At 59.9% G+C, this 56,191-nt stretch carries 56 protein-coding genes and 1 riboswitch (2 of these 57 cut by a window edge); of the genes, 23 read left to right on the forward strand and 33 right to left on the reverse strand.

What is annotated here, in order from left to right; all coding sequences use genetic code 11:
• The 3 genes from ttcA to rpsD all read right to left on the reverse strand — a co-directional run.
• A protein-coding gene (ttcA, locus tag FY152_07570; GenBank protein ID UXS31951.1) for a tRNA 2-thiocytidine(32) synthetase TtcA crosses the window boundary here: on the reverse strand, positions 1-464 show its start. Its footprint begins 478 nt before the window's first position; only the first 464 of its 942 coding nucleotides appear in the window; its start codon is at positions 462-464; its stop codon lies beyond the left edge, outside the window.
• A 61-nt stretch (positions 465-525) separates the two neighbouring features.
• Positions 526-1,455, reverse strand: a complete 930-nt coding sequence (locus FY152_07575) for a glutaminase (protein ID UXS31952.1) — start codon at positions 1,453-1,455, stop codon at positions 526-528.
• 68 nt (positions 1,456-1,523) lie between these two features.
• Complete coding sequence (gene rpsD, locus FY152_07580) at positions 1,524-2,141, reverse strand: 30S ribosomal protein S4 (GenBank protein UXS31953.1); 618 nt, start codon at positions 2,139-2,141, stop codon at positions 1,524-1,526.
• 452 nt (positions 2,142-2,593) lie between these two features.
• Here rpsD and FY152_07585 point away from each other — a divergent pair, with 452 nt between their 5' ends.
• Complete coding sequence (locus FY152_07585) at positions 2,594-3,577, forward strand: TerC family protein (protein UXS31954.1); 984 nt, start codon at positions 2,594-2,596, stop codon at positions 3,575-3,577.
• A gap of 185 nt (positions 3,578-3,762) precedes the next feature.
• Here FY152_07585 and FY152_07590 read toward each other — a convergent pair whose 3' ends face one another.
• From FY152_07590 to FY152_07620, 7 genes are all read right to left on the reverse strand, one after another.
• Positions 3,763-5,280 carry an ATP-binding protein gene (locus FY152_07590; GenBank protein ID UXS33239.1) on the reverse strand — a complete coding sequence of 506 codons (1,518 nt, stop codon included), beginning with the start codon at positions 5,278-5,280 and terminating at the stop codon, positions 3,763-3,765.
• Positions 5,281-5,406: 126 nt separating this feature from the next.
• The gene (locus FY152_07595; protein UXS31955.1) at positions 5,407-6,294 is read right to left on the reverse strand and encodes an EamA family transporter; all 888 of its coding nucleotides are present in this window, start codon (positions 6,292-6,294) and stop codon (positions 5,407-5,409) included.
• A 35-nt stretch (positions 6,295-6,329) separates the two neighbouring features.
• Positions 6,330-6,968, reverse strand: coding sequence for a LysE family translocator (locus tag FY152_07600; GenBank protein UXS31956.1), 639 nt, complete (start codon positions 6,966-6,968; stop codon positions 6,330-6,332).
• Positions 6,969-7,154: 186 nt separating this feature from the next.
• A complete protein-coding gene (locus tag FY152_07605) occupies positions 7,155-7,394 on the reverse strand; it encodes a hypothetical protein (protein UXS31957.1) in 240 nt (79 codons plus the stop codon).
• A gap of 378 nt (positions 7,395-7,772) precedes the next feature.
• Entirely contained in the window at positions 7,773-8,594 is an 822-nt protein-coding gene (locus FY152_07610; GenBank protein UXS31958.1) for a glutamate racemase, read from the reverse strand.
• Positions 8,578-9,420: an RNA methyltransferase gene (locus FY152_07615; GenBank protein UXS31959.1), complete on the reverse strand. Its 843-nt coding sequence runs from the start codon at positions 9,418-9,420 to the stop codon at positions 8,578-8,580. Before FY152_07615 ends, FY152_07610 begins: the two co-directional genes overlap by 17 nt.
• A gap of 114 nt (positions 9,421-9,534) precedes the next feature.
• A complete protein-coding gene (locus tag FY152_07620; protein UXS31960.1) occupies positions 9,535-10,065 on the reverse strand; it encodes a hypothetical protein in 531 nt (176 codons plus the stop codon).
• A gap of 215 nt (positions 10,066-10,280) precedes the next feature.
• Here FY152_07620 and FY152_07625 point away from each other — a divergent pair, with 215 nt between their 5' ends.
• Positions 10,281-11,495, forward strand: a complete 1,215-nt coding sequence (locus FY152_07625; GenBank protein UXS31961.1) for an NADP-dependent isocitrate dehydrogenase — start codon at positions 10,281-10,283, stop codon at positions 11,493-11,495.
• A gap of 32 nt (positions 11,496-11,527) precedes the next feature.
• Here the strand turns inward: FY152_07625 and FY152_07630 are convergent, their stop codons facing one another.
• Positions 11,528-12,139, reverse strand: coding sequence for a helix-turn-helix transcriptional regulator (locus tag FY152_07630; protein UXS31962.1), 612 nt, complete (start codon positions 12,137-12,139; stop codon positions 11,528-11,530).
• Positions 12,140-12,218: 79 nt separating this feature from the next.
• On the opposite strand from FY152_07630, the gene FY152_07635 reads away from it, so the two are divergent.
• A complete protein-coding gene (locus tag FY152_07635) occupies positions 12,219-12,755 on the forward strand; it encodes a DUF1772 domain-containing protein (GenBank protein ID UXS31963.1) in 537 nt (178 codons plus the stop codon).
• 373 nt (positions 12,756-13,128) lie between these two features.
• Positions 13,129-13,755, forward strand: coding sequence for a glutathione S-transferase family protein (locus FY152_07640; GenBank protein ID UXS31964.1), 627 nt, complete (start codon positions 13,129-13,131; stop codon positions 13,753-13,755).
• Between the two features lie 75 nt (positions 13,756-13,830).
• On the opposite strand, the gene FY152_07645 is transcribed toward FY152_07640, so the two are convergent.
• The 3 genes from FY152_07645 to recA all read right to left on the reverse strand — a co-directional run bounded on the left by FY152_07645 (position 13,831) and on the right by recA (position 18,316).
• Positions 13,831-14,214: a glyoxalase/bleomycin resistance/extradiol dioxygenase family protein gene (locus FY152_07645; GenBank protein UXS31965.1), complete on the reverse strand. Its 384-nt coding sequence runs from the start codon at positions 14,212-14,214 to the stop codon at positions 13,831-13,833.
• 114 nt (positions 14,215-14,328) lie between these two features.
• On the reverse strand, positions 14,329-16,992 hold the full coding sequence (gene alaS, locus FY152_07650; GenBank protein UXS31966.1) for an alanine--tRNA ligase: 2,664 nt from the start codon (positions 16,990-16,992) through the stop codon (positions 14,329-14,331).
• A gap of 232 nt (positions 16,993-17,224) precedes the next feature.
• Positions 17,225-18,316, reverse strand: a complete 1,092-nt coding sequence (recA, locus tag FY152_07655; protein UXS31967.1) for a recombinase RecA — start codon at positions 18,314-18,316, stop codon at positions 17,225-17,227.
• Positions 18,317-18,562: 246 nt separating this feature from the next.
• On the opposite strand from recA, the gene FY152_07660 reads away from it, so the two are divergent.
• On the forward strand, positions 18,563-19,504 hold the full coding sequence (locus tag FY152_07660) for a carbohydrate kinase (protein ID UXS31968.1): 942 nt from the start codon (positions 18,563-18,565) through the stop codon (positions 19,502-19,504).
• 29 nt (positions 19,505-19,533) lie between these two features.
• Entirely contained in the window at positions 19,534-20,457 is a 924-nt protein-coding gene (locus FY152_07665; GenBank protein UXS31969.1) for a pseudouridine-5'-phosphate glycosidase, read from the forward strand.
• A 257-nt stretch (positions 20,458-20,714) separates the two neighbouring features.
• On the opposite strand, the gene FY152_07670 is transcribed toward FY152_07665, so the two are convergent.
• The gene (locus tag FY152_07670) at positions 20,715-22,979 is read right to left on the reverse strand and encodes an OmpA family protein (protein ID UXS31970.1); all 2,265 of its coding nucleotides are present in this window, start codon (positions 22,977-22,979) and stop codon (positions 20,715-20,717) included.
• A 346-nt stretch (positions 22,980-23,325) separates the two neighbouring features.
• Between FY152_07670 and FY152_07675 the strand changes: the two genes are divergently transcribed.
• The 5 genes from FY152_07675 to FY152_07695 all read left to right on the forward strand — a co-directional run bounded on the left by FY152_07675 (position 23,326) and on the right by FY152_07695 (position 27,186).
• Positions 23,326-24,099, forward strand: coding sequence for an ABC transporter substrate-binding protein (locus FY152_07675; protein UXS31971.1), 774 nt, complete (start codon positions 23,326-23,328; stop codon positions 24,097-24,099).
• A gap of 113 nt (positions 24,100-24,212) precedes the next feature.
• Positions 24,213-25,016, forward strand: coding sequence for an ABC transporter permease (locus tag FY152_07680; GenBank protein ID UXS31972.1), 804 nt, complete (start codon positions 24,213-24,215; stop codon positions 25,014-25,016).
• A complete protein-coding gene (locus FY152_07685; GenBank protein UXS31973.1) occupies positions 25,013-25,843 on the forward strand; it encodes an ABC transporter permease in 831 nt (276 codons plus the stop codon). Before FY152_07680 ends, FY152_07685 begins: the two co-directional genes overlap by 4 nt.
• 168 nt (positions 25,844-26,011) lie before the next feature.
• Positions 26,012-26,278: an aspartate-semialdehyde dehydrogenase gene (locus FY152_07690; protein ID UXS31974.1), complete on the forward strand. Its 267-nt coding sequence runs from the start codon at positions 26,012-26,014 to the stop codon at positions 26,276-26,278.
• A gap of 83 nt (positions 26,279-26,361) precedes the next feature.
• Positions 26,362-27,186 (forward strand): class I SAM-dependent methyltransferase, encoded by an 825-nt coding sequence (locus FY152_07695; GenBank protein UXS31975.1) that lies wholly within the window; start codon positions 26,362-26,364, stop codon positions 27,184-27,186.
• Positions 27,187-27,429: 243 nt separating this feature from the next.
• On the opposite strand, the gene FY152_07700 is transcribed toward FY152_07695, so the two are convergent.
• From FY152_07700 to FY152_07715, 4 genes are all read right to left on the reverse strand, one after another.
• Positions 27,430-28,395, reverse strand: coding sequence for an aliphatic sulfonate ABC transporter substrate-binding protein (locus tag FY152_07700; GenBank protein ID UXS31976.1), 966 nt, complete (start codon positions 28,393-28,395; stop codon positions 27,430-27,432).
• 289 nt (positions 28,396-28,684) lie between these two features.
• Positions 28,685-29,173 carry an Lrp/AsnC family transcriptional regulator gene (locus tag FY152_07705; protein UXS31977.1) on the reverse strand — a complete coding sequence of 163 codons (489 nt, stop codon included), beginning with the start codon at positions 29,171-29,173 and terminating at the stop codon, positions 28,685-28,687.
• Positions 29,174-29,243: 70 nt separating this feature from the next.
• Positions 29,244-29,870 (reverse strand): uracil-DNA glycosylase family protein, encoded by a 627-nt coding sequence (locus tag FY152_07710; GenBank protein ID UXS33240.1) that lies wholly within the window; start codon positions 29,868-29,870, stop codon positions 29,244-29,246.
• Between the two features lie 19 nt (positions 29,871-29,889).
• A complete protein-coding gene (locus tag FY152_07715) occupies positions 29,890-30,483 on the reverse strand; it encodes a thermonuclease family protein (GenBank protein UXS31978.1) in 594 nt (197 codons plus the stop codon).
• Positions 30,484-30,591: 108 nt separating this feature from the next.
• Here FY152_07715 and FY152_07720 point away from each other — a divergent pair, with 108 nt between their 5' ends.
• Entirely contained in the window at positions 30,592-32,127 is a 1,536-nt protein-coding gene (locus FY152_07720) for a HAMP domain-containing histidine kinase (GenBank protein ID UXS31979.1), read from the forward strand.
• A 6-nt stretch (positions 32,128-32,133) separates the two neighbouring features.
• Here the strand turns inward: FY152_07720 and FY152_07725 are convergent, their stop codons facing one another.
• Together FY152_07725 and cobT are read right to left on the reverse strand one after the other, a co-directional pair.
• A complete protein-coding gene (locus FY152_07725; protein UXS31980.1) occupies positions 32,134-32,538 on the reverse strand; it encodes a diacylglycerol kinase in 405 nt (134 codons plus the stop codon).
• A gap of 8 nt (positions 32,539-32,546) precedes the next feature.
• A complete protein-coding gene (gene cobT / locus FY152_07730; GenBank protein ID UXS31981.1) occupies positions 32,547-33,569 on the reverse strand; it encodes a nicotinate-nucleotide--dimethylbenzimidazole phosphoribosyltransferase in 1,023 nt (340 codons plus the stop codon).
• A 60-nt stretch (positions 33,570-33,629) separates the two neighbouring features.
• On the opposite strand from cobT, the gene FY152_07735 reads away from it, so the two are divergent.
• From FY152_07735 to ribB, 4 genes are all read left to right on the forward strand, one after another.
• Entirely contained in the window at positions 33,630-34,508 is an 879-nt protein-coding gene (locus tag FY152_07735; GenBank protein ID UXS31982.1) for an adenosylcobinamide-GDP ribazoletransferase, read from the forward strand.
• 19 nt (positions 34,509-34,527) lie between these two features.
• Entirely contained in the window at positions 34,528-34,722 is a 195-nt protein-coding gene (locus FY152_07740) for a DUF1289 domain-containing protein (GenBank protein UXS31983.1), read from the forward strand.
• On the forward strand, positions 34,719-35,426 hold the full coding sequence (locus tag FY152_07745; protein ID UXS31984.1) for a TIGR02281 family clan AA aspartic protease: 708 nt from the start codon (positions 34,719-34,721) through the stop codon (positions 35,424-35,426). Before FY152_07740 ends, FY152_07745 begins: the two co-directional genes overlap by 4 nt.
• A gap of 160 nt (positions 35,427-35,586) precedes the next feature.
• Positions 35,587-35,736, forward strand: a riboswitch (FMN riboswitch).
• 119 nt (positions 35,737-35,855) lie between these two features.
• Positions 35,856-36,497, forward strand: coding sequence for a 3,4-dihydroxy-2-butanone-4-phosphate synthase (gene ribB, locus FY152_07750; protein UXS31985.1), 642 nt, complete (start codon positions 35,856-35,858; stop codon positions 36,495-36,497).
• 74 nt (positions 36,498-36,571) lie between these two features.
• On the opposite strand, the gene FY152_07755 is transcribed toward ribB, so the two are convergent.
• The 5 genes from FY152_07755 to FY152_07775 all read right to left on the reverse strand — a co-directional run bounded on the left by FY152_07755 (position 36,572) and on the right by FY152_07775 (position 43,178).
• Complete coding sequence (locus tag FY152_07755; GenBank protein ID UXS31986.1) at positions 36,572-37,333, reverse strand: ABC transporter permease; 762 nt, start codon at positions 37,331-37,333, stop codon at positions 36,572-36,574.
• On the reverse strand, positions 37,330-38,256 hold the full coding sequence (locus FY152_07760) for an ABC transporter ATP-binding protein (protein UXS31987.1): 927 nt from the start codon (positions 38,254-38,256) through the stop codon (positions 37,330-37,332). The genes FY152_07755 and FY152_07760 overlap by 4 nt, the downstream gene beginning before the upstream one ends.
• A 104-nt stretch (positions 38,257-38,360) precedes the next feature.
• Positions 38,361-39,182, reverse strand: a complete 822-nt coding sequence (locus tag FY152_07765) for a sulfite exporter TauE/SafE family protein (GenBank protein ID UXS31988.1) — start codon at positions 39,180-39,182, stop codon at positions 38,361-38,363.
• Between the two features lie 494 nt (positions 39,183-39,676).
• Positions 39,677-40,987, reverse strand: a complete 1,311-nt coding sequence (locus FY152_07770; protein ID UXS31989.1) for an extensin family protein — start codon at positions 40,985-40,987, stop codon at positions 39,677-39,679.
• A 397-nt stretch (positions 40,988-41,384) separates the two neighbouring features.
• Entirely contained in the window at positions 41,385-43,178 is a 1,794-nt protein-coding gene (locus FY152_07775) for a methyl-accepting chemotaxis protein (protein UXS33241.1), read from the reverse strand.
• 275 nt (positions 43,179-43,453) lie between these two features.
• On the opposite strand from FY152_07775, the gene FY152_07780 reads away from it, so the two are divergent.
• On the forward strand, positions 43,454-43,768 hold the full coding sequence (locus FY152_07780; protein ID UXS31990.1) for a DUF1883 domain-containing protein: 315 nt from the start codon (positions 43,454-43,456) through the stop codon (positions 43,766-43,768).
• 136 nt (positions 43,769-43,904) lie between these two features.
• Here FY152_07780 and FY152_07785 read toward each other — a convergent pair whose 3' ends face one another.
• Together FY152_07785 and FY152_07790 are read right to left on the reverse strand one after the other, a co-directional pair.
• Entirely contained in the window at positions 43,905-45,221 is a 1,317-nt protein-coding gene (locus FY152_07785; protein UXS31991.1) for a replication-associated recombination protein A, read from the reverse strand.
• Complete coding sequence (locus tag FY152_07790; protein UXS31992.1) at positions 45,218-46,621, reverse strand: DegQ family serine endoprotease; 1,404 nt, start codon at positions 46,619-46,621, stop codon at positions 45,218-45,220. Before FY152_07790 ends, FY152_07785 begins: the two co-directional genes overlap by 4 nt.
• Positions 46,622-46,796: 175 nt before the next feature.
• On the opposite strand from FY152_07790, the gene FY152_07795 reads away from it, so the two are divergent.
• On the forward strand, positions 46,797-47,147 hold the full coding sequence (locus tag FY152_07795; GenBank protein ID UXS31993.1) for a hypothetical protein: 351 nt from the start codon (positions 46,797-46,799) through the stop codon (positions 47,145-47,147).
• 21 nt (positions 47,148-47,168) lie between these two features.
• Here FY152_07795 and FY152_07800 read toward each other — a convergent pair whose 3' ends face one another.
• Positions 47,169-48,170, reverse strand: coding sequence for a serine hydrolase (locus FY152_07800; protein UXS31994.1), 1,002 nt, complete (start codon positions 48,168-48,170; stop codon positions 47,169-47,171).
• Between the two features lie 274 nt (positions 48,171-48,444).
• Between FY152_07800 and FY152_07805 the strand changes: the two genes are divergently transcribed.
• Positions 48,445-48,882 carry a GNAT family N-acetyltransferase gene (locus FY152_07805; GenBank protein UXS31995.1) on the forward strand — a complete coding sequence of 146 codons (438 nt, stop codon included), beginning with the start codon at positions 48,445-48,447 and terminating at the stop codon, positions 48,880-48,882.
• Between the two features lie 59 nt (positions 48,883-48,941).
• On the opposite strand, the gene ilvD is transcribed toward FY152_07805, so the two are convergent.
• Positions 48,942-50,777, reverse strand: a complete 1,836-nt coding sequence (gene ilvD, locus FY152_07810) for a dihydroxy-acid dehydratase (protein UXS31996.1) — start codon at positions 50,775-50,777, stop codon at positions 48,942-48,944.
• Positions 50,778-51,088: 311 nt separating this feature from the next.
• Between ilvD and msrP the strand changes: the two genes are divergently transcribed.
• The gene (msrP, locus tag FY152_07815; GenBank protein UXS31997.1) at positions 51,089-52,030 is read left to right on the forward strand and encodes a protein-methionine-sulfoxide reductase catalytic subunit MsrP; all 942 of its coding nucleotides are present in this window, start codon (positions 51,089-51,091) and stop codon (positions 52,028-52,030) included.
• A gap of 2 nt (positions 52,031-52,032) precedes the next feature.
• Complete coding sequence (gene msrQ / locus FY152_07820; protein UXS31998.1) at positions 52,033-52,680, forward strand: protein-methionine-sulfoxide reductase heme-binding subunit MsrQ; 648 nt, start codon at positions 52,033-52,035, stop codon at positions 52,678-52,680.
• Here the strand turns inward: msrQ and FY152_07825 are convergent.
• Positions 52,634-53,062, reverse strand: coding sequence for a DUF2809 domain-containing protein (locus tag FY152_07825; GenBank protein UXS31999.1), 429 nt, complete (start codon positions 53,060-53,062; stop codon positions 52,634-52,636). The genes msrQ and FY152_07825 overlap by 47 nt on opposite strands.
• 55 nt (positions 53,063-53,117) lie before the next feature.
• Here FY152_07825 and FY152_07830 point away from each other — a divergent pair, with 55 nt between their 5' ends.
• A complete protein-coding gene (locus tag FY152_07830) occupies positions 53,118-53,990 on the forward strand; it encodes a DUF817 domain-containing protein (GenBank protein UXS32000.1) in 873 nt (290 codons plus the stop codon).
• Positions 53,991-53,995: 5 nt separating this feature from the next.
• Positions 53,996-54,514: a hypothetical protein gene (locus tag FY152_07835; protein UXS32001.1), complete on the forward strand. Its 519-nt coding sequence runs from the start codon at positions 53,996-53,998 to the stop codon at positions 54,512-54,514.
• Between the two features lie 156 nt (positions 54,515-54,670).
• Here FY152_07835 and rplQ read toward each other — a convergent pair whose 3' ends face one another.
• Together rplQ and FY152_07845 are read right to left on the reverse strand one after the other, a co-directional pair.
• Positions 54,671-55,096: a 50S ribosomal protein L17 gene (rplQ, locus tag FY152_07840; GenBank protein ID UXS32002.1), complete on the reverse strand. Its 426-nt coding sequence runs from the start codon at positions 55,094-55,096 to the stop codon at positions 54,671-54,673.
• A 120-nt stretch (positions 55,097-55,216) separates the two neighbouring features.
• Positions 55,217-56,191, reverse strand: partial view of a DNA-directed RNA polymerase subunit alpha gene (locus FY152_07845; protein UXS32003.1) — the 3' portion only. It continues 36 nt past the right edge of the window; the window shows 975 of its 1,011 coding nt (coding positions 37-1,011); its start codon lies beyond the right edge, outside the window; it ends in the stop codon at positions 55,217-55,219.

Consider the following 56,191-nt stretch of genomic DNA (forward strand, 5'->3'; position numbering starts at 1 on the left):
AGCGAACAGTAAGTGCCGCCGGACGGCACCTTTTCCTTCACCACGGAATAGGTGTCGCGATATTCGATGCGATGGGGCACGCCGATCTTCGCCAGATACTCCGGCAACACGTGCTTGGGAAAATTCGGCTGGCCCTGATCCAGATTGCAGGCAACAAGTTCGACCGGCAAAAGGCCACGCCATTTCAGATCGAGCAGCAGCGCCAGCAGCCCATAGCTGTCCTTGCCGCCGGAAAGGCCGACCAGCCAGCGCTTCTGGCCATTCAGCATGCCGAAATCGGTAAAGGCCTGGCGAACGTTGCGCAGCAGCCGTTTGCGCAGCTTGTTGAACGACACCGAACGCGGTGCATTGTCGAACAGGGGGTGCGAGCTGCCGTTTTCTTCGGATGCGTCCTGATCCGCCCCAATCTGGTCGGCCCCGGCCTGATCTACAAAATCATCGATCTTGGTGAGAATATTCATCATCCGCTCGCTCCGGCACGACTGCCGTTCTTAATGCAGGCAATGCCCCCATCCGCCGGCAATATCAAGCCCCGAATACCGACCAGCCGGTTTTCGTCGCCAGCATTTCCAGCGCATGTGACCCAAGCGCCGAATTGCCGACCTTGTTGAGGCCCGGTGACCAGACGGCGATGGACGCATTACCCGGCGCCACCGCCATGATGCCGCCGCCGACGCCGCTCTTGCCCGGCAGACCGACATGATAGGCGAAATCGCCCGATCCGTCATAATGGCCGCAGGTCAGCATCAGCGCATTGATGCGTCGCGCCCGACGGTCCGACACGACCGTATGCCCCGTCAGCGGGTTACGGCCGCGATTGGCGAGGAAGAGGCCGGCGCGGGAAAGCTGAGCGCAGGTCATGGAAAGCGCGCACTGATGGAAATAAACGCCGAGCGTATATTCCACGGGATGGTGCAGATTGCCGAAGGAGCGCATGAAATTGGCAAGCGCGAAATTGCGGAACCCCGTCGCCTGCTCGGATTTCGCAACCGTGTCATCAATGCTGATCGTGTCATCGTCCGCTAGATAACGAACGAAGCGCAAAAGCTCGCCAATCGCCTCGCGCGGCTGGTGGCCGGAAAGAACGATATCGGTGACCACGATGGCGCCTGCATTGACGAAGGGATTGCGCGGAATACCGTGCTCATGCTCCAGCTGGACGATGGAGTTGAAGGAAGAGCCTGATGGCTCGCGTCCCACCCGGTTCCACACCGTTTCCCCCGCCTTGCCGAGCGCCAGCGTCAGCATGAAGACCTTGGAGATGCTCTGGATCGAAAACGGCGTGAGCGCATTGCCGGCCGTATAGGTGGTTCCATCGACGGTGGTGATGGCAATGCCGAACTGGTTGGGATCGACCTTGGCAAGTTCGGGAATGTAATCCGCAACCTTCCCCTCGCCGAGCCTCGGCGCCATGCTGTCGTAAATGGAATCGACGATCGCCTGAATGTCCTGCATGCAAAGCCTTCCCCGCAAACAAAAAAGCCGCCCCGAAGGGCGGCTTCCTGAATACTGAAACGCGTCGATTAACGCGAGTAGAATTCGACGACCAGATGCGGTTCCATGACGACCGGGTACGGAACGTCGGAGAGAGCCGGAACGCGGGCGTAGGTCGCAACCATCTTGTTGTGGTCAACTTCGATGTAGTCCGGAACGTCACGCTCAGCGAGCTGAACGGCTTCCAGAACGGTTACGAGCTGCTTGGACTTCTGGCGAACTTCGATAACGTCGCCCGGCTTGCAGCGGTAAGAACCGATGTTGACGCGAACGCCGTTAACCGTGACGTGGCCATGGTTGATGAACTGGCGCGAAGCGAAAACGGTCGGAACGAACTTGGCGCGGTAGACGATGGCGTCCAGACGCGACTCGAGCAGGCCGATCAGGTTTTCGGAAGTATCACCCTTGCGACGGTTTGCTTCGTCGAAAGTGGCGCGGAACTGCTTTTCGCGCAGTTCGCCGTAGTAGCCCTTGAGCTTCTGCTTGGCGCGCAGCTGCGTGCCGAAGTCGCTCATCTTGCCCTTGCGGCGCTGGCCGTGCTGGCCCGGGCCGTATTCGCGACGGTTAACCGGGGACTTCGGACGACCCCAGATATTTTCGCCCATGCGGCGGTCAATTTTATACTTAGCCGATTCGCGCTTGCTCATCGTATTTCCTTCTCAAAAGGTTATGCCGGTCTGTTGCCAAACCGGTTCAAGGAAACACGCCCTCCTCTGAAGCCCGTTTCAGGGCCTCTGACAGGCTTCTCACATGCAAATGGAGAAACCACGGGACATGTCGGTGATATTGACCGCCGAACGTCAGCTATTACACTGCAAGGCAGTCAACAAAACACACCGGACATCACTGCCCGGCGTTGGGGCGGCTTCTAAACACGTTTTACAAAATTGTCAAACAACGCCTGCCGTTTTTTTTCTAGAGCCGGCCCTTGAAAAGCCTGAAGGCTCCCCTATCTGTTCACCGTGATCAGAACTCGGGCCCCTCTGACGTGTTACCGGACAACACGTGATGTCGAGTTTCTTTAGGTTGGGGCCCACGTATATTCTTGACACACGTTCCCCATCCGCAAAGCCAACCTCGTCCGGCTAAAGGTTGACTGATGGAGTTCCTCCTCAACGATTTTCTCGGTACCCCCACATGGATGTGGGCGGTCTTCATTTCTCTCGTCCTTGGCCTGCTCGCGCTCGATCTCGGCGTGCTGCACAAGAATTCCAAGGAAATCGGCATTCGTGAAAGCCTGCTGATGTCGGGCTTTTATATCGCCATCGGCTTGGCCTTTGGCGGCTGGATCTGGTACCAGTCCGGCCAGCAGTCGGCGATGGAATATGTCACCGGCTTCGTGGTCGAAAAAAGCCTGGCGATGGACAATATCTTCATCATCGCCATGATCTTCTCTTATTTCGCCATTCCCCGTCAGTACCAGCATCGTGTGCTGCTCTGGGGTATCCTCGGCGTCATCATCCTGCGCGGCATCATGATCGCCGGCGGCGCGGCCATCGTCGAAAACTTCCACTGGGTGCTTTATCTCTTCGCGGCCTTCCTCGTCTTCACGGGCCTCAAGATGCTGTTCTCGTCCGACCATGACGAATCGGACATCGGCAACAACCGCATCCTGAAATTCCTGCGCAGCCGCCTGCCGGTGACGGAGAAGCTGCATGGCGAAAAATTCTTCGTCAAGGAAACGGATGCAGCCACCGGCAAGCTGAAGACCTTCGTGACGCCGCTCTTCCTGGCGCTCATCATGGTTGAAATCGCCGACCTGATCTTCGCAGTCGATTCGATCCCGGCGATCTTCGCGATCACCACCGATCCGTTTATCGTCTACACGTCAAACATCTTCGCGATCCTCGGCCTGCGCGCCCTCTATTTTGCGCTCGCCGCCCTCATCCACCGCTTCGCCTACCTGAAATACGCGCTGGCTGCGGTTCTGGTCTTCGTCGGTTCGAAGATTTTCGTCGCCGATATGCTGGGCATCGCCAAGATCCCGCCCGCCGTCTCGCTCGGCGTCACCGTCGCCATCCTCGCAACCGGCATCATCGGTTCGCTGATCGCGACGCGCAAGGAAGCAAAGGCCATCGAGTAAGGATGAGCAAGATGAGGAGGCGGTAACGCCTCCTCACACGCCGTCACCCCGGACCTGATCCGGGGTCCAGCGCGATCAAGTCCTTGATCGCAACAGACTCGTCTCACGGCGCAGACGCACCGTGGCTGGATGCCGGATCAAGTCCGGCATGACGGAAGGTATGTCAAACAAGCAGCCTGCCTACCTCACTCCGCCGCCAATCTCGCATCATCCTCAGCCGCATCCGCATCGCCGGGTGCGGTTTTTGCATCGAGATCGGGGAAAGCCACGATGCGCTTGCCGGAGAAGTCGGCATGCACCACCACAAGCTCCTTCTCTTCGAAGTAACCGAGCAGCCGCCGCGCGCGGCGGGCGGAATGGGTGCCATAGGCCCGGGCAATGCGGGCATCCGACGGGCAAGGCTCTTCACCCAGCGCCGCCTTGACGAGCAGCAGGAAAACCCCCTGCAGGTCATCGGAAACCGACATGGACAGTTCCAGCGCCTTTTCCCAGCCTTCGCTCGCCGCCATCGCCGCATCCACACCGGAGCGGGCAATCGCCACCTGTCGGCGGAATTCCGCCAGTGTCATCGGCGTGCCGGGAATGCGGCGCATACGGGCGCGCACCAGAAAATCCTGATAAAGCACGGCATCCGTGCGATAGGCCGATTGCGGATCGTCGAGAATTTCAACGAGAACCGCACCGATCTTTTCCTCACGCTCCTCCGGCGTCAGTTCCGGCTGGCCTGCACGCGGCGATTGCTCCGGTGAAGGACCGACGGCGGCGGGCGTGGAACGGGAGAGTTCGGCGAGAATATCGGTGGTCGGGCGCGGCGCGGGCGGCGTGCGGCGCACGGCGGCGCGCGTGAATTCTTCCGGATCTGGCGTGAAGATCAGGTCTTCTACATCCTGGGGCGCATCCGGCAGCGGCATCAGCTTCGGTGACGAGGAGCGCGCCGAGGTTTCCACCGCCCCGATGACAATCGGCAACGGGCGGCGCGACAGCGCCGGGCCGAGCGCCACGAAATTGCCGCGCTGCAGATCGCGGAACATTTCCGCCTGTCGCCGGTCCATGCCAAGAAGGTCAGCCGCGCGCGCCATGTCGATATCGAGGAAGGTGCGGCCCATCAGGAAGTTCGAGGCTTCCGCCGCGACGTTCTTGGCGAGCTTCGCCAGACGCTGCGTCGCGATGACGCCGGCAAGCCCGCGTTTACGCCCACGGCACATCAGATTGGTCATGGCGCCGAGCGACGCCTTGCGGGCATCCTCGGTCACCTCGCCGCCGACGGAGGGCGCAAACATCTGCGCCTCATCCACCACGACAAGTACCGGATACCAGAATTCACGATCCGCATCGAACATGCCGTTGAGGAAGGCGGCGGCGGCCCGCATCTGCTGCTCGATATCGAGGCCTTCCAGCGTCAGCACGCAGGAAACGCGGTGCTGGCGAATGCGGTTGGCAATACCGGCAAGCTCCGCCTCGGTACGCTCACCATCCACCACCACATGGCCGAACTTGTCGGAAAGCGTGACGAAATCACCCTCGGGATCGATGATGACCTGCTGCACCCATTGCGCCGATTGCTCCAGCAGCCGGCGCAAAAGATGCGACTTGCCGGAACCGGAATTGCCCTGCACCAGCAAACGTGTCGCAAGCAATTCCTCGATATCGAGCTTGGCCTGCTGCCCGCCCGATAGAGTTCCCATGTCGATGCCGACCTGCAATGTTCCGTTCCTCGTGCTGCATGCCATCCGGCCGATTCCCGTGTCGGCGGCCGAACATGCTCTTTACCAAAAAATCGCCGGTTGCGTCTGCCCCATGCCGGTAATGCACAGGCAATTGCACCGCATCTATGCGGCTCCGGATGAGACCCGCAAAAATGAAAGCCGCCTGCCGAACACATTCAGCATCAGCCCGACGATGACCAATGCAGCACCGACCACTTCGAAGACGGTAATATGCTCCGCAAAAGCGAGATAGGCGCTGACAAAACCGACAATCGGCACCAGCAATGAAAACGGTGCCACCGTTCCGGCCGGATAACGCAGAAGCAGGTAACTCCAGATGCCCGCGCCAACGATGGTCGCGCCATAGGCCATGTAGATCACCACCAAAGCCATCGTCGGCGTCGCGTTGAACAGCCCTTCCGCAATCGCATCAGGTCCCTCCACCACCAGCGAAAGCAGGATCAACGGCAGAACCGGCACAAGGCTCGTCCATGCAACAAAGGAAACCGCATTCACCTGGCCGATGCGGCGGTTGACGATGTTGCCGCAGGCCCAGGCAATGGCCGAGCCGACCCCCATCAGCAGCGGTATCAGCGCTGCCGCCGTCATCCGCTCCACGCCAATGACCGCCAGCCCGCCGAAAGCAATGATTGCGCCGACGATCTGCGAGGGCAACGGCCGCTCGCCAAGAAACACCACGGCGAGCGCCAGCGTGAAAAAGGCCTGCGACTGCATGACGAGCGAAGCGAGCCCCGCCGGCAGGCCGAGTTTGATGGCCGGGTAAAGCAGGCCGAACTGCACGAAACCCATCGCCATGCCGTAAACGATCATATGCCGCCACGGCACGTTGGGTTTCGGCAGGAAGAACACCAGGGGCACGGCCGCAAAGAGATAACGCACCCCCGTCAGAAACAATGGCGGCATATCGGCGACGCCAACCTTGATGACGACGAAGTTGAAGCCCCACAAAAACACGGTGATCAGGGCGAGAAGTATATGCGGCAATGCCATTTTGTTATGTCCGAATTTCAGGTGATCGAAGCGCTTTACGCCGAAACCGCCCTCTTCCAGCCAAAGGCTATGAGACCGGCGCCGATCAGGAGACCGCCGCCCGTGCGGTTGACGATGCGCTGAACCTTCGGCTTGCGGATCGTATTGCGGGCAGCACTTGCCAGAAGTCCATAAAGCGCCGCATTGACAGTGGCAAGCACCAGGAACGTCACCTCGAAAATCAGCACCTGCGGCCAGAAGGGCAATGTCGGCACCAGAAACTGCGGCAGGAAGGCCACAAAGAACACGATGCTCTTCGGGTTCAGCGCGGTGACGATATAGGCATGCAGGAAAATCTTGAGCGGCCTTTCGCGACCGGTCACGCCCGTCCCTTCCGCGCCCTCGCCGCTGACCGGTGAACGCCACAGCTTGATGCCGAGATAGATGAGGTAAGCCGCACCGATCCATTTCAGCCCGGTGAAAAGCGCCGCCGATGTGGCAAGCAGCGCGCCTAACCCCAGCATCGAGGCCGTCATGGCGGTAAAATCACCAAGCGCCACGCCCGTCACCGTCGCCGTGCTCGCCTTGCGGCCATGGCCGAGCGCGTAGGAAATCACCAGCAGGATCGTCGGTCCCGGAATGGCAAGCATGATGGCGGATGCGGCCACGAAGGCCAGCCAGTTTTCCAATGGCATGATGGGTCTCCTCTATCCCGAGTCTTGAGCAAGCCACGGAAAATGTTTCGCTTCAAGCCGGATTTTACAAACCGTGCAGCGCGCTTGTAACAACCCGAAAAACGTCCCTGTAGTATCTTCGCCGCCGCCGGCGGGCAAAGTTGGATACGGCCCCTCCCGCATGTCTGCGCGGGAGAGGCCGTCACATCAAAACCGGGGTGCCCAGTGTGGAACCTCCCAATCCCGCCGTCGCTTTACGCGCGAGGGGTCAAGGCCGATATCGACCAGAAGGCGCTCCGGCAGATCGGCAGGATCAGTCGGCGGCGCACGCGGCACCAGTGCGGCAACGAGAACCGCCTTCAGGGTTTTCCAGACGCCGAATGTGACGAACAAGCGATCGACCGCATCCGGCAGCGCATATGCTACCAATGGTTGATTTTTCTGCATGGGGAATCCATCCCGGCGCGGCAAAGCGGCCAGGTCCTTTATCGATGGAAAACGACATGCCGGAAGCGCGGACGCAGCAGCAGGGGCCACGCGGACGCACGATCACATGTCGAACAAAGTGAAAATGCCAAACGGCAAGGAAATCAGGCTTTAAGCCTTATCGGAGGGAGATGCCTCGGGTGACGTAACCGCAGGACATCATGCCGGAAAGGCCTGACATGCCGTTAAGGCGTATATTCATATGATCAGTCATTCCACGCCTCCATTTATAGCGGTTACAGACGAGGAGCATCTTACACAAGAACTACGGCGCGACAAGTGGTCGCAATCTCGAATTGCAAAAGACGGATAAATTAGATGCAAAAATACAACAGGCTTTCAGACCGACGAAACACTGAGGCCAAAACCCTGCATCAATCGCCGCGTGGCGAAGTCGGGCTTGCCTGAGGTGAAGACGGCAAAGTCAAAACCATCGGGATGTTCCGCATCCTGTGGCAGCGGCACCAGATGGCGCGCGCGCCGGGCAATCGCCTCGGCGGGGTCGAGCCAGTCCACCGGCCAGGGGGCCAGCCTGCGAAACACATTCGCCATGAAGGGATAATGGGTGCAAGCAAGAACGACGATGTCGGTGCGCTTGCCATCGCTGTCGATGAAGCAGGGTTCGATTTCGGCAAGCACGGCTTCGTCGGATACAGGCTCACCCCTGATCCAGCTTTCGGCCATGCGCGCCAGATTTTCCGAGCCGACGAGACGGACATGGCACTGGGTGGCGAAGGACTGGATAAGATCACGCGTATAAGCACGCTTGACGGTGCCCGGCGTCGCCAGCACGGAAACAAGGCCGGAACGGGTGCGCTCGGCGGCGGGCTTGATGGCGGGCACAGTGCCAACGAAGGTCATCTGCGGAAAGCGGGCGCGAAGGTCGGCCCCGGCCAGCGTGAAGGCGGTGTTGCAGGCGATGACGCAGACTTCGGGACTATAGTCTTCAAGCAGCTTTTCGAAGAGCGAAAGGATGCGCGCCTTCAACGCCTCCTCTTCCCAGCCGCCATAGGGAAAACCCGCATCATCGGCCACATAGATGAAACCGCGCTCGGGCATCAGCACCCGCGCCTCGCGCAGCACGGTCAGCCCGCCAATGCCGGAATCAAACACCAGCACCGGTTTCAGCACATCGGCTGCGGCCTCACTCGTCTTCAGCATTCTCCCCGGTTCCTTTCGGCAATGTTCCCTCTGCCGTTCCCGCCCGGCCTGCCTGCTTTGGCCATTGCCGGGGAAAACGGTCGAGCGAATTGATCACGCCACGGACAACACTGATTTCCTGCTCGGAAAAACCGCGTCTCGACAGCACCGCGCGCAGGTTGTCGACCATTTTCGGCTTTTTTTCGGGCGGATGGAAATAACCGCGCGCATCGAGCGCCTCCTCGATATGCTCGAACAGGCCAAAGACCTGTTCCTTGGTCGAAGGCCGCTGCTCGACAGACTGGAAAAGCGTTTCGCCCAGATCGTCCATGCCGGATTTCATCCATTCATAGGACATCAAAAGCACGGCCTGCGCGATGTTAAGCGAGGCGAAAGCGGGATTGACCGGAAATGTCACGATCTCGTCGGCCAGCGCCACTTCCTCATTGGTAAGACCCCAGCGCTCGCGCCCGAACAGGATGCCGGTTCTCTCCCCCGTCTTGAACTTTGCACGCAGCGTCTCGGCGGCGGTGACCGGAGCACGGACCGGCTTGAACCCGTAACGCTCACGCGCGGTCGTCGCATAGACGAAGTTCAGGTCCTTGATCGCCTCTTCCAGCGTCTCAAACACCTTCGTGCCATCAATGACATGATCCGCCTTGGAAGCGGCGGCGCGGGCCTTCTCGCTCGGCCAGCCATCGCGCGGGTTGACCAGGCGCAATTCGGCGAGCCCGAAATTGGCCATCGCCCGCGCCACCATGCCGATATTTTCGCCGAGCTGCGGTTCGACCAGAATGATCGCCGGGCCTTCCGCCACAAGTTCAAGCTCGCTGTTTGTGCCTGCCATCGTCGTTTGTCCGTGTGTTGAAGCGTCGCATCGGTTTTCGAGCCGATGCGCTAAAGCGCGCTTCACTGGCACAGATCGGCGCTAAAATCAAAGGCGGAGGGATGCAAGCACCCCTCACTCCCCCTTGATAATCGTTGCCATCTCTTCGCGCAGCGAATCCCTGCCCTCATCGCCAACGCGATGAATATCGCTGATGACCGACCGGCCATCTTCCTCGACGACATCGAAATGCACTTCGTCAACCGTCGCCTTCATCTCGGCCTCGTCCATGCAGGCCCAGAGTTTGAACTTTGCGGTCACGTCGGTCACACCGTCCTTGACCGCGCCCGGCGTCACCGACACATCCTCGAGCGGGCAACCATCCTGCGAGTTCGTCACAACATCGTAACCGAAGGGATCGCCCTTCTCGCCACTCTCGGCCTCATAGGCGGGCTTCTTGGAGGCTTCGCGATATTGCGCGACGAAATCCTTGCTGAACAGGCTGGTCAACATGTCCTCATCGAAGATGTATTTCCAGTTCTCGGCATCGCCGGACCAGTTCTTCACGGTGATATCCATCACCTTCTGGACGGGATCGGCAGGGCCTGCCGCAAGGGCGCTGTGGGAAAAGAGGACGGCGGCAGTCAGAAGCAGAAAATTCCGCATGATGTGATCCCGGGATTAGCCAAAAAGGCGGGCGAAGCGATTCGCCTGACTGTATTCCGGCATTATGGTTTGGCAATGCGCAAAGCGTTATTGCGCTGCGCCAAAAAAGCGCCCCCCATGGCTTTGCCTCAGGCGCGTGCGATGCTATAGCCGCACCGGATATTTTTCCGACTATTGGCGTCAACAGGCGCCACAGCTTCGAAGGTGAGGAATTCATGGCAAAGATCAAGGTAGCCAATCCGGTCGTCGATCTCGACGGCGACGAAATGACCCGTATCATCTGGCAGCTCATCAAGGACAAGCTGATCCTGCCTTACCTCGATCTCGATATCGAATATTACGACCTCTCGGTTGAAAACCGCGACGCCACCAACGACCAGGTTACCGTTGATGCTGCGCACGCCATCAAGAAGCATGGCGTCGGCATCAAATGCGCCACCATCACCCCGGATGAAGCCCGCGTCGAGGAATTCGGCCTGAAGCAGATGTGGAAGAGCCCGAACGGCACGATCCGCAACATTCTGGGCGGCGTCATCTTCCGCGAGCCGATCATCTGCAAGAACGTTCCGCGCCTCGTTCCCGGCTGGACCAAGCCGATCGTCGTCGGCCGTCACGCTTTCGGCGACCAGTACAAGGCAACCGATTTCAAGTTCCCCGGCAAGGGCAAGCTGACCATCAAGTTCGTCGGTGAAGACGGCCAGGTCATCGAAAAGGACGTCTTCGACGCTCCGAGCGCCGGCGTGGCACTTGCCATGTACAACCTCGATGAATCGATCCGCGAATTCGCCCGCGCCTCCATGAACTATGGCCTGATGCGCAAGTGGCCGGTTTACCTCTCCACGAAGAACACCATCCTCAAGGCCTATGACGGCCGCTTCAAGGATATCTTCGAAGAAGTTTACCAGAACGAGTTCAAGAAGCAGTTCGACGAAATCGGCATCATCTATGAACACCGCCTGATCGACGACATGGTCGCTTCCGCGCTGAAGTGGTCCGGCGGCTACATCTGGGCCTGCAAGAACTACGACGGCGACGTGCAGTCCGATACGGTTGCGCAGGGCTTCGGCTCGCTCGGCCTGATGACCTCCGTTCTTCTGTCTCCCGATGGCCGCACGGTCGAAGCCGAAGCCGCACACGGCACGGTGACGCGCCACTACCGCCAGCACCAGAAGGGCCAGGAAACCTCGACCAATTCGATCGCATCGATCTTCGCCTGGACCCGTGGCCTCGCCCACCGCGCCAAGCTGGACGACAATGCCGAGCTGGCGAAGTTCGCGGCAACGCTTGAAACCGTCTGCGTCGACACCGTCGAAAGCGGCTTCATGACCAAGGATCTGGCGCTCCTCATCGGGCCGGACCAGCCCTGGCTCTCCACCACCGCCTTCCTCGACAAGATCGATGAAAACCTCAAGAAGGCGATGGCGGCTTAAGCCTCCTCACTCGGCAGTTTTAAAACCCGGCCTCAGCGCCGGGTTTTTTCATGCGCGCCGCAGAGCTGGAAAATCATCGTCGCTGCGCGTGCCGATCGAACCCTTATCTCCGCTTCCGCCGGAAGGCCGATAGCGCCGGTGGCGCGCCTGATCTGCAAATCCCCCACCAGAAGCGACAGCCAGATTTCCGCAGGCTCTTCCGAAGCGTCGGTGCATTTGACACCCTGTTTTTCCAACGCTTGAAAATAAGCGGCGAGTTTCGGCATGACACGGTCACGCCCTTTCTCCGCCAGAAACGCGCCAAGCGCGGCATCAACGCCCGCTTCCGCCGCCGCAACACGATTGAGCAGCACGGCCCGTTCTCCCAGCAGCATCAACAGGAGATCCGCTCCGAAGCGGGAGAGTTCCGCCACGCCATCCGCCGCCTCCGCCGATGGCAATATCAGCCTTGCCGCATTTTCTTCGACCATGGCTTCATAAAGCCCGGCCTTGCCGCCGAACCAGCCATACAGCGTCTCCTTGGAAGACCTGCTCACCTTTGCCAGCGCCTGCATGGAAAACGCGGCATAACCGTCCTCGGCAAGCATGGTGAAGGCATGCTCGATAATTTCACGCCGGCGTACTTCCCTGCTCTCGCTTCGCATTCGCGCTCCTTGACAAAAACCGTACATATGCGTACGGAATAACCGTACGCATATGTACGGTTATTCTATGGAGATTTTCATGTCCAGCTCATTTCTGCATGCCATAACAATAAAGCACTTTCCCGCGCTGGGGCCGGCAAGAGAAGCGGCATGTTTCGCACTGCGCCTCTTTGCGCCCATGACCCTTGGCATAATGGCCGGCTTCTTCTTCGCCTTCAGCAATCCCGTCATGATGGCGTTCCAGCAACTGGAAGCGGATATTTTCACCCAGGCGTTTAATGGCATCAACGTCAGCGTCCGCAACGGCATCTTCTTTGCGGCCTTCTTTGTTCCGCTCGCCGCCCTTCTTGGTGCGTCACTTGTCGACCGCGACAGCCGGCTGCTGTGGGTGTCGGCCTTGATCATCTACACAATCGTCGTGATCCAGACCCGCTTGGTCAATGTTCCCATCAACGAGTTTTTCAAGACGGTTTCGGCCGAAATACCGAGCGACTGGCAGGAGCTGCGTGACCGGTGGGCACTTTCCAACCTCATCCGCATCGTACTCACGGGCATCGCCTTTCTTCTCGCACTGCTTGCCGCCACGAGACATGGCGAAAGACGTACGGCTGATTGACCCACCACAAACCCGGCACTTCGCGGCGCATTGCTGAAAAGCGCGCCAGCAGGCGGTGCGAAATGCCAGACAACAAAAACCCGGCCGCAACGTCGGGTTTCTTTTTTTGTTCACAGTATCTTGATTAGACGTTGCACTAGGCGCAAACTTCGATTCCGCACAGTGCCGCGGCCAGCATAACAATAAGACAAAGCTGAAACAGCATTTACTCACGTATAACTTGCCCGGCACAGTCAGAATTTCATCGGAGCGTCGACGCAATCTTAAAAGACGCGCAAATGACGCTGCGGACTATAAAAATGCACCGTGACAGCAAGAAATCCGCACCGGTTTCTCATGATGCTTCGGCGATTTTGCTTGGGGAGGCAAAGCCATGAGTGAATTGATCTTCTACACCAATCCCATGTCGCGCGGTCGCATCGCGCGCTGGATGCTCGAGGAAGTCGGCGTTCCGTACAAAACGGAAATACTGGGCTTCGAAACCTCGATGAAGTCGCCCGCCTATCGGCTGATAAATCCGATGGCCAAGGTGCCCGCCATCAAACACGGCGATACCATCGTCACCGAGGCGGCGGCAATCTGCGCTTATCTTGCCGATGCCTTTCCCGGCGCCAACCTCGCACCGACGCCGAAGGCACGCGGGCTCTATTATCGCTGGATGTTCTTCGCCGCTGGCCCGCTGGAAATGGCGGCCAGCATGAAGGCAATGGGTTTCGAAGTGCCAAAGGAAAAGCTGCGCATGGCCGGCTGCGGCAGCTATGCGGACGTAATGAACACGCTGGAACGCGCCGTCAGCGAAAACCGTTTCATCGCCGGCGACCTCTTCACGGCGGCGGATGTCTATGTCGGTGCCCATGTCGGCTGGGGCCTGCACTTCGGCACGATCGAGAAACGCCCGGCCTTTATCGACTACATGTCGCATCTGACCGATCGCCCGGCCTTCAAGCGGGCAGCCCAGCTGGATGAAGAAGCCGCGAAGGATTTACAGGCAACGGGATAAACCACCCGCCCCTGTTGCAACGACTGAACCATAACCGGTCCGGACCTCGCTTGTCGGACCGGTCCTGGCAACGGATCACGCCCCGGATTGGCTAAGCGGCTCTCCGACCTCTATCGCATGCCCATCCGGATCGTAAAAGCGAAACACCCTCTGTCCCCAGGCCTGCCGCTCGAGAGGGTGGATAAGCTTCACATGCGGTGCGATATTTCGAAAAGCCGCATCAACATCCGCATGTTCGAAATAAAGCAGCATGTTTCGTCTGCCATAGGGTTCCTCCGTAGCCTGCGATGTCCGCCAGACCGTCTCCTCAAGCGACCGCCCCTCATGGATCGCAAAGCCGCTTTCAAAGAGAACGAAGTTCCCGAAATCCTGCAATACCGCCAGGCCGATCCTGTCACGATAAAACTCTTTGGAGCGGCTGATATCACGCACGAAAGGAATGGGATTTACAAAACGCATTGCATTCCCTCCACCATGTCCCCGGCGCTCAACATTCCGAGCCCTCTGCTCCCAGTCCTTGAGGGCTTAAACAAAAAAGGCGGGGTAAAACCCCGCCTCTTTAATTCTTCCAGATCATGCCGCCAGCGCCGCGGCCACCGCTTCGATGGCCTCCTGCGCCTTAGCGCCATCAGGGCCGCCGGCCTGCGCCATATCGGGGCGTCCACCGCCGCCCTTGCCGCCAAGGGCTGCGGAAGCGGTGCGGACAATGTCAACGGCGCTGAAACGGGCCGTCAGATCTTCGGTCACGGCAGCGACAGCGCTTGCCTTGCCATCATCGGAAACGGCAATCAGCAGCACGACGCCGGAACCGAGATTGGCCTTGGCTTCATCGGCAAGACCCTTGAGGTCCTTGGCGTCGATGCCGGACAGGGATTTTGCGAGGAAATTGACGCCCGCAACCTGCTGGACATCATTTGCACCGGCATCCGAAGAACCGCCACCCATGGCAAGTTTCCTGCGGGCATCCGCAAGCTCGCGCTCCAGCTTCTTGCGTTCGTCTAGAAGGCCCTCGACACGCGACAGCACATCGCCCGGCTGCACCTTAAGCGACGAGGCCAGCGCCTTCACCCGCTCATCCTGCTCGGCAAGATAGGCAAGCGCACCCTGCCCCGTGACGGCTTCAAGACGGCGCACGCCCGCACCGACGGCGCTTTCGCCGAGAATGCGTATGAGGCCGATCTGGCCGGTGGCCGCAACATGGGTGCCGCCGCAAAGCTCAACGGAATAGGGTCGGTTGGCCTTCGCCCCCTGCACGCCGGTACCCATGGACACGACGCGAACCTCATCGCCGTATTTTTCGCCGAACAGAGCCATCGCGCCCTCGGCAATGGCGTCGTCAACGCTCATCAGGCGTGTGACAACCGGCGAATTCTGCAGCACGATCTCGTTTGCCATTTCCTCGACGACCTTCAGCTCCTCGGCCGACATCGGCTTTGGATGCGAAACGTCGAAACGCAGGCGCTCGGGCGCAACCAGCGAACCCTTCTGGGCCACATGCGTGCCCAGCACCTCGCGCAACGCCTCATGCAGCAGATGCGTGGCGGAGTGGTTGGCGCGCAGACGGGAGCGACGCTCATGATCCACCGTCAGCTGCACGGCCTCGCCAAGCTTGAAGCCACCCTTGGAAACGACGCCCGTATGCACGAAGAGACCTTCACCCTTCTTCTGCGTATCGGAAACGGCAAAGGTGCCATTGTCGGACGAGATCACGCCGGTATCACCCATCTGGCCACCCGACTCGCCATAAAACGGCGTCTGGTTGACGACGATCTGCACCGTCTCGCCATCGGCGGCGCTGTCAACCGACTTGCCATCCTTGACGATCGCCTGGATGACGCCTTCGGCGGTTTCCGTGTCATATCCCAGGAACTCACTCGCGCCGAATTTTTCCTTCAGCTCGAACCAGACGGTTTCGGTCGCCTTGTCGCCGGAGCCGGCCCAATGCGAGCGAGCTTCCGCCTTCTGGCGCTCCATGGCATCGGTGAAACCGGAAATATCGACACCGATTTCGCGGGCGCGCAGCGCGTCCTGCGTCAGATCGAGCGGGAAGCCATAGGTGTCATAAAGCTTGAAGGCGGTCTCGCCGTCCAGCATGTCGCCCTTGTGCAGGGTCGAGGTCGCGTCGGACAGAAGCGAAAGGCCACGCTCCAGCGTCTTGCGGAAACGGGTTTCCTCGAGCTTCAGCGTCTCGGAAATCAGCGCCTCGGCGCGCACCAGCTCCGGATAGGCGCGGCCCATCTGCTGCACCAATGCCGGCAAAAGCTTGTAGATCAGCGGCTCGCGCGCGCCGAGAAGCTCGGCATGGCGCATGGCGCGGCGCATGATGCGGCGCAGAACATAACCACGGCCTTCGTTCGACGGCAGAACGCCATCGGCGATCAGGAACGCCGAAGAGCGCAGATGGTCGGCGATGACCCGGTGGCTGGCGCGCTTTTCGCCTTCCGCCGGAACGCCGGTCGCTTCAACGGAGGCCGAAATCAGCGCCCGGAACAGATCGGTGTCGTAATTGTCGTGTTTGCCCTGCAACAGCGCGGAAATACGCTCAAGACCCATGCCGGTGTCGATGGACGGACGCGGCAGGTCGATGCGCTCTTCCTTCGTCAGCTGCTCATATTGCATGAAGACGAGGTTCCAGATTTCGATGAACCGGTCGCCATCCTCTTCCGGCGAGCCGGGCGGGCCGCCCCAGATATGATCGCCATGGTCGTAGAAGATTTCCGAACAGGGACCACAGGGACCGGTATCGCCCATCGCCCAGAAATTGTCGCTGGTCGGAATGCGGATAATGCGGTCGTCGGAGAAACCGGCAATCTTCTTCCAGAGGTTAAAGGCCTCATCGTCGGTGTGATAGACGGTGACCAGCAGACGGTTGCGGTCGATGCCGAATTCCTTGGTGATCAGGTTCCAGGCATGGGTGATCGCCTCTTCCTTGAAATAATCGCCGAAAGAGAAATTGCCGAGCATTTCGAAGAAGGTATGGTGGCGTGCCGTATAACCGACATTGTCCAGATCATTATGCTTGCCGCCGGCGCGCACGCATTTCTGCGCCGAGGCGGCCGTGGAATAGGGACGGCTTTCGAGACCGGTGAAGACGTTCTTGAACTGCACCATGCCCGCATTGGTAAACATCAGTGTCGGATCGTTGCGCGGCACCAGCGGGCTGGAGGGCACGACCTCGTGTCCGTTCTTCTTGAAGTAGTCGAGAAAGGTCGACCGAATTTCATTCACACCGCTCATGCCCACACACCGCTCACAGCTGGAGTCCATCATTACCATCGGAAACGATGGCTTTATTGCAAAATCACTGGCTTTTATCGTTCGCACCCTGCCCTGTCCAGCCATGGAGGCGAAGCAAGACATATAGGCAAATAAAAAGGGCCCCGCGAAGAAAAATCGCACGGCCCTTTTTGATCTATACAAGTTCAGGGAAGTCTGCGGGCGGCGATGCCCGAGACTTCACGGAAAGGCATCAGCCTTCGTCGTTGCCGTCGTCGCCTTCGCCGGCGTCCGGGCCGCCATTCTGCAGGAAGCGGTCGGCGATCAGACCGGCATTCTGGCGCAGCGCCAGTTCGATCTCATTTGCCGTTTCCGGATTGTCACGCAGGAAGGTCTTGGCGTTTTCACGCCCCTGCCCCAGACGCTGGCTGTTATAGGAGAACCAGGCACCGGATTTTTCGACGATGCCGGCCTTGACGCCGAGATCGACAAGCTCGCCGGTCTTGGAAACACCCTCGCCATACATGATGTCGAATTCCACCTGCTTGAAGGGCGGCGCCATCTTGTTCTTGACGACCTTCACGCGGGTCTGGTTGCCGACAACCTCTTCGCGTTCCTTGACGGCGCCGATGCGGCGGATATCGAGACGAACCGAAGCGTAGAATTTCAGCGCATTGCCGCCCGTCGTCGTTTCCGGCGAACCGAACATGACGCCGATCTTCATGCGGATCTGGTTGATGAAGATCACCATGCACTTGGACTTGGAGATCGAGGCTGTCAACTTACGCAGCGCCTGGCTCATCAAACGCGCTTGAAGACCCGGCAGGCTATCGCCCATCTCGCCTTCGATTTCGGCCCGCGGGGTCAGCGCCGCAACCGAGTCCACGACCAGCACGTCAACGGCGCCGGAGCGCACCAGCGTATCGGTGATTTCCAGAGCCTGCTCGCCCGTATCCGGCTGCGAGATCAAAAGGCCCTGCAAATCCACACCGAGCTTGCGGGCATAGACCGGGTCGAGCGCATGCTCGGCATCCACGAAGGCGCAGATACCGCCCTTCTTCTGGGCTTCCGCAATCGTCTGCAATGCCAGCGTGGTTTTACCGGAGCTTTCCGGACCGTAAATCTCAACGATACGCCCCTTCGGCAGGCCGCCGATACCGAGCGCAATATCCAGGCTGAGCGAACCCGTCGAAACGGTCTCCACCTCAACCACGTTTTCATTGGAACCGAGCTTCATGATCGATCCCTTGCCGAACGACCGTTCGATCTGGGAGAGCGCCGCTTCCAGTGCCTTGCTTTTATCCACCGATTTATCCTCTACGAGACGCAAAGAATTTTGTGCCATCCGAACCACCTTTAGGTTATTGAAGCCGCACAGGCAATGAAGCAGTATGGAAATGGTATGTACTCTATTTGTTCTCATTCCGCAAGGCTGAGCCAGCACATTGAAAACAAATAGGGATAAGTCGTTTGTTCTGCTTTCGTTTTTCCGTGCGCGGCCCATCGCCGCAAACCGGATGCGAGGTCAGGAAGACACCATTTTAGGCCGAATCGTCCGGTCTTTCCATCCGCCAGAGAGGGAAACGCAAGCGTGAAGAAAATACTCGTTCTGGGCGGCGCGCATATCGACAGGCGCGGCATGATCGAGGCGGAAACGACGCCCGGCGCCAGCAATCCCGGCTCGTGGATGGAAGAGGCCGGGGGCGGCGGTTTCAATGCGGCCCGCAATCTCTCCCGGCTCGGTTTTCAGGTCCGCATCATTGCCCCGCGCGGTGGCGACGTCACCGGCGAAGCCGTGGCGGAGGCCGCAAGGCAGGCGGGTGTGGAAGACACGCCCTTCACCTTCCTCGACCGCCGCACGCCGAGCTATACCGCCATTCTGGAGCGTGACGGCAATCTGGTCATCGCGCTTGCCGATATGGACCTCTACAAGCTCTTCACCCCGCGCCGCCTGAAGGTGCGTGCCGTGCGCGAGGCGATCACCGCGAGCGACTTTCTGCTCTGCGACGCCAATCTGCCGGAGGATACGCTGACGGCGCTCGGCCTCGTTGCCCGCGCCTGCGAAAAGCCGCTTGCGGCCATCGCCATTTCGCCCGCCAAGGCGGTGAAGCTGAAAGGCGCGCTCGCCGATATCCATATGCTTTTCATGAATGAGGCCGAGGCCCGCGCCCTGACGGGGCAAACGGCCGCCAATGTCCGCGACTGGCCAGAAATCCTGCGCAAGGCCGGACTTGCCGGCGGCATCGTCACCCGTGGCGCCAGCGAAGTCGTCGCCTTCAAAGGGACGGAAACGGCGATCCTCCACCCGCCCCTGATCCGCGAGGTCAAGGACGTAACCGGCGCCGGCGACGCCATGGCCTCCGGTTATCTCGCGGCGATCGCCGGCGGCAAAACGATCGCAGAAGCATTGCGGCTGGGAGCCGCAGCGGCGGCCATCACCGTGCAATCGCCCTTCGCGACCGCCCAAGACCTATCAAAAGACAGTGTCGAGGCCATGTTGGGGCTTGTCCCCGAAGCCGAAATGCTGGCATGAACCCGTTTTAAGAACCTGGAACAGACAGAATGACCCGCCCCATCTCCCCGCTCCTGCCCATCGTTTATTCGCAAGAAGTCGCCGCCGCCAAGCAGCGCGGCGCACCGATCGTGGCGCTCGAATCGACCATCATCACCCATGGCATGCCCTATCCCGGCAATATCGAGATGGCCGAAAGCGTCGAGCAGATCATCCGCGATCAGGGTGCTGTTCCGGCAACCATCGCCGTCATTCACGGCACCCTGCATATCGGCCTTGAGAAGAACCAGCTGGAAGCGCTGGCAAAGACCACCGACGCCATGAAGGTCTCGCGCGCCGACATCGCCTTCGCGATCGCCGAGCGCCGCACCGGCGCCACCACGGTGGCCGCCACCATGATCGCCGCCGCCCGCGCCGGTATCCGCGTTTTCGCCACCGGCGGCATTGGCGGCGTGCACAAGGGCGCGGAAGAGACCTTCGACATCTCCGCCGATCTGACCGAGCTTGCGAAAACCGGCGTGATTGTCGTCTGCGCCGGTGCCAAGGCGATCCTCGATATTCCGAAGACGCTCGAGGTTCTCGAAACCAATGGCGTGCCTGTTGTCACTTTCGGCTCGGAAGAATTCCCGGCTTTCTGGTCGCGCTCCTCCGGCCTGCCGAGCCCGCTCTCGCTCAACAGCCCGGCGGCCATCGCCAATTTCCAGGTGACCCGCGAACAACTCGGCATCGATGGCGGCATGCTGGTGGCCAATCCCGTGCCGGAAGAGGATGAAATTCCGCGCGAGGAAATGGAAATCTACATCAACCGCGCCATCTCCCATGCCGAACGTGACGACATCACCGGCAAGCAAGTCACTCCCTACCTGCTCGGCGACATCTTCCGCCTGACGGATGGCCGCAGCCTCGAGACCAATATTGCGCTGGTGCGCAACAATGCGCAGCTGGCCGCCGAGATCGCCGTGGCGCTGAACTGAGGACACACATCTCCTCTTCCTGCCGTTCGGCAGCGGACCCCAAACGGAGCGCTGTCGGGGCTTTCGAGGCTGGAACAAACACGTCCCCCGTCATGCTCGGGCCTGTCCCGAGCATCTACTACGTCTCGACTGGAGGAAACGTGATTAGATCCTCGCCTCAAGGGCGAGGATGACGTCGCGTATTTGGAAAACTTGCATCAACAAAAAGGCCCGGAGAGCTTGCGCTTCCGGGCCTTTGTTTTTCCTGTCGAACCCGATCAGTTCTGGGCGACCGGCTTCACCAGCGGCGTCACGCGGCGGATGGTGACGCGGCGGTTCTGCTGTTCCGGGCCGAGCGTCTGAACCTTCAGGTAACGCTCGCCATAGCCTTGGGTCGCGAGGTTTTCCGGCGGAATGCCGTAAACATCGGTCAGGACATTGGCGACGGAAGCGGCGCGTTCGTCGGAAAGAACAAGGTTGCTTTCATCCGAACCGACGGCGTCGGTATGGCCTTCGATGAGGAAGGTTTCACCGGGGTTCTTGTCCAGCGCCTTGTTGATCGCATCCGCCACCTTGCGCAGCGAACGGGCTTGCGCCATCGGAATTTCGGCGCTGCCGGTTGCGAAGGTGATCGTATCGAGGTCGATACGGCGCACCTTGTCGCGGATACGGGCCGAATAACGCACTTCATCCAGCGAGTAGACACGTTCCACAGGCTCGACCGGCGGCTGCTCCAGGAAGCGATAATAATCGCGGTCGGGATCGCTCGACGTGTCGATGATGTAGTCGCGAACGGGAATCCGCAGGCGCATCGGCGGCAGGTCGAGACCCGGATCGCGATAGACATAATCACGGTCGGGATCGTCCATCAGATCGGGCGCATAGAACAGCACATATTCCCGACCACGATCATCGATGCGCGAGCGCTGGATCACGTCGCCATAGCGGTTGCGGATCGTCACGACCTGCGTGCCATCCCGGCGCTCGACCGTTTCGCGGACACGGCCGCCGGGCAGACGCTCGTAATAGGGCTCGCCGCCATCGCGGATGAAGCGCTGGTTGTCGTCGCCGCGCACCACAACGCGATCGCCAAATTGCAGGATGATCGGTGCATCGCGGTCCCGGTCACGCGGACGGCCTTCACGCGGTTGCCATTCGCGCACGCCTTCCGGCCGTTCATATTGCGGGCGACGATCGACACGTTCGCCCTGCTGGGAGGTGATGGCCTCCATCTTGACGGGCGGCGGCGGGGCCTTGCCTTCGGCCGCACCGGCGCGCTGCGCTTCGGCGTCGGAGGTTGGAACCTTCACATCACCGGCCTGTTCGCGTTCACGACGGCGTTCCTCGCGGGTCTGGCGGTTGCCGGAGCGTTCCACTTCCTTGTCGCTGTCGAGAACGGCGGCGCCCTTGTCGACAGGCAGGATAACGGTGTCAGCAGTCTTGGACGGATCCTTGGCGATCGCCTTGGCCTTGTCCAGCTCCTCCTTCGTCATCGCAGGCGCTTCGGTCTGCGGGATCGCGACCTGATTGGGAACGGGTTCGCCGGCAGGCGCCTGCCCGGTCGTCGCACCGCTTGGCGGCGGTGGCGTCGGCGTGCCCGGCAGCGGGGCCGCAGGCTCGGTCTTGCCCTGGCCTTCTACCGGCGGCTTTTCGGAGGGCTGCTGGCCCGGTGCGGGGTTGGGCTGCGCCTCCGGTGCCGGCGGACGTGCGGGCGTGGGCGCTTCGGTCGGAACCGGTGCTTCCTTCGCGGCAGGTTCCGGGGCTGCCGGTTTTTTCTCCGGAACGGGTTTTTCAGCCGGCTCGGCTTTCTGTTCCGGGGCCTTTTCCTCTACCTGCCGCTTTTTGCCGGGCGCCGGTTCGCGGGGCTTGGCCGGCTGCTCGGCATTTTCGGGGCTTGCTGCAGGCTGTTCGGCCGCCGGCTCCTTCGCCCGTTCCTTGCGCGGACGTTCAGGGCGCTGCTCGCCCTCACCCGCGGGCTGTTCGGCCCGCTCGGGTTTGCGCGGACGCTCCTTCGGCTGCTGTTCGGCCGGTGCGGCCTCGGGAGCTGCCTCCTTCTGGCGGGCGGGACGCTGTTCGCCCTCACCCTGCGGCTCCTGCGCCCGGCGCGGGCGCTCCTGCGGCTGTTCGGCTGGCGCAGGCTCAGGGCGGGCTTCGCGCTGCTGCGGCTCGCGCTGGGGTTCCGGCTGCGCTTCACGCTGGGGTTCGCGTTGCGGCTCGGCTTCGGCCTTCGGCTCCGGCGGGCGCTCACGCGGCGGTTCCGGCGTTTGCTCCTGCTTCTGCGGCTCGGCCTGGGGCTGCGCCTCCTCGGCCTGCTTGCGCTGCTTGCGCAGAAGCTCTTCCGGATTCTGCTCTTCTGCAGGCTGCCCTTCCGGTTGCGCCTGCGCCAGAATCAGCGGGGTCTGCGACTGGAGAGCGTGAGACTGGGGCATCTGCGTCTGCGCCCGCGCGGCGCCGGCAAAACCGGCCGCGGCCGGTTCCACCGCAATCGCCAGCGACATGAGGGGGAAAACCACCCCCGTCAGCAATGTGTTCTTCTTCAGCATCGGTGCTTCCTCATCTGCCAATCGTTATGCGTCGCTTATACCGCGACATCGTAAAATCCGGCCGCGCGTGCAGGCGCTGGTCAACGCCTTGCACACGCTTCGGTTCCCATGATGACCAAACCCTTCTGTACCGGAAATGAACAGATCAAGGCGTTTTCGTGATAGCTTGGCGACGGAATCGCGATCACTAATATTGCGGTTGCATTTTTTGACCAACCGGATGAATAATCTGAGCCGCGCTGAAGGCCGCAGCCGGTATAATCCGTTCTGCCGCGCCCAGCGCTCAAGGCGTCCGCACTGACAACAACAACAGACTGCGGATGAACGACCAAAAGAGAGGATCGAAATGCCTATTTCCACCCGTCTGCTCGCAGCCGTATCGATTGCCGCCATCTCGCTGTTTTCCGGCGCCGCCCTCGCGCAGGACAAGATTGTCATCGGCACCGAAGGCGCCTACCCGCCCTTCAACAATCTTGAAGCCGACGGCACGCTGACCGGCTTCGACATCGACATCGCCAAGGCGCTCTGCGTCGAAATGAAGGCCGAATGCACCTTCGTCACCAATGACTGGGACGGCATCATTCCGGCCCTGCAGGCCAAGAAATTCGATGCCATCATTGCATCCATGTCGATCACGCCCGAGCGTCTCGAGAAGGTCGACTTCTCCAAGAAATATTACAACACGCCGCCGGCCATCGCCGTGCCGAAGGATTCGCCGATCAAGTCCGTCGATGATCTCAAGGGCAAGTCGCTCGGCGCACAGGGCTCCACCACCCACTCCAACTATGCCGAAAAGCATTTCCCGGGTTCCGACGTGAAGATGTACCCGACCGCCGATGAATATAAGCTCGATATCGCCAATGGCCGTATCGATGCCGTTATCGACGATATCGTTGTCCTGTCTGAATGGCTGAAGACGGATGCGGGCAAGTGCTGCAAGATCCTGACGCCGCTTCCGGTCGATGTCGAGATCAACGGCAATGGCGCGGGCGTTGCCGTTCGCAAGGGTGATACGGCGCTTGCCGACAAGTTTACCGCCGCCATCGCCGGTATCCGCGCCAACGGAAAATATCAGGAAATCAACAAAAAATACTTCGATTTCGACGTTTACGGCCAGTAACAGGCCCAGTGCTTGTTGAAATCTCGTGGCGGAAGGCTTGCCCTTCCGCCATTTTTGTTTGAAAACGTAACCATAACAATCACGGCGGCTTAAGACCGCGGGGGAAAACTGGCATGAGCGGAGCATTTTCCGCCATAGGTGCGTTCTGGACCTATGTCTCGACACTTCTCGACCCCTTCTGCGGGCCGGTCGGTCTCTTCTCGCTTTTCGGAAACGGCACACTCGTCGCCTGTGGCGATGCGGGTTGGGGCGACGAAATCGCCTTCGGCGTCAAGGTCACCATCTCGCTGGCGCTCGCCACGCTGCCCGTCGGGCTGTTGATCGGTTTCCTCATCGCGCTTGCCGCGCAATCGGAAGAGAAATCGCTGCGGCTCGCCGCTGGCATTTACACCACCATCTTCCGCGGCCTGCCGGAACTGCTGACGCTGTTCATCGTCTATTACGGCATCCAGATGCTGCTGCAATCGCTCGCCGGTTATGTCGGCATCACCGGTCCCGTTGAAATCAATGCCTTCGTGGCAGGCATGGTCGCACTTTCGGTGGTGTTTTCGTCCTACGCCTCCGAAGTGCTGCTCTCCGCCTTCAAGGCCATACCCAAGGGACAATATGAGGCGGGCGCGGCGCTGGGGCTTTCACGCAGCCGCACCATGCTGCTCGTCATCATTCCGCAGCTGGTCAGGATCGCCCTGCCCGGCATGACCAACCTCTGGGTCATCCTGCTGAAAGATACGTCCTATGTCTCGATCATCGGCCTTGCGGATATCGTCCGCCAGACCGGCATCGCGGCCCGTGTCAGCAAGGAAGCCTTCTTCTTTTACGGCATCGCCTGCCTGCTCTATCTCATTCTTGCACTTCTTTCCTCCGTCGGCATCGGTTTCATCGATCGCTGGTCGCGCAAGTCGGAGGCAAGCCGATGAGCCACGTCCAGGAACTCATTCCGCCGCGCGCCGCACCGCCCGCCGTCGACAAGCCGCTCAATATTTCGCGCATCGTCGGCATCGGCGTCATCACACTCTGGCTGCTGCTCGCCGCCGGGCTGATCTTCGCAATGATCGAAGGTTGGGACTGGGCGAAATTCGAACGTTACGGGCCGCGTTATATCGACGGTCTCATCACTACCATCACTCTGGTTGGCAGTTCCATCATCCTTGGCGCCATTCTCTCGGTGCCGATCGCCTTTGCCCGCATGTCGGAAAACCGCGTCATTGGCGCACTGGCCTATGCCTATGTCTATGTCTTCCGCAGCACGCCGCTTCTGGCGCAGCTCTTCCTGATCTATTACGGCCTTGGCAGTTTTCGCCCGCAACTGGAGGCCGTCGGTCTCTGGTGGTTCTTCCGTGAGGCCTGGTATTGCGGCCTCCTGTCGCTCACCCTCAACACCGCCGCCTATCAGGCCGAAATCCTGCGCGGCGCGATCCGCAGCGTGCCGCGCGGCCAGCATGAGGGCGCCGCCTCCCTGGGTATTTCAAAATTCATCACCTTCCGTAAGATCATCCTGCCGCAGGCGCTGATCGTGGCGCTGCGCCCCTATGGCAATGAGATCATCCTGATGATCAAGGGCTCTGCGGTGGTCTCCATCGTCACGGTCTTCGACCTGATGGGACAGACCCGTTACGCCTTTTCCCGCACCTTCGATTATCAGGCCTATCTCTGGGCCGCGATCTTCTACCTGACGATCGTCGAGACGCTCCGGCATGTCTGGGCATGGCTGGAAGCCCGCCTGACGCGCCATCTGAAACGCTAAGGGCCAAGTTGGCAGCACTCATCAATGGAGGCTGCCAACATTTTGAAAAATATAACTATTTTGTGACAATCCATGCTTCTGGCAAGCTTGGATTAACCATGTCGTGTTCCCATATTCGATACAGCGGCAATGCTGTTATCGGCAATCATGAAAATCGGAACCGCCGTCATGAACAAGGACATGGAAATGATGCTGAGGGGCTACGGCCTCACCACCGCCCAGATTTTTTACCGCATGCCGGACCATCCGCTGGTTCTCCAGACCTATGTCTGGCAGGACTACGATCTCGCCCCGGACTTCCCCGAAATGCACGGTTTCCTCAAATTCTGGCAGGAAAAGCTCGACGGGCCGTTACACTCCGTCCGCTACGTGCATCGGCAGGTGATCTCGGCGCAGGAATGGCGGGCGCTGAAAGGAGAGTTCATCCTTCACTGAGCTGTCGCGCCACATAAACATTGCGCCCGTCCCCGTTGCGGCTTACAGCAAACGTCAACCAGAGACGTTATGGATACCGCGCGATGACGAAGAACCAGAAAATTGACGAAGAGGCGCTTGCCGAAGCCTATAACCGCGCGCTTGCGCTTGAAAAAGCCGGCGATGTGGACGCGGCGGTAAAGGCCTATGAGGAAGTTCTGGCCATCGACCCCGACGATCACGGCGGCGCGGCCGTTCGCATCGCCGCCATGGGCCGGGGTGAAACGCCACCGAAAGCGCCCGACGCCTATGTCGAGACCCTGTTCGACCAGCACGCCGAAGCTTTCGAGGATATTCTTGTCGAGCAACTGGGTTACGCCGTGCCGATGATGGTGCGCCAGCGGCTGCAGGCGTTGAACCTCGGTCCCTTCAAGCGCCTGCTCGATCTCGGCTGCGGCACCGGCCTGACCGGCGAAGCACTGCGCGACATGGCCGACGATATCACCGGCATCGATATTTCCGAAAACATGGTCGAGATCGCCCATGAAAAGGACCTCTACGAGACGCTTTATGTCGCCGAAGCCGAGGATTTTCTCGAGGACAATGACGACGAGGCCTTCGACATCATCACCGCCACCGATGTGCTGCCCTATCTCGGCGCGCTGGAGCCGCTGTTTTTCGGAGCCGCCGAAAACCTCAATCCCGGCGGCCTGCTGATCTTCTCGTCGGAAACCTTGCCTGAAGCGACCATGGCCGGACGCCCCTATATCGTCGGCCCGCACCAGCGCTTCGCCCATGCGGAAACCTATGTGCGCGAAAGACTGGCCGCGACCGGCTTTGAAATTCTCGAAGTGACCGACATCAATGTGCGCATGCAGGATGGCAACCCCACGCCGGGCCATCTGGTGATCTCGAAGCTCAAGGGCTGATACGGCATAAGAGGCTTATTCCCCCGCCGGGGAGAAGGTGGCCCGAAGGGTCGGATGAGGGGGCAACGTTAGCGATATGCCGAGAGCTTGCCCCCTCATCCCGCTGCCGCGACCTTCTCCCCCCCGGGAGAAGAAGCAAGTCGCACCCGCTCGTCCTATCGAGGACGAACGCGGATCCTCCCTGAATCAACCTCTCAGCAACATCCGCCAGCGGATTGAAGAGACTCACCTTTTCCGACCCGCTCAGCTCGCCTTCGGTCGCCAGACGATATCCGTCACCTTGAGCTTCTTCGGCACGATCTTCAGATCGTAGAACTCATCCGCAAGCGCCTGCTGATAGGCAATGGCCTCATCCGGAACCAGCGAAACCCGCCCGAGATTGGCCCCGGGACGCGTCAGCGAGACCTTGGTGACATCAAAGGGAACGCCTGTGATAGCCGCCAGCGATTTTGCCGTCTCGTCGATATTCGCCTGCGCCTTCGTACCCACATTCGCCAGCTCCTTGAGGATCAGCGGCACGAGATCGGGATTGGCCTCCACGAAGTCGCCATTGGCCAAAAAGTAGCTCCACGGATCGACAATACCGTCGGCGGTCGCAAGAACCCGTGTTGTCGGTTCCTTTTCCGCCACGGCGAAATAAGGGTCCCAGATCGACCAGGCATCAATGCTGCCGCTGCGGAAGGCTGCCGCCGCATCCGGCGGGGCAAGATCGACTGGCGTAATGTCATTCAGCGTCAACCCCGCCTTCCGCAATGCTTTCACAATGACATTATGGGCGCTGGAGCCACGCTTGAAGGCGACTTTCTTCCCCTTGAGGTCCTCCAGCGTCTTCAGCGGCGAATCCTTCTGCACAAGGATTGCCGATCCGCCGGCCGCCGCCTTGTAGGTGCCCACATAGCGAAGATTGCCACCGGCTGCCTGCGCAAAGAGCGGCGGCACATCGCCCGTCGGGCCAATATCCAGCGCACCTGCGCCCAGCGCTTCGAGAAGCGGCGGACCGGAGGAGAATTCCGACCATTTGACCTCGATACCGCGATCCTTCAGCAGCGCCTCCAGCGCGCCCTGGCTTTTCGCCAGCGCGATCACGCCATTTTTCTGCCAGCCGATCCGCAATGTGGTGGTGGCGGCACTCGCCCGCCGGATATGCGGCAGAAAGGCCGCCCCGGTCGCACCTGCAATCAGTCCCAATGTTCCGCGTCGTGTAAGCATATGGATATCCCTCGCTATTCCATCCTTCGACAGTAAAAGCGTAGATATTCGAGCGATTTTATCAAAATCCCGCTTTGCGCGGAGACGGCGCGGAGAGAATTGAATGTGCGAATTTGCCGGTACAGGCGAAATAAGATTGTCGCACCGCATAGAAGCGCCCTAGGCCATGCCCCCGTTTGGGCGGCGGTCGGATAACTCGCCCAGGCGTCCGGGCAAGCCAAATCGCAGAACGAAAAATGCCCTTCCCGGCCGCCGGAAAGGGCATTGATCAAGCCTGATCAGCCTGGGATCATTCCTCGCCCGACTTCGGATTGTCGAGAAGCATATAGTCGAGCGGCAGTTCCGTCGTATATTTGATCTGCTCCATCGCGAAGGCGGAGGATACGTCGCGAATTTCGATCTTGGCGATCATCCGCTTGTAGAAGGCGTCATAGGCCGCAATGTCAGGCACAACGACGCGCAGCAGATAATCGACGTCACCGCTCATGCGGTAGAACTCGACAACTTCGGGAAACTCGGAAACCACCTCCGAAAAACGCTTCAGCCATTCGATGGAATGGGAGGCCGTGCGGATGGAGACAAAAACGGTGACCTTGGTATTGACCTTGACCGGATCGAGCAGCGCCACGCGCCGACGAATGACACCGTCCTCCTCCATCTTCTGGATACGCCGCCAACAGGGCGTCGTAGAAAGGCCGACCTTTTTCGCCAGATCGGCAACGGCCAGCGTGGAATCCTCTTGCAGAATGCGCAAAATCTTACGGTCTAGGCGATCCAATGCGTCTACCCTCCTGAATTAATTTCCTTTCAATACACTAATTTTTAGAGAAAAACAGAAAATTGTTTCACTAAAGCCGCATTTCCACATGTTGGCGAAGAACCGGCAACAGCTCCTGTGTGAACCACGGGTTCTTTTTCAGCCAGCCGGTATTGCGCCAGCTCGGATGCGGCAGGGCGAAGATGGCCGGGCCTGAATTTGAGTGAAAATAGCTGCGCCAGTCGCGCACCGTCTCGGTCATGGTTTTTCGCCGTCTGTCACCAAGGTGGAAGGCCTGCGCATATTGACCGATGGCAAGGATCAGCTCCACCTGCGGCATTGCCGCCATTACCCGCTCGCGCCATTGCGGCGCACATTCTCGCCGTGGCGGCAGATCGCTGCCCCTGTCGTCGTAACCGGGAAAACAGAAGCCCATCGGCACGATGGCAAAACGGTCCCGGTCATAAAATGTCTCCCGGTCCACATCTAGCCATTGGCGAAGCCTGTCGCCGGAAGCATCGTTGAAGGGCAGACCCGTTTCATGCACGCGCAGCCCCGGCGCCTGCCCGGCTATCAGGATCCGCGCTTTCCTCGATATAACCACCACCGGCCGGGGTTCGTGCGGCAAGCGATCGGCCGCACCTTTAAGCGGCGTATCGCGACAGATGCGACAGCGGGCGATCCCGTCGCGCAACCCGTTAAGCCCGTCGTCGCCCATGGGTGCAGACCGACCTGTCTCAGCCATTTCTCCACCCCAGAAGATGACGGATGATGGTCAGAAAGCCGGCAGCGGGCGTCTCGATATCCGCCGCCCGGTGTTCCCGCCGCCATTGCGAGGGTTTTTCGAATTCACCCGCCCAGATGCCACGCGCCTCGCGGCGTGCGGCCGCCTGCTCGCCGGAGAACTGGAAATAACCGGAAGCAACCGCGAAGCCCGCCGCGACCATCGCCGCAGACACATCCTTGCCGCCAGCGGAGCAATAAACCAGAAGCCGCCCATAACGGTCCTTAGAACTGCCGGAACAGGAAAAATCCGCACCCGCGCTCAGCCCTTGCAGAATGCGGCGCGCCTCCTCGCCGCATGGCCAGCTTTCGCCGCCGCGCTCACATGTTTGCGAGAGCTCCGGCGCATCGATGCCAAGCAGCCGGAACCTTTCTCCGCCCTTTGCGAGCGTATCGCCATCGATCACGAAGAAGCGGCCGCTATGGGTTTCGCTGTTGATCTGATCGAGCTTGGCGGCAATCAGAATGCCAAGAAAAACCGTGGCAAGAAAAAGCCCGCCGTCGCGGAACGCTGAAAAACCCCGGCGCCTGCCTCCGTTTCGTCCCATGTAACAACAAACCCTTGTCAGAAATGGCAAACAAATCCTTTCACGGCAGCATCTTCTTAAGATTTTGCGCGTAGCCTGCAAGGGTTCATGTCACCCCACGTTGTAACAATGAGTAAAAGCGTCAGCACGTCCACGGACAAGATCATCGTCGACCGGTCGAAAAAACACCGCAACAAGGCTGTTTTCGACACGGTAAAGACGACACGCGAACGCCTGCAACAGGGCGCTGGCGGAAGTGACGCTTATGAACGTGAAATGCTGACCATGCACATCGCCGAAGCCCTTCAGGGCGCGATGATCATGCCGCTTTTCATCGTGCTCGCCTCCATCATCGGTTTGTACATCACCCTTGATATAGGTCTGATCGTCTGGTCGCTCATCGCGCTGAGTGTTCATGCCATATCCCTGCTGCTGGCCAAAAGGGCGGCAAAACAGGGGATCACGGCGGAAAATCTCCAGCATTGGCGCAATCTCTTCCTCGGCATGCAAATCCTCATCGGCTGCGCCTGGGCCATGTTCGCGCTCGCCGAACCGGCACGCAACGATCCAACGCTCGTCCTCTTCTTTAAGGGCGCGACGCTGCTGATCGCTCTTTCGCTGACAGCCATGGCCAATTTCATGCTACGGCGGGCGACATTCATGACCTTCTTGCCGGTGTTGGCCGCTCTCTGCGTCACATCGGCCATATCGCGCGATCCCTTCGATGTCGGCCTTGCCCTGATGTTCGGCATGGCGATCCTTTTCTGTCACCGCATCACCAGCCGGCTATATCAGACCAGCGTCAAGCTGCTTTCGTCGCAGACCGAAAAGGACGACCTGATCGCCGAACTCGAAGTCGCCAACTCTGTCTCGGACGAGGCCCGGCGGCGTGCGGAAGAGGCAAATCTGGCAAAATCGCGCTTTCTCGCCTCCATGTCGCACGAGCTCAGGACGCCGCTCAACGCCATTCTCGGCTTCTCCGAAGTCATGGCCTCGGAGGTGCTCGGCCCCCTCAACAATCCACTCTACAAGGAATATTCCGGCGACATTCACCGCTCCGGCCAGCATCTTCTGGATTTGATCAACGAAATCCTCGACCTGTCGCGCATCGAGGCCGGGCGTTACGACCTCAACGAGGAATCCATCTCGATGCTGGAAATCGCCGAGGATTGCATCGGCATGATCCAGCTTCGCGCCCGCGCCAAGAACATCAGAATCTCGCAGCAGTTCGAAAGCAGCCTGCCGCAGGTCTGGGCCGATGAAAAATCGATCCGCCAGGTGATCCTGAACCTTCTGTCCAACGCCGTTAAATTCACACCCCAGGGTGGTGAGATTTTCGTCAAAGCCGGCTGGACGGCGGGTGGCGGGCAATATGTCTCGATCAGGGATAACGGCCCCGGCATTCCCGAGGACGAAATCCCCATCGTCCTGTCGGCCTTCGGCCAGGGATCGATTGCGATCAAGAGCGCCGAACAGGGAACCGGGCTTGGCCTGCCCATCGTTCAGGCCATCCTCGCCAAGCATGACGGCCAGTTCATATTGAAGTCGAAATTGCGCGAAGGCACCGAAGGCATCGCCATCCTGCCGGCAAAACGCGTGCTGCAAAGCCTGCCGGCCGTGGAAGAGACCCACGCGGTCCAGCCGCGCCGGCGATCCTTCGCCTGAGGCGCCTTAGAAGAACAGCGTCGTCACCAGCGAATAAAGCACAAAAAATCCGTTTGCCGTCAAAAGGCAGAAGACGGCGAAGGAGCCGAGATCCTTGGCATGCCGTCCGACCGAGGAGATTTCCGGCGAGATACGATCCACCAGCTCTTCAATTGCGGTATTCAGCGCCTCAACCGCAAACAGAAGCAGCATCAGCACCGTAAAGACGAGAAGATGCGCAAAGGGCGCGCCGACGAGCAGGAGGAGAGCCAGCCCGATGCCGAAGGCGAGAACTTCATGCCGAAAAGCCGCTTCCTGCCACAGCCGCCCCAGCCCCTGCACGGAGTAGCGCGCGGCGGCAAAAAGATGCCGCCAGCCCTTTTCCTTGCGGAAGGCGGGCTCGGACTGCTTTTCCTGCGGCGTCGCGTCCATCTTTGACCTCAATGGCTGATGCGGGTGTCCACACCCGCCGCTTCAAAGGTCGCCATGCCGGAATGGCAGGCGGCGGCAGCCTTGACGATGCCGGCGGCCAGAGCGGCGCCCGTGCCTTCGCCAAGCCGCATGCCAAGCGCCAGAAGCGGCGTCTTGCCAAGCTTTTCAACGGCAGCCAGATGGCCGGGCTCGCCGGACACATGGCCGATCAGGCAATGGTCGAGCGCCGAAGAATTGGCCGCCTTCAGGAGCGCGGCGGCGGCCGTCGCCACATAGCCGTCGATCAGCACGGGAATACGCTGCACGCGGGCGGCAAGGATGGCCCCCGCGATCGCCGCGATCTCGCGTCCGCCAAGGCGGCGCATGATTTCCAGCGGATCAGAGAGATGATCCTTGTGGAACTCCACGGCAGCCTTTACCGCCGCGATCTTGCGTGCCATGACATCGCCTTCCGAGCCGGTGCCGGGACCGGTCCACTCTTCCGCCGTACCGCCGTAAAGCGCCAGATTGATCGCCGCCGCGATAGTGGTGTTGCCGATGCCCATTTCGCCGACGCAGAGAAGATCGGTACCGCCGGCAATCGCCTCCATGCCAAACGCCATGGTCGCGGCGCAATCGCGCTCCGAAAGGGCCGGTTCGCAGGTGATATCGCCGGTCGGGTAGTCAAGCGCCAGGTCGAATATCTTGAGACCGAGATCGTTGGAGACGCAGATCTGGTTGATCGCCGCACCGCCTGCCGCGAAATTCTCCACCATCTGCTGCGTTACAGAAGTCGGATAGGGTGTGACCCCGTGACGCGTAACGCCATGATTGCCGGCGAAGATCGCTACCAGCGGACGGGTGACGGCGGGCGAACGGCCGGACCATGCGGCAAGCCACATGGCGATTTCTTCCAGACGGCCGAGCGAGCCCGCTGGTTTGGTCAATTGCGCATTGCGCTCCTTGGCCGCCACAAGCGCATGCGTGTCCGGGCCGGGAAGCTCGCGCAGCAGCGCGCGGAAATCATCGAAGGGCAATCCGCTCATGCTCATGATATCAGTCTCTTTCGTAGCCGGGTTGGCTTTCGCATCGGCTCATGCGTCCGGAAACTTGTGTTTTCCGGCAAATCGGTCTTTGTTGCGCCTCTCATAATCGCGGATGCGCCGCGGAACAACCGGAAATGCAAGGACTGCAGCGGAGAGAGCATGAAGGCCGGAGATTTTATAACAGATGTCATGCATTCCCTTGCCTTTCTCAGCCGCCTGCCGGTCCCCTCGCGCTTCTTTAATAATGCTGACGATATCTCCATGCGCCGCACCGCCCGCGCTTTTCCCGCCGCCGGCCTGCTGATTGCCCTGCCCGCCGCTTTCCTCCTCATCCTTCTCGCCACCTTCGACGCCTCGCCTCAGCTCACGGGCTGGCTCGCCATCGCCCTTATCGCGCTCATCACCGGCGCGCTGCACGAAGACGGGCTGGCCGACATGGCCGACGGTTTCGGCAGCGGCAAGGAAAAGGCGCGAACGCTTGACATCATGAAGGACAGCCGCATCGGCAGCTATGGCACGATCGCCATGATCCTGTCCTTTGCGCTGCGCGCAACGGCACTCGCATCATTGATCGAGACCCTGCCCGCCAAAACCGCCGCCGGTTGCCTGATTGCCGCCCTGGTGATGAGCCGTGCCCTCATGGTGTGGCACTGGCAGGCGCTGCCCGCTGCAAAATCCTCGGGCATCGCCGCTGCCGCAGGGCAGCCCGGGACAAGCGAGCGCAACATCGCGCTGACGACCGGCCTCCTGCTGTTCGTGCTCTTCACGCTGCACGCCCTGCCCTTTGTGTCGATCGTGATCGTGGTCGCCGCAGCCTGCCTGGCGGCGGCTCTTTTCGGCAGGCTCTGCGTCAGCAAGATCGATGGCCACACCGGTGATACCATCGGCGCCTGCCAGCAGATCACGGAGATCGTGATTCTCATCGCCCTTGCCCTTGCGGCGTGACGGCCTGATATAGATCACCATGGAAACACCCTGCATTCACATCTGCTCCCTTGATGCGACCAACAGCCTCTGTATCGGCTGCGGCCGCACGCTGGAGGAGATCGGCGGCTGGGCGAGCTATAGCGACGAGAAACGCCGCAAGATCATGCAGGTGCTTCCGGAAAGACTGGCAAAAGCAGGCAAGGACGCCGCCAAGGAGACGCGCACCGCATGAACAGGTTGACCATCGTTCTCCTCCTGCTGGCCGTCGGTCTCGGCCTGCTTCTCGTCAATCACGACAGCGGCCGCACCTTCGGCATCGACAACGACAAATTCGGACAGATGATCTATTTCCTGCCGATTGCCGGGCTCCTGTCCGTCGGCATTCTGGCGGGAAGACGCGGCAGCTTCGGCACCGTCATGCGGCAGCTTGCCGTGTGGCTCGTCATCATCCTCGGCCTCGTCTCGGTCTATCTTTACCGCTACGACCTGCAATCCTTCGGCGACCGGCTGCTGGGTGGCCTGATGCCGGGCCGCGCCGTTGTGGTAACGACATCCGGCGGCGAACAGGAAATTGTGCTGCACAAATCGATGAGCGGCCATTTCGAAGCGAATGTGAGCGTCGACGGCAAGACCATCCACATGCTCGTCGATACCGGCGCAAGCTCCGTGGTGCTTGCAAATGCGGATGCGGCCGAAATCGGCATCGATACGGCGAGCCTGCGTTACACCGTGCCGGTCATGACGGCGAACGGCCGCACGGCGGCGGCTCCCGTCACCCTGTCGGAAATCGGCATCGGCCCCATCGTGCGGCGCAACATTCCGGCCCTCGTGGCGCAGGATGGGCAATTGGGCCAAAGCCTGCTCGGCATGAGCTTCCTGTCGACGCTCGGTTCGCTGCAAATGCAGACCGATGAGCTGAGATTGAGGGATCGGTAAAACGCGGTCGTTCGACGAATATTCGCATTGCGCCGACACAGCCACACGTCCTGAACGAAAATTCCCTTGATGGAAGAAAATCGGGATATTCTTTTCGCCCGTGTCATCACATGGCGCAGCCTTGCCCCTTGATTCCCTCTCGATTGATAATTTATGTTGGCAATGTTCTCAGGGCGGGGCGCAATTCCCCACCGGCGGTATCGGGATTTTCCCGGAGCCCGCGAGCGCTTCCGGTCTCCAAAGCCGGAAGGTCAGCAGATCCGGTGAGAGGCCGGAGCCGACGGTATAGTCCGGATGGAAGAGGACAAGGCATAGGACACCCGCGCGCTGCGGGCTTCGCATTGCATTGTTCGCCCAAGGGATATTTGGCGCTTCTCGAAGCGCGAAAATGCCGCAAAACGGCATAACCCTTGAAAGGCCAGAAAGAAAATGACCATTGCTAGAATTGAAGACGCCATCGAGGCCATATCCCGTGGCGAGATGGTGATTGTGGTTGACGATGAAGACCGCGAAAACGAAGGCGATATCATCGCCGCCTCCGACAGCATCACACCCCAGCAGATCGCCTTCATGATGAACCATGCGCGCGGACTGATCTGCGTCGCCATGCCGGGCGAACGTCTGGATGCGCTCGACATTCCGCTGATGGTGTCGCGCAACACCGAATCCCTCAAGACCGCCTTCACCGTCTCGGTGGACTATATTCCGGGCACCACGACAGGTATTTCCGCCGCCGACCGGGCAGAGACAGTGCATGCGCTGGTGTCGGAGGGTTCGCGCCCGGAAGACTTCGCCCGTCCCGGCCACATCTTCCCGCTGCGCGCCAATCCGCAAGGCGTTCTCGGCCGCACCGGCCACACGGAAGCCGCCGTGGACCTCTGCCGCCTTGCCGGGAAATTTCCGTCCGGCACCATTTGCGAAATCGCCAATGACGACGGCACCATGGCTCGCCTGCCCCAGCTCGAAGTCTTCGCCGAACGCCACGGCCTGCTCGTCGTGACGATCAAGGACCTCGTTGCTTACCTCAAGGGCGAGGTTGTCGAGGACGTGGCACAGAAGCAGGTCGCCTGATCTGCGCCTGCTTGTAAATACGAAAACGCCCGGCGCGAGCCGGGCGTGAAATGGGTAACTGAAGCGCTGAAACCTCAGTTCCGCAGCCGGTAACCGGTCTTGAACATCCAGCTGACGACGCCAAGGCAGATTGCGAGGAACAGCGTGATCATCGCAAGGCTGATGACGGGATTGACGTCGGCGATCTCGTAGAAGCTCCAGCGGAAACCGCTGATGAGATACAGCACCGGATTGAAATGACTGACCGTCTGCCAGAAGGGCGGCAGCATGTCGATGGAATAGAAGCTGCCACCGAGGAAGGTCAAAGGCGGCACCACCAGCATGGGGATGAGGTTCAGCTGTTCGAAATTCGTCGCCCAGATGCCGATGATGAAACCGAACAGGCTGAAACTTACCGCTGTCAGCACAAAGAACAGGATCATCATGAACGGATGGGCAATGGTGATATCCACGAAAAAGGATGCCGTTATCAGGATGATCGTGCCAATCATCAGGCCCTTGGTCGCCGCCGCCCCGACATAACCGGCAACAATTTCCGTCATCGACACGGGTGCCGAGAGGATTTCGTAGACCGTGCCGGTGAATTTCGGAAAATAGATGCCGAAGGAGCCGTTGGCGATACATTGCGTCAAAAGCGTCAGCATGATGAGGCCGGGCGTTATGAACGCGCCGTAGGAAACGCCTCCAACCTCCTGAATCCGCGACCCGATCGCGGTTCCGAAGACGATGAAATAAAGCGATGTGGAAATGACCGGCGATACCACGCTCTGCAACAGGGTGCGGCGGGTGCGCGCCATTTCGAACAGGTAGATGGCCTTGATGGCTTCGAAATTCATTTCTGGCCTCCCACCAGCGAAACGAAGATATCCTCAAGCGAACTCTGCCGCGTTGAAATATCCTTGAAATGGATGTTGGCGGCGGAAAGAGCGCCGAGAAGATCGGCGATACGTCCCTGCTCGCCATTATCCTCGATTTCATAGGTGACTGTGCAACGGTCGTCCGAAAGCGTCAGGCCGAAAGGCGCAAGACTATCGGGCAGTTTCTCCACGGGTTGGGCAAGTTCGAGGAAAAGCTGCTTGCGGCCGAGCTTCTTCATCAGCGCCGTCTTTTCTTCAACCAGCAGCAATTCGCCGCCATTGATCACGCCCACACGGTCGGCGATCTCTTCCGCCTCCTCGATATAATGCGTGGTCAGGATGATGGTGACGCCCTTGGCGCGCAGATCGGAAACGACATTCCACATGTCGCGGCGCAAGGCCACATCGACGCCGGCTGTCGGTTCGTCGAGAAACAGAACCTTGGGCTCATGCGCCAGCGCCTTGGCGATCAGCACGCGCCGCTTCATGCCACCGGAAAGCTCCCGCAGCATATTATCCTTCTTGCTCCAGAGCGACAGGGACTTCAGAACGCTCTCGATCAGCTCAGGGTTCTTCTTCTGCCCATGCAGGCCGCGCGAGAAGCTGACGGTGTTCCACACCGTCTCGAACTGGTCGGTCGTCAACTCCTGCGGCACGAGGCCGATCAGGGCACGGGTCTGGCGAAAATCCTTCACCACGTCATGCCCGCCGACAAACACCGAACCCTCGCCCGGATTGACGAGACCACAGACAATCGAGATCAGCGTGGTCTTGCCGGCACCGTTCGGCCCGAGAAGGGCAAGGATTTCACCCTCTCTGATATCGAGGCTGACACCTTTCAGCGCCTGAAAGCCATTTGCGTAGGATTTGGTCAGATTCCGTATCGAAACAATGGCATTCATCGCGAATCTTTCGAAAAACCGAGTAAGATGCACGCCATATAGGCCGTGAAACGTGCAAATGCCAGCCCGAGAGCCTGAACACTGCGTTCCACGGGGAAGGAAAATCAGCCGTAGACACTATAGAAAAACTGCGCTGCAACGAAGACCAGAAACACCCCGAAGGCCCGTTCCAGCTGCTTCTTGCTGAGCGCATGCGCCAGCCGCGCGCCATAGGGCGCAACGACAAGCGTGATGGGGATCAAGAGCACCACGGCGATCCAGTTGATGAAGCCGGTGGAAAATGGCGGCAGACCCGCATCGCCCCAGCCGGCCCAGATGTAACCCAAAAGACCCGGCAGCGAAATCAGCACACCGACACCGGAAGACGTGGCAACCGCCTGATGGATGGTGCGTCCGTAGAGCGTCATGAAGGTATTGTTCATCACCCCGCCGCCAACGCCCATCAGGCCGGAAAAAAGCCCGATGCCCGTGCCCACCAGAAAACGACCCGGATTATTCGGCAGGTCTGAACCAAGATGCCAGCTCGCGCGGTTGAAGATCATCCGGAAGGCGAGCGCGAGCGCGATGAAGGCGAAGATCAGCCGGAGCGCGACGCTGGAGGCATGGGCGGCCACGACAGATGCGAGGATGGTGCCGAGCGGCACGGCGACGATCCAGCCCTTCAGCAGATCGATATCGACGGCGCCCTTCTGGCGATGCGTCAGAAACGAACGGATGGAGGTCGGCACGATGATGGCAAGCGACGTGCCGAGCGAAAGATGCATGCGCACCGCCTCCGGCACATCCAGCAGCCCGAAGACCTGGTAGAAGACGGGCACCAGCACCGCGCCGCCGCCGATGCCGAACAGCCCCGCCAGAAGACCGGCGATCACGCCCGCCGCTGCAAGCGCCGCGGCAAAGACCATTATCTCTGAAACAGGGGGCATGAAGGCGGGCTCCAAGGGTCTGTTGTCACAAACATGTGACCCTCATAGCGTATCAGAGACGGGCGGCAAGCCATGTTGGCCGCAGGTCAGTACGGCGCGATGTCTTTTGCCGCCTATCCCGCGCCGGATGGACCGCTTCTTGGGACCTTGTCCCATTGCATGCCCTTGCAAAGACGCCGATATCCCCCCGATAAGGCAGTCTTCTTCACCGGCCTTCGGGCCGGTCTTTTTTTGCGCCACCATGCTCAGGACAAGTCCACTACTTGCTGTCTGGTTTAAATTCCGGGCAACCCGCATTCCCTTTGAAATCGGCGACGGAGGGGAAGGGTCACCATTCTCTCGGCGTCATCCTCGGCCCTGCGCCGAGGATCTAATCACGTCGAATAAAATCAATCGGTCGCAGATGCTCGGGACAAGCCCGAGCATGACGCAGGAGAGATTTCAAACTTTGTCACAAACCTCGACAACCTTCAAATCTGCCCCGGCAGTTCGATTTAATCGCAATGCCTGTAACCTGACTTGCGGGTGCGCAGGTCAAAGTGAAAATGGTTCCAGTGATTGGGATCGCTGCCCGGCCCGAGAACGGTCGAGAAATATTTGCAGCTATCGGACCGCACCGCCTTCAGCAGCGCTTTCTCGCGGAAGGCGAAGAAGCTCTTGCTGCGAACATCGATCTCCTTGCCGTTCTTCAGCGTGATGGTGCCGATATCGATGGCGTTGCCGCGCGCATGTTCAGACCAGGGATTGCTGGAGCGCGAATTCATCTTGCGGCAGGAATAACCACCCATCGGCGTGATGCGGCCGACGCCCGAGAGATAACGGAAGCGCGAGGATGGTACGAGTTCGAACTTCACCCATTTGGCGAAGGCAAGCGTGACCTGGCAATTGAGCTTCACCGCCGGGCGGATCGCGACGCCGCTTGCCAGACCACTGAGTTCAATCGGATAATCGATACCGCAGGTCGGACCGTCGGCAATGCGGGCGACGTCGCGGAAAGCGACACCGAGGCGGCGTAGTTCGGAGCGGCAGGCGACTTCAGAGGACGGCATGACGCCGGGTGGCATCGAGCGGTCGCTTTGCGGCCCACCCCGCGCCATGGGGTCGTTTGGCATCAACATGGCCACCTCCTCCACCGGCTGGCGGCGGGAAGACGCGCCAACGGGCGGCGGCGGTATCAGCCGCGATTGCCCGGCGCTCTGCTGCCGGCGCGGCGGAGCGACGGCGACCGGATTGTCGGTGCCGATACCATCCACCACCGGCTGCTCCGAAACGCCCTCGGCAATATCGGCATCCTGCTCTTCCGCGAGCCCACGCACCGGCTCCACGCCCAGCATGGAATCCATGTTCACCCCACCCTCGCCTTCGGCGATCTGGCTGGAGGCGACCTGCTGGTTGGGCATGGCCTGGCCTTGCATGGCCTGATTTTGCATGGTCTGGCTTTGCATGGTCTGGGTCGGCACGCTGTGGCCGCTTGCCGCCATGCGCGCCTGATGCTGGGTATCAAGCGTTGAGTAACCCTGCCCGCCCTGCGGCGATTGCAGCAGGGGGTCCTGCGAAGCGTAAGGCTCCGGCATCGGCTGCGACACGGCCGCTGGATAATCGGTGGACTGCCCGACCCGCTCGGCCTGATAGACCGCGCCTGATGGTGCGCTGTAGCCCTGCTGCCGCGATGACCGGATGGCGCTGACACGCGTGGTGCCATCAACCTCGGCCGGCGGCACGAGGCCCTCCGCCGAACACGACACCATAACCGTGGAAATCATCAGCAACGTCACAAGACGACGCGGAAGGGAAACATACGCCATACGAGAACCTGTACCTTCAGCGGCCGCTATTCGCGGCAATACAGGATAAATTTTAAAGAAATGAGGTAAACGAAACCTTATTGGTTGCGGGAAATAACGAACCTGGCTGTTGCATGACGCTGCACATGAAGGAGGCGCGATCGAAATTGGGTCGAAGGCGATGACAGAAATGCTGAAGCCTCTCCTCCAGCATCCAGCACCGAAACCTCTCCTTCCGTCACCCGGCGCGCAAACCTCTCCTCCGTCATCCTCGGGCTTGACCCGAGGATCCATGGTCACGCCCGGTTGTAGATCCTCGGGTCGAGCCCGAGGATGACGTCGAGTGTGAAGAGAGCTTGTCAGTCACCCAAGGGCGCAGCCAAAACCACGCCCTCCAGTTTGCCCGAAACAGACAAAATCACGCCGCCAGCGAGACCCCGCGCCCTGCCCCGTTTCCGAGTTCGAAGCGTGACAACAGTGAGCGCAGCTGGTGGCTCTCCTCGGCAAGCGTCTGGCTGGCTGCCGTCGTTTCTTCCACCATGGCGGCATTCTGCTGCGTCATCTGATCCATGTGATTGACGGAGGTATTGATCTCCTGCAGGCCCGTCGCCTGTTCCCGCGCCGCCGTGGCGATGGAGTTGACGTGGCCTTCGACGCGGTTGACCAGTTCCACGATCTCGTCCAGCGCATCGCCCGTGGAGCGCACGAGCGCGACACCGCCGCCGACCTCTTCCGCAGAGCGGTTGATAAGGGTCTTGATCTCCTTGGCGGCATTGGCGGAACGTTGCGCAAGTTCGCGCACCTCCTGCGCCACCACGGCGAAACCGCGCCCCGCTTCGCCAGCGCGAGCAGCCTCCACGCCGGCATTCAGCGCCAGAAGATTGGTCTGGAAAGCGATTTCGTCGATGACGGAAATGATCTGCCCGATACGTTTGGACGAGTCCTCGATACGGCCCATGGCATCGACAGCGTTGCGCACGATCTCGCCGGAGCGCCCGGCGCTGCTTTTCGTGTCCTGCACCATTTGCCGCGCCTCATTGGCGCGCTCGGAAGCGGTGCGCACCGTGGCCGTGATCTCGTCGAGAGCCGCCGCCGTCTCCTCCAGCGCCGCCGCCTGCTGTTCTGTCCGGCGCGAAAGATTGCCGGTTGCCCCGCTGATATCGGCAGCGCTGTCATTCACGACATCGCCGGTTCTGGCAATCGCCTCGATGGCGCCGTGCAGCGCGCCGACGGCGCGGTTGAAGTCCGTGCGCAGTTTTTCATATTCGGCGCCGATATCGGCAAGCTCGACGGTCAGATCACCATTGGCGAGCGCTTCCAGCGAGTTGCCGAGCGCATTCATGGCATGGGCCTGACGTTCGGATGCGGAACGCAGGACCATCTCATTGCCGTGCCGCGCCTCTTCCAGCGCCCGCTGCTGATCCGCCTCGCGGGCCTGCAGGGCGCTGCGTTCATTGACGCTGTCTCGCAGCACCAGCAGTGTTTTCGCAATCGCGCCGATTTCGTTGCGACGGTCTGCGAACTGGATTTCAGCCGCACCGTCCCCGTCAGCGATACGCTTCATGCTCTGGCGGATGAGATCGATCGGCCGCGTCACGCTGCGCACGACGGCGGCGGCCACGCCAATCACCAGCAGGCCTGACAAAACACACAGCCCGATGTTGAAATAGGCATCGTTCCAGAAAACCGCCTCGAGATCATCGACATAAACCCCGGTACCGACGATCCATCCCCAGGGCGCGAAACCGGCGACATGGGAGAACTTCTCGACGGGATCCGGCGCGCCGGGCTTCGGCCAGTAATAATCAACAAAACCCTGACCGCCCGCCTTCACCGTATTCACGAATTCGACGAATAGCGCCTTGCCGTTCGGATCCTTGTTGGCGGTGAGATCGGTGCCATTCATCTCCGGCTTGATCGGATGCATCACCATTTTGGGATGCATGTCGTTGATCCAGAAGTAGCCGCTGCCATTGCCATAACGCATCGCCGCGATCGTGGTCTTGGCCTGCTGCTGCGCTGCCTCCCGGGTCAGGGTGCCGCTCTGTTCCAGACGATAATATTGTTCGAGAATGGCAACGGCCGTTTCGTTCATGGAGGCGAGACCGGCTTTGCGCTCGCGCTCCATTTCACGGAAGGTTTCGAAGAGGCTGAACGTCAGCGCCGCGGTCAATATTGCCAGAAACAATGCAACGAGCGCATAAAGGCGCATAGATATCGTAACGTTTTTCATATTCCCCCCAACGCCGCTGACGGCACTTCGACCAGCCGATGTTAAGGTTGAAAAATTTATTATCATTAAATACGCATATTATACGTTAGTATTATTCCATAACCGCTTCCTGAGCCCCACCGAATACTCTTCGCAGGCGGTCAAGATCGGCACGGCAACCCGAAATCCGACAACAGCCCTGTGGCTTTAAAGGGCTCGTTAACCCTGGCGTCCTATCCTTGTCTGCCAAAATATACGGTATTGGGAGGCGCGCGATGGCACGGCCGAATTTCCGCTTTACGCATTACGACCTGAAGGAATTGCGGGCTGGGACGACCATTGAAATATCCCTGTCGGCCGTCAACAATGTGCGGCTGATGACGGGCGCGAATTTCCAGCGTTTTACCGAATTACTCGACTTCAAATATCTCGGTGGCGTCGCGAAAAAATCGCCGATCCGCATCAGCATTCCCGAGACAATGCACTGGCATCTGATAATCGATGCGGAAGGGCATAGCGGCCTGGCGGAATCCTCGGTCAAGATGCTGCCAGCGCCGGCGCAGACCGTGCAACACCGCAAAGCTTCATGATTTCCATTTAAAAACAAATGGATGGTGCAGCTTTGCGACTCACTTTGCCAAGCACCTGATTCTTTTTATGAAGAGAGGCGCATCAAACAGTTCTGGAAAATGCGTGGCGGCCTCCGTCCGAAACTCCGGAAAAGCACTAACGCGATCCGCGCTCGCGGCGCAGCTTCGCCCACCAGTCGAGGCGCTTGCGGATTTCCCGCTCGAAACCCCTGTCCGGCGGATCGTAAAACGTCGTTCGGCCCATTTTCTCCGGGAAATAGTCCTGCCCTGAAAAAGCGTCCGGCTCGTCATGGTCGTAACGGTAACCGTCGCCGTAGCCCTCACCCTTCATCAGCTTGGTCGGCGCGTTCAATATATGCTTCGGCGGCACCAGCGAACCGTTTTCCTTGGCCGCCCGCATCGCCGATTTGAAGGCGGTATAAACGGCGTTCGATTTCGGCGCGGTGGCCAGATATACGCAGGCCTGCGCCAGCGCCAGCTCGCCTTCCGGTGAGCCGAGATAATCATAAGCGTCCTTGGCGGCATTGCAGACGGCAAGCGCCTGCGGATCGGCAAGGCCGATATCCTCAACCGCCATGCGCACCAGCCGTCGCCCGAGATAAAGCGGGTCTTCGCCAGCATCGAACATGCGGGCCAGATAATAAAGTGCCGCGTCAGGGTCCGAACCACGCACCGATTTATGCAGCGCCGAAATGAGATTGTAGTGGCCGTCCTGGCTCTTGTCGTAAACAGGGGCACGGCGCTGCACGATGCGCGTCAGCCCTTCGGTATCGAAAGTCTCATCCTTGCGCGCGGCACGCCAAACCTCTTCGGCAAGCGTCAGCACGGCGCGGCCGTCGCCATCGGCCATGCGGATCAGGCTCGCACGTGCCTCCTCCGTTAGCGGCAGGGGCTTGCCCTCCGCCTCCTCGGCGCGCTTCAGAAGTTCGCTGAGACTATCCTCGTCGTGCGAGCCGAAGGTCAGCACCCGCGCACGCGACAAAAGAGCGGCATTGAGTTCAAAGGACGGGTTCTCGGTGGTGGCGCCCACCAGAATGATGGTGCCATCCTCCATGACCGGCAGAAAGCTGTCCTGCTGGGCGCGGTTGAAGCGATGAATCTCGTCGACGAAAAGCAGCGTTTGCCGCCCATTCATCCGCCGCGTGCGAGCCGCTTCGAAAACCTTCTTGAGATCGGCGACACCGGAAAAGATCGCCGATATCTGCTCGAAAGCCAGACCAGCCTCGCCGGAAAGCAGGCGGGCAACCGTCGTCTTGCCGGTTCCGGGCGGCCCCCAGAAGATCATCGACCCCAGCGAACCGCTGTCGATCATGCGGCGCAGAACGCCCTCCTCACCCGTCAGATGCGGCTGCCCGCTCACCTCCGCCAGCGTTTTCGGACGCAGACGATCGGCAAGAGGCCGCCGGTTGGCGACCTCGACGGGCACTTGCGGGGCGAAGAGGTCGTCACTCATCGCAGGAACTGCCGGATGCGCTGCCCGTCGCGCAGGATTTCCACCCGCCAGAAGCCGGGATTATCGTCCAGCGCCTTCTCGACCGCAGCCGTGGAGGCGATATCCGCGCCGTTCAGCGACAGGATGACGTCCTTCGGCTGGAAGCCGACGCGATAGGCCGGCGAGCCGCGCTTCACATCGGTGATGACAACGCCGGTCACCTGCGAAGGCATGCGCAATTCATCGGCAAGCTTCGGCGAAAGATTGGCGACCGTCGCCCCGGCGAAGGGATTACGGCCCTCGATCAGCCGCTCGTCACGCGGGGCGGTTTCCGGCGCGGTATCGAGCGCGATTGTCACCTTCTTTTCTTTGCCCTTGTCCATCACAGTCAATTCGGCGGATTTGCCGATGCCGGCGGTCGTCAGGCGATAACCCAGCGCATCCGGATGTTCCACCTCAAAGCCGTTGACGGCGGTGACGACCTGACCCGGTTCGATGCCAGCCTTTTCCGCCGGGCCGTCCTTGACGACGCTGACGACGAGCGCCCCGCGGGCGCGATGCAGGCCGAGCGCTTCGGCAACATCGGAGGTGACAGGATCGAAGGTGGCGCCAATGTAAGGTCGCTGGAAACTCGCATCCCCACGCTCGGCGGCAGCCACGAAAACCCGGACCAGATTGGCGGGAATGGCAAAACCGATGCCGTTCGAACCACCGCCTTTGGAAAAGATGGCGGTATTGATGCCGATCAGCTCACCCGCCATGTTCGTCAGCGCACCGCCGGAATTGCCCGGGTTGATGGAGGCATCCGTCTGGATGAAGAAGCCGAAATCGCCCTGCGTTACCTGATTGCGCGCCAGACCCGAAACGATGCCGCTCGTCACCGTCTGGCCGACACCGAAGGGGTTGCCGATGGCAAGAACGAGATCGCCGACCTCGATGGCGTCAGAGTTGCCGAGCGACAGCACCGGAAACTGCTCCTTGGCATCGATCTGCAGAATGGCGAGATCGACCCGGTCATCCTTCAGCAGAACCTTGGAGGAAAATTCGCGCCCATCCGCCAGCGCCACCTTGATGTCGTCAGCACCGTCGATGACGTGATTGTTGGTGACCACGAGGCCGCCGGCGGTCACGATCACGCCCGATCCGAGCGATGACTGTTTTTCCGTGCGGTTCGGCATCTGCTGTCCGAAGAACTGCTCGAAGAAAGGATCGCCGGCAAAGGGCGACAGACGCCGCTGCACGACACGCTCCGCATAGACGTTCACCACGGCGCCCGCGGTACGCTTGACCAGCGGCGCAAAGGAAAGCTGCATTTCCGTCTGGCTCGACGGCACGGCCTTGTCCTGCGCCCGCACGCCGACTGGCAGGAGAATGAGCGCGGCGAGAAGGCCGGTGGACAGATACTTCAACACGCTTCGCATGTGATTCCTCATCGTCATCAGTATGATGGAGTTATAACGCCAAAGCCTGTAAAGCAAAGAGCGGCAAGATGATGACCAGTCTTTTCCAGGCATGGATCGGTTGACGCCATTGGAACCAACAACACCCCTTTTCGGTTTCACCGGCACCAGACTGTCCTCAAAAAAGAGACGATCCATGCATCTGAAACCGACCCTCCTTGCCTGCGGCATCCTCCTCGCCCCCTCCTTCATTTCGCTGGCCAGCGCGGCGAGCTTCGATTGCACGAAGCCCGATCTCGCGGCGGACGAAAAGGCGATCTGCGACAACCTTGCCCTCAACGACCAGGATGTGAAGATGGCCACCACCTTCGACATCCTAACCCAGTTGATGGCCATGGGCGCCCGTGACACGCTGCGCGAGGAGCAGAGCAAATGGCTGAAGAAACGCCAGGAATGCGCAGCGGACATTGCCTGCCTTACCGGCACCTATGAGGAACGCATGAAACGTCTGAGCGAAGCCTTCCAGAGCATCAACCGGCCGCTATGATCCGGCATTGGATGTGACCGATCATGCCGCCCGGATGATGCTCTCCATCAGCCCATGCAGCTGGTCGCGATAACCGGTTCTGGCCGACGGCGCATCCTCGCGTGAGGTCATCACCACGGAAAGCCGTTTGGCCGGTACGATGTAAAGCATCTGCCCGCCATAACCCCAGGCATAATAGACTGTCGACCCCGCCATTTCCTTGATGAACCAGCAATAGCCATAACCATCGCCGTTAAAGACGGAATTGGTACGCTGCTGCCAGGATTGGTCGATCCAGCACTGCGAAATCAGCCGCTCGCCGCCGGGCGTCATCCCGCCCATTCGGTAAAGCTCGCCAAAGGCCAGGAGCGACCGCGCCGTCATGGCCATCTGGTTGCCACCGAGATAGATGCCCTGCGGGTCCCGCTCCCAGCCTCCGATGGAGAAACCTTCCAGCGGCCGGAACCAGTCGCGCGCGAGCGACAGCGTCGAACGGCCGGAAGCTTTTGTCAGGATAGCCGAGAGCAGATGGGTGGAACCGGTGGAATAAAGCATGCCGCCACCCGGTTCTCCGGCAAAACCGGAACCCAGCGCCATTCTCACCCAGTTGCGGCTGGCGACCCAGCGGCCATAGTTCGGGCCCGACATGCGTTCCAGGCCGGATTGCATGGACAGCAGGTTGCCGATAGTAACCCGTTCCAGCCGTGGGTCTGGGTTCTGCGGAAAATCGCTGCGTAGAAGGGTTGCGATTGGCTGATCGGCGCCAGACAGTATCTTGCGATCGATCGCCATGCCGACCAACGCCGAAATAACCGATTTCGATGCCGACTTGATGTTGGTTGAACCATTCAGGCTGGAACCATGATAGGCGCGGCTCGCGACCTCCCCGCCATCGATGCTGACGATGACGGCCTTGAGGCTGGAAAGCGCATCCGCCTCCCGCAGCAACGGGTCGAAACGAATGCCATTGCCACTGCTTTGCGCGCGGGCAAGCGGGGCTATAGGCAGGGACGCGATAAGGGCAAGTGCGGTTCGTCTTTTCATGTCACTGAACTAGGAAGCCATACGGCGATGAAAAGAGGAAACGCCGCCAATCACTCCAATGTGACCCTACTTAAATCACCGAATTTCCACACACCAATTTGATGGCCTCGCGGAATCTCCATGAAAACAGGGTGTTGGCATGAATTCCGGAATCGAGATGCGAAGCGCTTGAATCAGTTTGTGATCTTGAGGACTATTGCCCTGCCGCAAATGCAAAAGACGGGAAACGATGTCACAACTGAAATCATCACGCCTTGCCCTGCGGCCTTTTAAAATGACGGACTCATCGCCACTCGCCCGGTTGACGAATGATCCGCTCATTTTGCGCAATCTGCTGCGCACGGCCTACCCTTTCGAAACCGATGACGCACGGCGTCTGATCAGGCGCATTGCTGAGCGTCGGCTGCCGGTATGGGCGGTGGATGATGGCAGGCTGGTCGGTCTCATCGGCCTTTCGGGCGAATTCGGCCTTTGGCTTGATCGCCGTGTCTGGGGAAAGGGCTATGGAGAAGAAGCCGGACGCCTCGTCATCGATTATGCCTTTCAGCACATGGGCATCAGAACCCTGCATGCCAATCCCCTGTTTGACAACAGGGCGTCGCACCGTCTGATGGACAAGCTGGGCTTTGTTGCAACCGGCCGTGCAAATGCCTTTTGCAGGCAAAGGGGAAAAATCGTGCCGCTTCGACCTTATCGGCTCAATAGAGAGTGATCGGCACAAAAAAGCCGCCGTTTATCAACGGCGGCTTTATCATCTCGCAAATCCGGAAATTACTCCGGCAAAATCCGCACTGCGCCCTTGTCAGCGCTCGAGGCAAAGGCCGCATAGGCCTTCAGCGCCGTCGTGACGTTGCGCTTGCGTGGCGCTTCCGGCTTCCAGCCAAGCTCTTCCTGTTCCGCGCGGCGCGAAGCCAGCTCCGCATCGGTGACCTTCAGGTTTATGGTGCGGTTCGGAATGTCGATCTCGATCAGGTCGCCTTGGCGCACGAGGCCGATGGCGCCGCCCTGCGCCGCTTCCGGCGAGGCGTGACCGATGGAGAGGCCCGAAGTACCGCCGGAGAAACGACCATCGGTGATCAGCGCGCAGGCTTTGCCGAGGCCCTTGGACTTGAGGTAGCTGGTCGGATAGAGCATTTCCTGCATGCCCGGCCCGCCCTTCGGCCCTTCGTAACGGATGACGACGACGTCGCCCGCCTTGACCTCGTTGCCGAGAATGCCCTTCACGGCTGCGTCCTGGCTTTCGTAAACCACTGCCGGGCCGGTGAATTTCAGGATGGATTCGTCGACGCCCGCCGTTTTCACGATGCAGCCGTCAAGCGCGATATTGCCGTAAAGCACGGCCAGACCGCCATCCTTGGAGAAAGGCTTCTCAACCGAACGAATGACGCCGTTGTCGCTATCCGTGTCCAGATCGTCCCAGCGCGAGGACTGGCTGAAGGCCACCTGCGTCGGCACGCCGCCCGGCGCCGCCTTGAAGAACTGCCGCACCGTCTCGCTGTTGGTGCGGGTGATGTCCCAGCGGTCGATGGCATCGCCCAGCGTCGCCTCATGAACGGTATAGGTATCACGATTGATGAGCCCACCGCGTTCCAGTTCACCCAGAATACGCATGATGCCGCCGGCGCGGTGAACGTCTTCCATATGCACGTCCTGCTTGGCAGGCGCGACCTTGGAAAGGCAGGGAACCTTGCGGGAAAGACGGTCGATGTCTTCCATGCCGAAATCGACGCCGCCCTCATGCGCCGCCGCCAGAATATGCAGAACCGTGTTGGTGGAGCCGCCCATGGCGATATCCAGCGACATGGCGTTTTCGAATGCCGCCTTGTTGGCGATGGTGCGCGGCAGGACGGTTTCGTCCTCCTGCTCATAATAACGGCGCGCCAGATCAACGATCAGATGGCCGGCCTCGACGAAAAGACGCTTGCGATCCGAATGGGTGGCGAGCGTCGAGCCGTTACCGGGCAAGGACAGGCCCAGCGCCTCGGTCAGACAGTTCATGGAATTGGCCGTGAACATGCCGGAACAGGAACCGCAGGTCGGGCAGGCGGAACGCTCGATGATCTTGACGTCCTCATCGGAAATCTTGTCATCGGCGGCAGCCACCATGGCATCGACCAGATCGAGCGCCACAGTCTTGCCGTGCAGGACGACCTTGCCTGCTTCCATCGGACCACCAGAGACGAAGACGGCGGGAATGTTGAGGCGCATCGCCGCATTCAGCATGCCGGGCGTGATCTTGTCGCAGTTGGAAATGCACACCATCGCATCGGCGCAATGGGCATTGACCATATATTCCACCGAATCCGCGATGATCTCGCGCGACGGCAGCGAATAGAGCATGCCATCATGGCCCATGGCGATACCGTCATCCACCGCGATGGTGTTGAATTCCTTGGCAACACCGCCGGCCGCCTCGATTTCACGGGCAACCAGCTGGCCGAGATCCTTCAGATGCACGTGGCCCGGCACGAATTGCGTGAAGGAATTGACCACCGCGATGATCGGCTTGCCGAAGTCGCTGTCCTTCATGCCGGTGGCGCGCCAAAGGCCGCGCGCGCCCGCCATGTTGCGGCCGTGGGTTGTCGTTCTGGAGCGATAGGCTGGCATGGTGTTTTCCTCGATCTCTTGGCGACGAGCGCATTGCCGCAGCGCGGTCAAAACAGCTCCTGCCCTATTTTGCGGTTTTTCTAGCGCAAACCGCAAGCCCTGTCACTGTCACCTTCGGGCAAAACAGTACGGTTCGGTACGGTACGCTCTTTCTCCACATGGCCATTCGGGCGACATCTCATCACAAATGCGCGATTTTTACCGTGCGGCCGTTGTTTTTCCGCACGGCGCTGAAACATATCTGTGCAGCGGTCGTATTGGCTATCATAGTCGATTTATTGCCGATACACCCGGCTTTTGTGGAGGTTGCAATGCCCGCCTATCGTCCGCCCGTCATCGCGGCAACAGAAATCACGCCAAAGAACATCTATCTCTCCAGACGCGGTTTCCTTGGAACAGCGGCCGGGCTCGCGGCAATCGGACTGGCTGGCCCTGAGGCGATCGCCGCACCGCTTGCGGCGACCCCAGGCGCCTACAAGCTGGATGAGAAGCTCACCCCGCTTGATGCCGTCACCAGCTACAATAATTTCTACGAATTCGGTGTCGGAAAATCCGACCCGAAGGAAAATTCCGGCAAGTTCAAGCCCACCCCCTGGACGGTGAAGGTGGATGGCCTCGTCTCCAAACCACAGGAATTCGGCATTGAAGAGCTAATGAAATATCCTCTCGAAGAGCGCACTTACCGCATGCGCTGCGTCGAGGGCTGGTCGATGGTCATTCCGTGGATCGGCTTCCCGCTCGCCACCCTTCTCGACAAGGTGGAGCCGCTTGGCAGCGCGAAATATGTCGCTTTCGAAACCGTGGTGCGGCCAGACGAAATGCCGGGTCAAAGCGGCCTGTTCCAGCCTCTCTCCTGGCCCTATGTCGAGGGGCTTCGCCTCGATGAAGCGCGCCATCCGCTCACCATCCTCGCCCTCGGCCTCTACGGCGAGACGCTGCCGAACCAGAACGGCGCGCCGATCCGCCTCGTCGTGCCGTGGAAATACGGCTTCAAGGGCATCAAATCCATCGTCCGCATTTCGCTCGTCGAACAACAGCCGGAAACGACCTGGAAAAATTCCAATGCCCGCGAATATGGATTCTATTCCAACGTCAATCCGAATGTCGACCATCCGCGCTGGAGCCAGGCAACGGAGCAGCGCATCGGCGAAGGCGGCTTTTTCGGCACCCAGAACCGCCCTACCCTGATGTTCAACGGTTATGACGAGGTCGCGAGCCTTTATACCGGCATGGATCTGAAAGCGAATTACTGACCATGGCTTTCGCCCTGCCCCTTCCGTCGCTGCCGAAGCGTTACCAGCCGGCGGCCATCTGGTCGCTTTATGTGATCGGTCTCTGTCCGGCCGTGTGGTATTTCTATCTCGCCGCAACCGGCGGCCTCGGCTTTAATCCGGTCAAGGATTTCGAGCACCTGCTCGGCATCTGGGCGCTGCGCTTCCTGTGCCTCGGGCTTCTGGTGACGCCGCTGCGCGATCTCTTCAACATCAACCTCATCGCCTATCGCCGGGCGCTGGGGCTGATCGCCTTTTATTACGTGCTGGCGCATTTCACCGTCTATCTGGTGCTGGATCGCGGCCTGATCCTCGGCTCCATAGCCGGCGATATTCTGAAGCGGCCCTATATCATGCTCGGCATGGCCGGGCTTCTCATGCTCATTCCGCTGGCGCTCACCTCCAACCGCTGGTCGATCCGCACGCTGGGCAGCCGCTGGAACACGCTGCATAAACTCGCCTATCTCGTCCTCATCGTGGGCGTGCTGCATTTCGTGCTGGCGCGGAAGTCGATCACGCTGGAGCCGGTGTTTTATATCAGCACCATGGTGATCCTGCTCGGTTATCGGCTGGTACGGCCCTCGATCATGTCGATGAAGAGGGCCAAACGCGCAAGACCCGCCCGGCCATGATGGCGGCGGCCCCGATCCCCGCGATATAACAGACTATATTCCACAGCGAAAAAACACGGCCGAGCAGCAAAGCGCCGGCCGTCGTAGCACGAAACGCATCCAGCGCCGGGAAATGAACAAGCCGGATGAGCTCCACGAGAACGACGGCAAGAATGGCGATGTGAACCTCATAACCATGCCAGCGGGATGGGAAGAAGGCTGCCAGCAGCAGATAGATCATCGCTCCCCAGAGCACGGATCCGCCATATTTCACCGCCACGAACGGCAGTCCCACGTCGTAACCGAACCTGCGCAGGCAAAGGCCGCAGACGATCACCGCCAACGCCGCCGCCAGAAGCCGGATGCGGGCGAAATAAGATGGGGATACGCGCGGCAGGCCCATACGGCTTCCTTCGGGTTTTCGTATGAAAGGTGACGAAGTGAGATCGGGGACGGAAATGAGCACATCAACAAGCCCGGCCGCAAGCCGCCTCTCCGTCCTGGACAATCTGCTCTGCGATACCTATCCCTGGGGCGAACTCAAGGGCATCAGGCGTTTTATCGTCGAGTTTCTGTATTTCGGCATCAAGGAAGCCCGGGCCTGCATGTTTGCGGGCTTGTTCTTCGTCTCCATCTTCGTGGTACCGCATGGCGGCGTGCTCGGCATTCCCCGCTATGACGTGCTGCTGATCATTGCGCTCGCCATCCAGTTCTTCATGATCTGGAGCAGGCTCGAAACGCTTGACGAGGCCAAGGCCATCCTGCTGTTCCATATCGTCGGCTTCGCACTGGAAGTGTTCAAGACATCGAGCGCCGTCCAGTCATGGTCCTATCCGGATTTCGCCTATAGCAAAGTCCTCGGCGTGCCGCTGTTTTCCGGTTTCATGTATGCCGCCGTCGGCAGTTACATCATTCAGGCGTGGCGGCTGCTGGATGTGCGCATTCGTCACTATCCCACCTACTGGATGGCGACCCTGATCGGCATCGCCATCTACGCCAACTTCTTCACCCATCACTTCATCGGCGATTACCGCTGGTACATCGCCGCCTGCGCCATCGGCCTCTATTCCCGCGCAACGGTGATCTTTCGTCCCTATGACAGCGACCGAAAGATGCCGTTGCTCCTCGCCTTCATCCTGATCGGCTTTTTCGTCTGGCTGGCAGAAAACATCTCCACCTTCTTCGGGATCTGGAAATACCCCGATCAGATCGGCGCCTGGTCCGTCGTCCACATCGGCAAGTGGAGTTCATGGTCGCTGCTGGTCATCATGACTTTTACGATCGTCGCACATCTCAAGCACATCAAGGCCCGCATTCACATTCCGGACTGAGAAAGATGAATGACTCCAAGGCATCTTCAAGTCTCGCAAGTTTCACAACTAAGCGCGTAGGCCTGAAATCCAACAAGAAAACTGGCGGCCCTATATTCGCATTCCTAATAATCGCTTTGGCCGGTTGTGGTGTAGATTCACCTGATCGTTTGCGCAGCGATATCCCGGACGGCATCCCCGCTGGTGAGACGATCTACTACAATACCAGATGGTTTGAATGCGCTGTCGCCATTTACAAGCTCGACTCCGTTTTCATGGATGAGGTCCGTCGGAACGGATTGCTTTCTCTAAACAAAGCAACATCCGCGCCCTGGGCTGAGGCGCCGGTGCTGGGGGCGCCCTACGCCATGGATCGATGGATCGCTGATTTTGCAAGTAGTTTGGATTGCATACAAGACCAGAAGCTGCAGACGCTCTTTGCGCGAGCATCAGCCAGCAGTGGCTATTTTCAAGTCCAGCGAACAAACTCGATAACCCTAATCGCGCCTGATGAGGGTTTAATGATGGTTGGTGGATACGAGTAATAGCACCCCTGGGATATGGATTTAACGATACCCTCCCCAACCTTTCGCCGCGACGGCAAAACCTTAATCATTGTGTCGGTTAAGATCTGAACGCAAAAAGCCGGGCGATCTCTCGCCCGGCCTTTTTAACTCACGACGCCTGAACGGCGTCAGACCTTATGCGGCTTCGGCAGCAGCAGCTTCAGCGGCAACACGAGCCTTGTCGGCTGCACCCTTGGCATCAACGTCGCGCTCGACGAATTCAACGACGGCGAGAGCCGCGTTGTCGCCCTGGCGGTAGCCGGCCTTCATGATACGCAGGTAGCCGCCATTGCGGGTTGCGTAACGCGAAGCGATCGCGTCGAACAGCTTGCGAACAGCGTCCTGATCCTTGATCTGCGAGATCGCCTGACGGCGAGCGTGCAGGTCGCCGCGCTTGCCGAGGGTGACGAGGCGCTCAACGATCGGGCGAATTTCCTTCGCCTTCGGAAGCGTGGTGACGATCTGCTCATGGGTGATGAGCGAAGCAGCCATGTTGGCAAACATTGCCTTGCGGTGGCTGGCGGTTCTATTGAGCTTGCGGCCTGAATTTCCGTGGCGCATTGCTATTCTCCTTCTTCGCAGGTTCCTTCTCTAAGGCCTGCCGTTTCCTGGCACATGCAGATGACTTATCTGCTGTTTGACGGGGAAAGGCAGTCTTTAAAGGGTCTGCCTTTTTGATTGTTAGTACTGGTCTTCGTAACGCTTGGCGAGATCTTCGATGTTCTCTGGCGGCCATGCCGGTACTTCCATACCGAGGTGCAGACCCATGGAAGCGAGAACTTCCTTGATTTCGTTCAGCGACTTGCGACCGAAGTTCGGCGTGCGAAGCATTTCGGCTTCGGTCTTCTGGATCAGGTCGCCGATATAAACGATGTTGTCGTTCTTCAGGCAGTTTGCCGAACGAACGGACAGCTCGAGCTCGTCCACCTTCTTGAGAAGCGCCGGGTTGAACGCAAGTTCGGTAACCGATTCTTCTTCTGCTTCCTTCTGCGGCTCGTCGAAGTTGACGAAGACGCCGAGCTGGTCCTGAAGAATGCGAGCGGCGAAGGCAACGGCGTCTTCGCCGGAAACCGAACCGTTGGTCTCGATCGTCATGATCAGCTTGTCATAGTCGAGAACCTGGCCTTCGCGGGTGTTTTCCACCTTGTAGGACACTTTCTTGACCGGAGAATAGAGGCTGTCCACCGGAATGAGGCCGATCGGGGCATCTTCCGCGCGGTTGCGCTCAGCCGGTACGTAACCCTTGCCGTTGTTGACGGTGAATTCCATGCGGATTTCAGCGCCATCATCAAGCGTGCAGATCACGTGGTCGGGGTTCAGGATCTCGATGTCGCCAACCGTCTGGATGTCACCAGCGGTTACGGCACCCGGACCCTGCTTGCGCACGACCATGCGCTTGGAATCGTCACCATCCATCTTGATGGCGATTTCCTTGATGTTGAGCACGATATCCGTCACATCTTCCCGAACGCCGGGGATGGAGGAGAATTCGTGCAGGACACCGTCGATCTGCACGGCCGTTACAGCGGCGCCACGCAGAGAAGACAACAGAACGCGACGCAGCGCGTTGCCGAGGGTAAGACCGAAACCACGCTCCAGCGGCTCGGCAACGAGCGTTGCCTTGGTGCGGCTGGACGAGGTGAACTCGACCTTGTT

Origin of the sequence: Agrobacterium tumefaciens (assembly GCA_025560025.1) — a bacterium.
Lineage (GTDB): Bacteria > Pseudomonadota > Alphaproteobacteria > Rhizobiales > Rhizobiaceae > Agrobacterium.

Excerpts from the sequence above, each read along its gene's own strand:
- FY152_07575 (UXS31952.1), bottom strand. The coding sequence starts at position 1,455 with ATGCAGGACATTCAGGCGATCGTCGATTCCATTTACGACAGCATGGCG.
- rpsD (UXS31953.1), bottom strand. The coding sequence starts at position 2,141 with ATGAGCAAGCGCGAATCGGCTAAGTATAAAATTGACCGCCGCATGGGC.
- FY152_07585 (UXS31954.1), top strand. The coding sequence starts at position 2,594 with ATGGAGTTCCTCCTCAACGATTTTCTCGGTACCCCCACATGGATGTGG.
- FY152_07595 (UXS31955.1), bottom strand. The coding sequence starts at position 6,294 with ATGGCATTGCCGCATATACTTCTCGCCCTGATCACCGTGTTTTTGTGG.
- FY152_07600 (UXS31956.1), bottom strand. The coding sequence starts at position 6,968 with ATGCCATTGGAAAACTGGCTGGCCTTCGTGGCCGCATCCGCCATCATG.
- FY152_07605 (UXS31957.1), bottom strand. The coding sequence starts at position 7,394 with ATGCAGAAAAATCAACCATTGGTAGCATATGCGCTGCCGGATGCGGTC.
- FY152_07610 (UXS31958.1), bottom strand. The coding sequence starts at position 8,594 with ATGCTGAAGACGAGTGAGGCCGCAGCCGATGTGCTGAAACCGGTGCTG.
- FY152_07615 (UXS31959.1), bottom strand. The coding sequence starts at position 9,420 with ATGGCAGGCACAAACAGCGAGCTTGAACTTGTGGCGGAAGGCCCGGCG.
- FY152_07620 (UXS31960.1), bottom strand. The coding sequence starts at position 10,065 with ATGCGGAATTTTCTGCTTCTGACTGCCGCCGTCCTCTTTTCCCACAGC.
- FY152_07625 (UXS31961.1), top strand. The coding sequence starts at position 10,281 with ATGGCAAAGATCAAGGTAGCCAATCCGGTCGTCGATCTCGACGGCGAC.
- FY152_07630 (UXS31962.1), bottom strand. The coding sequence starts at position 12,139 with ATGCGAAGCGAGAGCAGGGAAGTACGCCGGCGTGAAATTATCGAGCAT.
- FY152_07635 (UXS31963.1), top strand. The coding sequence starts at position 12,219 with ATGTCCAGCTCATTTCTGCATGCCATAACAATAAAGCACTTTCCCGCG.
- FY152_07640 (UXS31964.1), top strand. The coding sequence starts at position 13,129 with ATGAGTGAATTGATCTTCTACACCAATCCCATGTCGCGCGGTCGCATC.
- FY152_07645 (UXS31965.1), bottom strand. The coding sequence starts at position 14,214 with ATGCGTTTTGTAAATCCCATTCCTTTCGTGCGTGATATCAGCCGCTCC.
- alaS (UXS31966.1), bottom strand. The coding sequence starts at position 16,992 with ATGAGCGGTGTGAATGAAATTCGGTCGACCTTTCTCGACTACTTCAAG.
- recA (UXS31967.1), bottom strand. The coding sequence starts at position 18,316 with ATGGCACAAAATTCTTTGCGTCTCGTAGAGGATAAATCGGTGGATAAA.
- FY152_07665 (UXS31969.1), top strand. The coding sequence starts at position 19,534 with ATGACCCGCCCCATCTCCCCGCTCCTGCCCATCGTTTATTCGCAAGAA.
- FY152_07670 (UXS31970.1), bottom strand. The coding sequence starts at position 22,979 with ATGCTGAAGAAGAACACATTGCTGACGGGGGTGGTTTTCCCCCTCATG.
- FY152_07675 (UXS31971.1), top strand. The coding sequence starts at position 23,326 with ATGCCTATTTCCACCCGTCTGCTCGCAGCCGTATCGATTGCCGCCATC.
- FY152_07680 (UXS31972.1), top strand. The coding sequence starts at position 24,213 with ATGAGCGGAGCATTTTCCGCCATAGGTGCGTTCTGGACCTATGTCTCG.
- FY152_07685 (UXS31973.1), top strand. The coding sequence starts at position 25,013 with ATGAGCCACGTCCAGGAACTCATTCCGCCGCGCGCCGCACCGCCCGCC.
- FY152_07690 (UXS31974.1), top strand. The coding sequence starts at position 26,012 with ATGAACAAGGACATGGAAATGATGCTGAGGGGCTACGGCCTCACCACC.
- FY152_07695 (UXS31975.1), top strand. The coding sequence starts at position 26,362 with ATGACGAAGAACCAGAAAATTGACGAAGAGGCGCTTGCCGAAGCCTAT.
- FY152_07700 (UXS31976.1), bottom strand. The coding sequence starts at position 28,395 with ATGCTTACACGACGCGGAACATTGGGACTGATTGCAGGTGCGACCGGG.
- FY152_07710 (UXS33240.1), bottom strand. The coding sequence starts at position 29,870 with ATGGGCGACGACGGGCTTAACGGGTTGCGCGACGGGATCGCCCGCTGT.
- FY152_07715 (UXS31978.1), bottom strand. The coding sequence starts at position 30,483 with ATGGGACGAAACGGAGGCAGGCGCCGGGGTTTTTCAGCGTTCCGCGAC.
- FY152_07720 (UXS31979.1), top strand. The coding sequence starts at position 30,592 with ATGAGTAAAAGCGTCAGCACGTCCACGGACAAGATCATCGTCGACCGG.
- FY152_07725 (UXS31980.1), bottom strand. The coding sequence starts at position 32,538 with ATGGACGCGACGCCGCAGGAAAAGCAGTCCGAGCCCGCCTTCCGCAAG.
- cobT (UXS31981.1), bottom strand. The coding sequence starts at position 33,569 with ATGAGCATGAGCGGATTGCCCTTCGATGATTTCCGCGCGCTGCTGCGC.
- FY152_07740 (UXS31983.1), top strand. The coding sequence starts at position 34,528 with ATGGAAACACCCTGCATTCACATCTGCTCCCTTGATGCGACCAACAGC.
- FY152_07745 (UXS31984.1), top strand. The coding sequence starts at position 34,719 with ATGAACAGGTTGACCATCGTTCTCCTCCTGCTGGCCGTCGGTCTCGGC.
- ribB (UXS31985.1), top strand. The coding sequence starts at position 35,856 with ATGACCATTGCTAGAATTGAAGACGCCATCGAGGCCATATCCCGTGGC.
- FY152_07755 (UXS31986.1), bottom strand. The coding sequence starts at position 37,333 with ATGAATTTCGAAGCCATCAAGGCCATCTACCTGTTCGAAATGGCGCGC.
- FY152_07760 (UXS31987.1), bottom strand. The coding sequence starts at position 38,256 with ATGAATGCCATTGTTTCGATACGGAATCTGACCAAATCCTACGCAAAT.
- FY152_07765 (UXS31988.1), bottom strand. The coding sequence starts at position 39,182 with ATGCCCCCTGTTTCAGAGATAATGGTCTTTGCCGCGGCGCTTGCAGCG.
- FY152_07770 (UXS31989.1), bottom strand. The coding sequence starts at position 40,987 with ATGGCGTATGTTTCCCTTCCGCGTCGTCTTGTGACGTTGCTGATGATT.
- FY152_07775 (UXS33241.1), bottom strand. The coding sequence starts at position 43,178 with ATGCGCCTTTATGCGCTCGTTGCATTGTTTCTGGCAATATTGACCGCG.
- FY152_07780 (UXS31990.1), top strand. The coding sequence starts at position 43,454 with ATGGCACGGCCGAATTTCCGCTTTACGCATTACGACCTGAAGGAATTG.
- FY152_07785 (UXS31991.1), bottom strand. The coding sequence starts at position 45,221 with ATGAGTGACGACCTCTTCGCCCCGCAAGTGCCCGTCGAGGTCGCCAAC.
- FY152_07790 (UXS31992.1), bottom strand. The coding sequence starts at position 46,621 with ATGCGAAGCGTGTTGAAGTATCTGTCCACCGGCCTTCTCGCCGCGCTC.
- FY152_07795 (UXS31993.1), top strand. The coding sequence starts at position 46,797 with ATGCATCTGAAACCGACCCTCCTTGCCTGCGGCATCCTCCTCGCCCCC.
- FY152_07800 (UXS31994.1), bottom strand. The coding sequence starts at position 48,170 with ATGAAAAGACGAACCGCACTTGCCCTTATCGCGTCCCTGCCTATAGCC.
- FY152_07805 (UXS31995.1), top strand. The coding sequence starts at position 48,445 with ATGACGGACTCATCGCCACTCGCCCGGTTGACGAATGATCCGCTCATT.
- ilvD (UXS31996.1), bottom strand. The coding sequence starts at position 50,777 with ATGCCAGCCTATCGCTCCAGAACGACAACCCACGGCCGCAACATGGCG.
- msrP (UXS31997.1), top strand. The coding sequence starts at position 51,089 with ATGCCCGCCTATCGTCCGCCCGTCATCGCGGCAACAGAAATCACGCCA.
- msrQ (UXS31998.1), top strand. The coding sequence starts at position 52,033 with ATGGCTTTCGCCCTGCCCCTTCCGTCGCTGCCGAAGCGTTACCAGCCG.
- FY152_07825 (UXS31999.1), bottom strand. The coding sequence starts at position 53,062 with ATGGGCCTGCCGCGCGTATCCCCATCTTATTTCGCCCGCATCCGGCTT.
- FY152_07830 (UXS32000.1), top strand. The coding sequence starts at position 53,118 with ATGAGCACATCAACAAGCCCGGCCGCAAGCCGCCTCTCCGTCCTGGAC.
- FY152_07835 (UXS32001.1), top strand. The coding sequence starts at position 53,996 with ATGAATGACTCCAAGGCATCTTCAAGTCTCGCAAGTTTCACAACTAAG.
- rplQ (UXS32002.1), bottom strand. The coding sequence starts at position 55,096 with ATGCGCCACGGAAATTCAGGCCGCAAGCTCAATAGAACCGCCAGCCAC.